Origin of the sequence: Actinocorallia herbida (assembly GCF_003751225.1) — a bacterium.
GTDB lineage: Bacteria > Actinomycetota > Actinomycetes > Streptosporangiales > Streptosporangiaceae > Actinocorallia > Actinocorallia herbida.
Genome location: NZ_RJKE01000001.1, coordinates 105,917 through 161,453, shown reverse-complemented (window position 1 = coordinate 161,453; position 55,537 = coordinate 105,917). Strand labels below are relative to the sequence as shown.

General features: G+C 70.8%; 55 protein-coding genes, 2 tRNA genes and 1 pseudogene (2 of these 58 cut by a window edge). 23 read left to right on the top strand and 35 right to left on the bottom strand.

Annotated elements, in window-relative coordinates; translation table 11 throughout:
* Positions 1 to 413: the end of a glucose-1-phosphate thymidylyltransferase gene (locus EDD29_RS01010; RefSeq protein ID WP_123661708.1), read on the top strand. Its footprint begins 652 nt before the window's first position; 413 of the gene's 1,065 nt are visible here — the last part of the coding sequence; its start codon lies off the left edge, out of view; it ends in the stop codon at positions 411 to 413.
* 43 nt (positions 414 to 456) lie between these two features.
* A complete protein-coding gene (gene rfbB / locus EDD29_RS01005; protein ID WP_123661707.1) occupies positions 457 to 1,401 on the top strand; it encodes a dTDP-glucose 4,6-dehydratase in 945 nt (314 codons plus the stop codon).
* Here the strand turns inward: rfbB and rfbC are convergent, their stop codons facing one another.
* From rfbC to EDD29_RS00940, 13 genes are all read right to left on the bottom strand, one after another.
* Positions 1,402 to 1,971 carry a dTDP-4-dehydrorhamnose 3,5-epimerase gene (gene rfbC / locus EDD29_RS01000; protein WP_342774475.1) on the bottom strand — a complete coding sequence of 190 codons (570 nt, stop codon included), beginning with the start codon at positions 1,969 to 1,971 and terminating at the stop codon, positions 1,402 to 1,404.
* Positions 1,972 to 2,112: 141 nt separating this feature from the next.
* Complete coding sequence (locus EDD29_RS00995; protein WP_123670193.1) at positions 2,113 to 3,369, bottom strand: sulfate adenylyltransferase subunit 1; 1,257 nt, start codon at positions 3,367 to 3,369, stop codon at positions 2,113 to 2,115.
* A gap of 26 nt (positions 3,370 to 3,395) precedes the next feature.
* The gene (gene cysD / locus EDD29_RS00990) at positions 3,396 to 4,301 is read right to left on the bottom strand and encodes a sulfate adenylyltransferase subunit CysD (protein ID WP_123661705.1); all 906 of its coding nucleotides are present in this window, start codon (positions 4,299 to 4,301) and stop codon (positions 3,396 to 3,398) included.
* A gap of 1 nt (position 4,302) precedes the next feature.
* Positions 4,303 to 5,097 (bottom strand): 3'(2'),5'-bisphosphate nucleotidase CysQ, encoded by a 795-nt coding sequence (locus tag EDD29_RS00985; RefSeq protein ID WP_123661704.1) that lies wholly within the window; start codon positions 5,095 to 5,097, stop codon positions 4,303 to 4,305.
* Between the two features lie 107 nt (positions 5,098 to 5,204).
* Complete coding sequence (gene pth / locus EDD29_RS00980; RefSeq protein WP_123670192.1) at positions 5,205 to 5,813, bottom strand: aminoacyl-tRNA hydrolase; 609 nt, start codon at positions 5,811 to 5,813, stop codon at positions 5,205 to 5,207.
* Between the two features lie 117 nt (positions 5,814 to 5,930).
* Positions 5,931 to 6,551, bottom strand: a complete 621-nt coding sequence (locus EDD29_RS00975) for a 50S ribosomal protein L25/general stress protein Ctc (protein ID WP_123661703.1) — start codon at positions 6,549 to 6,551, stop codon at positions 5,931 to 5,933.
* A 379-nt stretch (positions 6,552 to 6,930) separates the two neighbouring features.
* A complete protein-coding gene (locus tag EDD29_RS00970; RefSeq protein WP_123661702.1) occupies positions 6,931 to 7,908 on the bottom strand; it encodes a ribose-phosphate diphosphokinase in 978 nt (325 codons plus the stop codon).
* Entirely contained in the window at positions 7,905 to 9,389 is a 1,485-nt protein-coding gene (gene glmU, locus EDD29_RS00965) for a bifunctional UDP-N-acetylglucosamine diphosphorylase/glucosamine-1-phosphate N-acetyltransferase GlmU (RefSeq protein WP_123661701.1), read from the bottom strand. The genes EDD29_RS00970 and glmU overlap by 4 nt, the downstream gene beginning before the upstream one ends.
* Before the next feature lie 166 nt (positions 9,390 to 9,555).
* Positions 9,556 to 9,627: transfer RNA gene (locus EDD29_RS00960), tRNA-Gln, on the bottom strand.
* A 74-nt stretch (positions 9,628 to 9,701) separates the two neighbouring features.
* Positions 9,702 to 10,331, bottom strand: a complete 630-nt coding sequence (locus tag EDD29_RS00955) for a TetR/AcrR family transcriptional regulator (protein WP_246052441.1) — start codon at positions 10,329 to 10,331, stop codon at positions 9,702 to 9,704.
* A 24-nt stretch (positions 10,332 to 10,355) separates the two neighbouring features.
* Positions 10,356 to 11,099, bottom strand: coding sequence for a TetR/AcrR family transcriptional regulator (locus EDD29_RS00950; RefSeq protein WP_246052440.1), 744 nt, complete (start codon positions 11,097 to 11,099; stop codon positions 10,356 to 10,358).
* An 11-nt stretch (positions 11,100 to 11,110) separates the two neighbouring features.
* Positions 11,111 to 12,043, bottom strand: a complete 933-nt coding sequence (locus tag EDD29_RS00945; RefSeq protein ID WP_123661699.1) for an acyl-CoA desaturase — start codon at positions 12,041 to 12,043, stop codon at positions 11,111 to 11,113.
* 404 nt (positions 12,044 to 12,447) lie between these two features.
* On the bottom strand, positions 12,448 to 13,200 hold the full coding sequence (locus EDD29_RS00940; protein ID WP_123661698.1) for a methyltransferase domain-containing protein: 753 nt from the start codon (positions 13,198 to 13,200) through the stop codon (positions 12,448 to 12,450).
* A 173-nt stretch (positions 13,201 to 13,373) separates the two neighbouring features.
* On the opposite strand from EDD29_RS00940, the gene EDD29_RS00935 reads away from it, so the two are divergent.
* Positions 13,374 to 13,694 (top strand): DMT family transporter, encoded by a 321-nt coding sequence (locus tag EDD29_RS00935; protein WP_123661697.1) that lies wholly within the window; start codon positions 13,374 to 13,376, stop codon positions 13,692 to 13,694.
* Between the two features lie 31 nt (positions 13,695 to 13,725).
* On the opposite strand, the gene EDD29_RS00930 is transcribed toward EDD29_RS00935, so the two are convergent.
* A complete protein-coding gene (locus EDD29_RS00930; protein ID WP_148085832.1) occupies positions 13,726 to 14,721 on the bottom strand; it encodes a hypothetical protein in 996 nt (331 codons plus the stop codon).
* A gap of 471 nt (positions 14,722 to 15,192) precedes the next feature.
* Here EDD29_RS00930 and EDD29_RS00925 point away from each other — a divergent pair, with 471 nt between their 5' ends.
* The 3 genes from EDD29_RS00925 (at position 15,193) to EDD29_RS00920 (ending at position 17,048) form a co-directional block, all read left to right on the top strand.
* Entirely contained in the window at positions 15,193 to 15,714 is a 522-nt protein-coding gene (locus tag EDD29_RS00925; RefSeq protein WP_123661695.1) for a YbaK/EbsC family protein, read from the top strand.
* 625 nt (positions 15,715 to 16,339) lie between these two features.
* Positions 16,340 to 16,510, top strand: a complete 171-nt coding sequence (locus EDD29_RS45210; protein ID WP_170201240.1) for a hypothetical protein — start codon at positions 16,340 to 16,342, stop codon at positions 16,508 to 16,510.
* Positions 16,511 to 16,559: 49 nt separating this feature from the next.
* The gene (locus EDD29_RS00920) at positions 16,560 to 17,048 is read left to right on the top strand and encodes a MarR family winged helix-turn-helix transcriptional regulator (protein WP_123661694.1); all 489 of its coding nucleotides are present in this window, start codon (positions 16,560 to 16,562) and stop codon (positions 17,046 to 17,048) included.
* Between the two features lie 7 nt (positions 17,049 to 17,055).
* Here EDD29_RS00920 and EDD29_RS00915 read toward each other — a convergent pair whose 3' ends face one another.
* The 3 genes from EDD29_RS00915 to rsmA all read right to left on the bottom strand — a co-directional run bounded on the left by EDD29_RS00915 (position 17,056) and on the right by rsmA (position 20,742).
* Entirely contained in the window at positions 17,056 to 18,825 is a 1,770-nt protein-coding gene (locus EDD29_RS00915) for an ABC-F family ATP-binding cassette domain-containing protein (protein ID WP_123661693.1), read from the bottom strand.
* Positions 18,826 to 18,940: 115 nt separating this feature from the next.
* A complete protein-coding gene (locus tag EDD29_RS00910) occupies positions 18,941 to 19,837 on the bottom strand; it encodes a 4-(cytidine 5'-diphospho)-2-C-methyl-D-erythritol kinase (RefSeq protein ID WP_123661692.1) in 897 nt (298 codons plus the stop codon).
* 68 nt (positions 19,838 to 19,905) lie between these two features.
* Entirely contained in the window at positions 19,906 to 20,742 is an 837-nt protein-coding gene (gene rsmA, locus EDD29_RS00905; protein WP_246053344.1) for a 16S rRNA (adenine(1518)-N(6)/adenine(1519)-N(6))-dimethyltransferase RsmA, read from the bottom strand.
* A gap of 149 nt (positions 20,743 to 20,891) precedes the next feature.
* Here rsmA and EDD29_RS00900 point away from each other — a divergent pair, with 149 nt between their 5' ends.
* Together EDD29_RS00900 and EDD29_RS00895 are read left to right on the top strand one after the other, a co-directional pair.
* On the top strand, positions 20,892 to 21,425 hold the full coding sequence (locus EDD29_RS00900; protein ID WP_246052439.1) for a SigE family RNA polymerase sigma factor: 534 nt from the start codon (positions 20,892 to 20,894) through the stop codon (positions 21,423 to 21,425).
* A complete protein-coding gene (locus EDD29_RS00895; protein WP_123661690.1) occupies positions 21,422 to 22,729 on the top strand; it encodes a hypothetical protein in 1,308 nt (435 codons plus the stop codon). The genes EDD29_RS00900 and EDD29_RS00895 overlap by 4 nt, the downstream gene beginning before the upstream one ends.
* A gap of 44 nt (positions 22,730 to 22,773) precedes the next feature.
* On the opposite strand, the gene EDD29_RS00890 is transcribed toward EDD29_RS00895, so the two are convergent.
* The 6 genes from EDD29_RS00890 to EDD29_RS00865 form a co-directional block, all read right to left on the bottom strand.
* Positions 22,774 to 23,418 carry a transglycosylase family protein gene (locus tag EDD29_RS00890; protein ID WP_123661689.1) on the bottom strand — a complete coding sequence of 215 codons (645 nt, stop codon included), beginning with the start codon at positions 23,416 to 23,418 and terminating at the stop codon, positions 22,774 to 22,776.
* 211 nt (positions 23,419 to 23,629) lie between these two features.
* The gene (locus EDD29_RS00885) at positions 23,630 to 24,430 is read right to left on the bottom strand and encodes a TatD family hydrolase (RefSeq protein WP_123661688.1); all 801 of its coding nucleotides are present in this window, start codon (positions 24,428 to 24,430) and stop codon (positions 23,630 to 23,632) included.
* Positions 24,420 to 26,216, bottom strand: a complete 1,797-nt coding sequence (metG, locus tag EDD29_RS00880; RefSeq protein ID WP_123661687.1) for a methionine--tRNA ligase — start codon at positions 26,214 to 26,216, stop codon at positions 24,420 to 24,422. Before metG ends, EDD29_RS00885 begins: the two co-directional genes overlap by 11 nt.
* Before the next feature lie 71 nt (positions 26,217 to 26,287).
* On the bottom strand, positions 26,288 to 27,562 hold the full coding sequence (locus EDD29_RS00875; protein ID WP_123661686.1) for a glycosyltransferase 87 family protein: 1,275 nt from the start codon (positions 27,560 to 27,562) through the stop codon (positions 26,288 to 26,290).
* A 67-nt stretch (positions 27,563 to 27,629) separates the two neighbouring features.
* Positions 27,630 to 29,180, bottom strand: coding sequence for a hypothetical protein (locus EDD29_RS00870; RefSeq protein WP_148085831.1), 1,551 nt, complete (start codon positions 29,178 to 29,180; stop codon positions 27,630 to 27,632).
* A 71-nt stretch (positions 29,181 to 29,251) separates the two neighbouring features.
* Positions 29,252 to 30,493: a glycosyltransferase family 2 protein gene (locus tag EDD29_RS00865; protein ID WP_123661684.1), complete on the bottom strand. Its 1,242-nt coding sequence runs from the start codon at positions 30,491 to 30,493 to the stop codon at positions 29,252 to 29,254.
* 162 nt (positions 30,494 to 30,655) lie between these two features.
* On the opposite strand from EDD29_RS00865, the gene EDD29_RS00860 reads away from it, so the two are divergent.
* On the top strand, positions 30,656 to 32,104 hold the full coding sequence (locus tag EDD29_RS00860; RefSeq protein ID WP_170201239.1) for a phospholipid carrier-dependent glycosyltransferase: 1,449 nt from the start codon (positions 30,656 to 30,658) through the stop codon (positions 32,102 to 32,104).
* On the opposite strand, the gene rsmI is transcribed toward EDD29_RS00860, so the two are convergent.
* The gene (rsmI, locus tag EDD29_RS00855; RefSeq protein ID WP_246052438.1) at positions 32,077 to 32,910 is read right to left on the bottom strand and encodes a 16S rRNA (cytidine(1402)-2'-O)-methyltransferase; all 834 of its coding nucleotides are present in this window, start codon (positions 32,908 to 32,910) and stop codon (positions 32,077 to 32,079) included. The genes EDD29_RS00860 and rsmI overlap by 28 nt on opposite strands.
* A gap of 147 nt (positions 32,911 to 33,057) precedes the next feature.
* Here rsmI and EDD29_RS00850 point away from each other — a divergent pair, with 147 nt between their 5' ends.
* The 4 genes from EDD29_RS00850 (at position 33,058) to EDD29_RS00835 (ending at position 37,531) form a co-directional block, all read left to right on the top strand.
* Positions 33,058 to 34,647: a dolichyl-phosphate-mannose--protein mannosyltransferase gene (locus tag EDD29_RS00850; RefSeq protein ID WP_123661682.1), complete on the top strand. Its 1,590-nt coding sequence runs from the start codon at positions 33,058 to 33,060 to the stop codon at positions 34,645 to 34,647.
* A 74-nt stretch (positions 34,648 to 34,721) separates the two neighbouring features.
* Positions 34,722 to 35,795, top strand: coding sequence for an FUSC family protein (locus EDD29_RS00845; RefSeq protein WP_123661681.1), 1,074 nt, complete (start codon positions 34,722 to 34,724; stop codon positions 35,793 to 35,795).
* 96 nt (positions 35,796 to 35,891) lie between these two features.
* Positions 35,892 to 36,380 (top strand): DUF1059 domain-containing protein, encoded by a 489-nt coding sequence (locus tag EDD29_RS46640; protein WP_246052437.1) that lies wholly within the window; start codon positions 35,892 to 35,894, stop codon positions 36,378 to 36,380.
* Positions 36,381 to 36,511: 131 nt separating this feature from the next.
* On the top strand, positions 36,512 to 37,531 hold the full coding sequence (locus tag EDD29_RS00835; protein WP_123661680.1) for an alpha/beta hydrolase: 1,020 nt from the start codon (positions 36,512 to 36,514) through the stop codon (positions 37,529 to 37,531).
* A gap of 3 nt (positions 37,532 to 37,534) precedes the next feature.
* Here EDD29_RS00835 and EDD29_RS00830 read toward each other — a convergent pair whose 3' ends face one another.
* Positions 37,535 to 38,443, bottom strand: a complete 909-nt coding sequence (locus tag EDD29_RS00830) for a UbiA family prenyltransferase (protein ID WP_170201238.1) — start codon at positions 38,441 to 38,443, stop codon at positions 37,535 to 37,537.
* 162 nt (positions 38,444 to 38,605) lie between these two features.
* On the opposite strand from EDD29_RS00830, the gene EDD29_RS00825 reads away from it, so the two are divergent.
* Positions 38,606 to 39,562: an alpha/beta hydrolase gene (locus tag EDD29_RS00825; protein ID WP_123670187.1), complete on the top strand. Its 957-nt coding sequence runs from the start codon at positions 38,606 to 38,608 to the stop codon at positions 39,560 to 39,562.
* Positions 39,563 to 39,671: 109 nt separating this feature from the next.
* Here EDD29_RS00825 and EDD29_RS00820 read toward each other — a convergent pair whose 3' ends face one another.
* The gene (locus tag EDD29_RS00820; RefSeq protein WP_123661678.1) at positions 39,672 to 40,961 is read right to left on the bottom strand and encodes an AMP-binding protein; all 1,290 of its coding nucleotides are present in this window, start codon (positions 40,959 to 40,961) and stop codon (positions 39,672 to 39,674) included.
* Between the two features lie 239 nt (positions 40,962 to 41,200).
* Here EDD29_RS00820 and EDD29_RS00815 point away from each other — a divergent pair, with 239 nt between their 5' ends.
* From EDD29_RS00815 to EDD29_RS00805, 3 genes are all read left to right on the top strand, one after another.
* Positions 41,201 to 41,815 carry a hypothetical protein gene (locus EDD29_RS00815; RefSeq protein WP_123661677.1) on the top strand — a complete coding sequence of 205 codons (615 nt, stop codon included), beginning with the start codon at positions 41,201 to 41,203 and terminating at the stop codon, positions 41,813 to 41,815.
* A 195-nt stretch (positions 41,816 to 42,010) separates the two neighbouring features.
* The gene (locus EDD29_RS46150; protein ID WP_211359515.1) at positions 42,011 to 42,400 is read left to right on the top strand and encodes a hypothetical protein; all 390 of its coding nucleotides are present in this window, start codon (positions 42,011 to 42,013) and stop codon (positions 42,398 to 42,400) included.
* Positions 42,401 to 42,591: 191 nt separating this feature from the next.
* Positions 42,592 to 43,767 (top strand): MFS transporter, encoded by a 1,176-nt coding sequence (locus tag EDD29_RS00805; protein WP_123670186.1) that lies wholly within the window; start codon positions 42,592 to 42,594, stop codon positions 43,765 to 43,767.
* Between the two features lie 49 nt (positions 43,768 to 43,816).
* On the opposite strand, the gene EDD29_RS00800 is transcribed toward EDD29_RS00805, so the two are convergent.
* Positions 43,817 to 44,155 (bottom strand): DUF5955 family protein, encoded by a 339-nt coding sequence (locus EDD29_RS00800; RefSeq protein ID WP_123661676.1) that lies wholly within the window; start codon positions 44,153 to 44,155, stop codon positions 43,817 to 43,819.
* A gap of 11 nt (positions 44,156 to 44,166) precedes the next feature.
* The gene (locus tag EDD29_RS00795) at positions 44,167 to 45,915 is read right to left on the bottom strand and encodes a metal-dependent hydrolase (RefSeq protein ID WP_123661675.1); all 1,749 of its coding nucleotides are present in this window, start codon (positions 45,913 to 45,915) and stop codon (positions 44,167 to 44,169) included.
* A gap of 412 nt (positions 45,916 to 46,327) precedes the next feature.
* On the opposite strand from EDD29_RS00795, the gene EDD29_RS00790 reads away from it, so the two are divergent.
* Positions 46,328 to 47,092 carry a hypothetical protein gene (locus EDD29_RS00790; RefSeq protein ID WP_123661674.1) on the top strand — a complete coding sequence of 255 codons (765 nt, stop codon included), beginning with the start codon at positions 46,328 to 46,330 and terminating at the stop codon, positions 47,090 to 47,092.
* On the opposite strand, the gene EDD29_RS00785 is transcribed toward EDD29_RS00790, so the two are convergent.
* Positions 47,089 to 47,562 (bottom strand): DUF6292 family protein, encoded by a 474-nt coding sequence (locus EDD29_RS00785; RefSeq protein WP_123661673.1) that lies wholly within the window; start codon positions 47,560 to 47,562, stop codon positions 47,089 to 47,091. The two genes, EDD29_RS00790 and EDD29_RS00785, sit on opposite strands and share 4 nt — an antisense overlap.
* Positions 47,563 to 47,782: 220 nt before the next feature.
* Positions 47,783 to 47,992 (bottom strand): hypothetical protein, encoded by a 210-nt coding sequence (locus EDD29_RS00780; protein WP_123661672.1) that lies wholly within the window; start codon positions 47,990 to 47,992, stop codon positions 47,783 to 47,785.
* A 303-nt stretch (positions 47,993 to 48,295) separates the two neighbouring features.
* Here EDD29_RS00780 and EDD29_RS00775 point away from each other — a divergent pair, with 303 nt between their 5' ends.
* The 5 genes from EDD29_RS00775 (at position 48,296) to EDD29_RS00755 (ending at position 52,810) form a co-directional block, all read left to right on the top strand.
* A complete protein-coding gene (locus EDD29_RS00775; RefSeq protein ID WP_148085830.1) occupies positions 48,296 to 49,120 on the top strand; it encodes a GntR family transcriptional regulator in 825 nt (274 codons plus the stop codon).
* 116 nt (positions 49,121 to 49,236) lie between these two features.
* Positions 49,237 to 49,860 carry a GNAT family N-acetyltransferase gene (locus EDD29_RS00770; RefSeq protein WP_170201237.1) on the top strand — a complete coding sequence of 208 codons (624 nt, stop codon included), beginning with the start codon at positions 49,237 to 49,239 and terminating at the stop codon, positions 49,858 to 49,860.
* A gap of 242 nt (positions 49,861 to 50,102) precedes the next feature.
* Entirely contained in the window at positions 50,103 to 50,777 is a 675-nt protein-coding gene (locus EDD29_RS00765) for a hypothetical protein (RefSeq protein ID WP_123661669.1), read from the top strand.
* 28 nt (positions 50,778 to 50,805) lie between these two features.
* Positions 50,806 to 51,483, top strand: coding sequence for a 2OG-Fe(II) oxygenase (locus EDD29_RS00760; RefSeq protein WP_123661668.1), 678 nt, complete (start codon positions 50,806 to 50,808; stop codon positions 51,481 to 51,483).
* Positions 51,484 to 51,583: 100 nt separating this feature from the next.
* The gene (locus EDD29_RS00755) at positions 51,584 to 52,810 is read left to right on the top strand and encodes a cytochrome P450 (RefSeq protein ID WP_123661667.1); all 1,227 of its coding nucleotides are present in this window, start codon (positions 51,584 to 51,586) and stop codon (positions 52,808 to 52,810) included.
* Here the strand turns inward: EDD29_RS00755 and EDD29_RS46635 are convergent.
* The 5 genes and pseudogenes from EDD29_RS46635 to EDD29_RS00740 all read right to left on the bottom strand — a co-directional run.
* Positions 52,782 to 52,928: a hypothetical protein gene (locus EDD29_RS46635; RefSeq protein ID WP_246052436.1), complete on the bottom strand. Its 147-nt coding sequence runs from the start codon at positions 52,926 to 52,928 to the stop codon at positions 52,782 to 52,784. The two genes, EDD29_RS00755 and EDD29_RS46635, sit on opposite strands and share 29 nt — an antisense overlap.
* A 74-nt stretch (positions 52,929 to 53,002) precedes the next feature.
* Positions 53,003 to 53,287 (bottom strand): annotated as a pseudogene (locus EDD29_RS48045) (alpha/beta hydrolase); the annotation flags it as partial.
* Between the two features lie 265 nt (positions 53,288 to 53,552).
* Positions 53,553 to 53,628 (bottom strand) — tRNA-OTHER (locus tag EDD29_RS45205).
* A gap of 5 nt (positions 53,629 to 53,633) precedes the next feature.
* Positions 53,634 to 55,370, bottom strand: a complete 1,737-nt coding sequence (locus EDD29_RS00745; protein WP_123661547.1) for a tyrosine-type recombinase/integrase — start codon at positions 55,368 to 55,370, stop codon at positions 53,634 to 53,636.
* A gap of 14 nt (positions 55,371 to 55,384) precedes the next feature.
* On the bottom strand, positions 55,385 to 55,537 hold the 3' end of the coding sequence (locus EDD29_RS00740; protein ID WP_148085814.1) for a hypothetical protein. The gene runs 420 nt beyond the window's last position; 153 of the gene's 573 nt are visible here — the last part of the coding sequence; its start codon lies beyond the right edge, outside the window; its stop codon occupies positions 55,385 to 55,387.

The window sequence follows — 55,537 nt, the reverse complement described above, 5'->3', positions numbered from 1 at the left end:
GGAAGGACACCGGAAACGTCACCGATATGCTGGAGGTCAACCGGCTGGTGCTGGAGTCGCTGCGGCCCGCGGTCGAGGGCACCGTGCTGGACAGCGAGCTCATCGGCCGGGTCTCGATCGCCCCCGGCGCCCGGGTCACCGGCTCTCGGATCGTCGGTCCCGCCGTGATCGGCCCCGGCACCGTCGTCGAGAACTCCTACGTCGGCCCCTTCACCTCGATCGACCGCGACTGCACGCTGGCCGACTGCGAGATCGAGTACTCCATCGTCCTGCGCGGCGCCTCGCTCCGCGGCGTCCGGCGCGTCGAGGCCTCGCTCATCGGACGGCATGCCGAGGTGACGCCCGCGCCGCGCGTCCCCAGCGCGCACCGCCTCGTCCTGGGCGACCACAGCCGGGTCCAGATCAGCTCCTGACCCCCGCACGACACAGCGACCATGACTCCTCGGAGGGAGCCGGATGGCACGGGTACTCGTCACCGGAGGAGCCGGTTTCATCGGCTCGCACTACGTGCGCGCGCACGCCGCCGCGCACGAGATCACGGTGCTCGACCGGCTCACCTACGCGGGCAACCTCGCCAACCTCGCGGACGTGGCCGGGCGGATCACGTTCGTCAAGGGCGACATCTGCGACGCCGACCTTCTCGCCGGCCTCGTCCCCGGGCACGACGCGGTGCTCAACTTCGCCGCCGAGTCGCACGTGGACCGCTCGATCGCCGACGGCGCCGAGTTCGTCCGCACCAATGTGCTGGGCGTCCAGACGCTGATGCGGGCCTGCCTCGACGCGGGCGTGCCGCGCGTCGTGCAGGTGTCCACCGACGAGGTCTACGGCACGATCGCCGAGGGGTCCTGGGGCGAGGACGCGCCGCTCTCTCCCCGCTCGCCGTACTCGGCGGCCAAGGCGGGCGGCGACCTTCTGGCGCTGGCCTACCACCGCACCCACGGGCTGCCCGTCGTGGTGACGCGCTGCGGCAACAACTACGGCCCCTACCAGTACCCCGAGAAGGTCATCCCCCTCTTCATCACCAATCTGCTGGACGGCCTGAACGTGCCGCTGTACGGGGACGGCGGCAACGTCCGCGACTGGATCCATGTGGCCGACCACTGCCGGGGCATCGACGTGGCGCTCGCCGAGGGCACCCCGGGCGAGGTCTACCACATCGCGGGCAACGCCGAGCTGACCAACAAGGAGCTGACCTCGCGCCTGCTGGACGGGCTCGGCCTCGGCTGGGACCGCGTCACCCCCGTCGCCGACCGGCCCGGCCACGACCGCAGGTACTCGCTCTCCGACGCCCGCCTGCGCGCGCTCGGCTACGCCCCCGCCACCCCGTTCGCCGACGGCCTGGCCGCCACGATCGACTGGTACCGCGCGAACCGGGCCTGGTGGGCGCCCCTCAAGGCCTGATCAGCGCCCGTACCAGCGCACGCACTCCGCGTACTCCGGGAGCAGTCCCCGCTCGCGCGCCTCGGCCAGCGACGGCGCCGCCGCGTCCTTCGGCGAGAGCAGGGGTGCCTCGCCCGGCCACGCGATCCCCAGCTCGGGGTCCAGCGGATGGACGCCGTGCTCACGGCCCGGGTCGTAGGGCGTCGAGCACAGGTAGACGACCGTCGAGGCGTCGGCCAGGGAGAGGAAGGCGTGGCCGAGCCCTTCGGCGAGGAAGACCGCCTGGCGGCTCTCCGCGTCGAGCCTGACCGAGCGCCACTGCCCGAACGTGGGCGAGCCGAGCCGCAGGTCCACGGTGACGTCGAGGACGGCGCCGCTCACACACGTCACGTACTTGGCCTGGCCGGGCGGCACCGCGGCGAAGTGCAGGCCGCGCAGCACCCCCTTGGCCGACACCGAGCAGTTGCCCTGGGCCAGGGGAAGCCTGTGCCCCGTCGCTGCGAGCGCGTCCTCTTGGAACCATTCGAGGAAGACGCCGCGGTCGTCCCCGTGCACCTTCGGGGTGAACAGATAAGCCCCCGCCAGCCCCATGTCCTCCACCGCGCCAGCGTGGCATCCCGATCTTGCGGCCCGCAAACACGCGGCCACTTGCGGCCGGACGCGACGCGGGCCCCGGATCCCGTGGCGTGCACGGAATCCGGGGCCCGTCGGCGGTGCAGGGCGAATCTCGGGTCAGACGGTGATCATCCCGGCGGCGACGGTGCTGTTGGTCGCCTCGTCGATGAGGATGAACCCTCCGGTGAGGCGGTTGCGGCCGTAGTCGTCGACGAACAGCGGCTGGGTGACGCGGAGCGTGATCCGGCCGATCTCGTTGAGCTTGAGCTCGGTGGCGTCCTCATTGCGATGCAGGGTGTTGACGTCCAGCTGGTAGTGGAGGTCCTTCACCATGGCGCGCGCGGTGCGGGTGGTGTGCTTGAGCACCAGCTTGCTGCGCGGGGTCAGGGTGCGCGTGTCGTTCATCCAGCAGACCATCGCGTCGATGTCCTGGACGGCCTTCGGCTGGTTGTTCGGCCGGCAGATCATGTCGCCGCGCGAGATGTCGATCTCGTCGGCCAGCCGCAGCGTCACCGACATCGGCGCGTACGCCTCGCTGACCGCGCCGTTCGGGCCCTCGATCTGGGTGATCGTGGTGGTCAGGCCGGACGGCAGGTGCATGACCTCGTCGCCCGGCTTGAGCACGCCGCCCGCGACCTGGCCCGCGTAGCCGCGGTAGTCGTGCAGCGCGGGGTCGGTCGACTTGTACGGCCGGATGACGTACTGCACCGGGAAGCGCACGTCGACGAGGTTCCGGTCCGAGGCGATGTGCACGTGCTCCAGGTGGTGGAGCAGGCTCGAGCCGTCGTACCAGGGGGTGTTCACCGACCGCTCGACGACGTTGTCGCCGTTCAGCGCCGAGATCGGGATGAAGGTCAGGTCGCCGATCTGGAGCTTGGAGGCGAACTCGGTGAACTCGTCCTTGATCGCCTCGAAGACGTCCTTGGAGTAGTCCACGAGGTCCATCTTGTTCACCGCGACGACGAGGTGCGGCACCCGCAGCAGCGTCGTGAGGAACGCGTGGCGGCGGGACTGCTCGAGGATGCCCTTGCGCGCGTCCACCAGGATGATCGCGAGGTCCGCCGTCGAGGCGCCGGTGACCATGTTCCGGGTGTACTGGGTGTGCCCGGGGGTGTCGGCGATGATGAACTTGCGGCGCGGGGTCGCGAAGTAGCGGTACGCCACGTCGATCGTGATGCCCTGCTCGCGCTCGGCGCGCAGGCCGTCGGTGAGCAGCGCGAGGTTGGTGTACTCCTCGCCGCGGTCGGCGCTGGTCTTCTCCACGGCCTCCAGCTGGTCCTCGAAGATCGACTTCGAGTCGTACAGGAGACGGCCGATGAGGGTCGACTTGCCGTCGTCGACGGAGCCCGCGGTGGCGAAGCGGAGGATGTCCATCCGCGGCGATGTGGGAGCGGCGGACATTAGAAGTAGCCTTCCTTCTTGCGGTCTTCCATCGCGGCCTCGGACGCGCGGTCGTCGGCGCGGGTCTGGCCGCGCTCGGTGACCCGGGTGGCGGCGATCTCCTCGATGACCTCGTCGAGGCCGACGGCCGCGGACTTCACCGCGCCGGTGCAGGAGATGTCGCCGACCGTGCGGTAGCGCACCATCGCCTCGAACGCGGGCTCGTCCTCGCCGCGGTTGGCCGGCGGCAGGTCGGCCAGCAGCATGCCGTCGCGCTCGAACACCGTGCGGGTGTGCGCGAAGTAGATCGACGGGAGCTCGATCTCCTCGCGCCGGATGTAGTCCCAGATGTCCAGCTCGGTCCAGTTGGACAGCGGGAAGACCCGGACGTGCTCACCACGGTGGATCTTGGTGTTGTACAGGTTCCACAGCTCGGGCCGCTGGTTCTTCGGGTCCCACTGGCCGAACTCGTCACGGAACGAGACGACGCGCTCCTTGGCGCGGGCCTTCTCCTCGTCGCGGCGGGCGCCGCCGAACGCGGCGGTGAACTCGTGCTCCTCGATCGCGGCGAGCAGCGGCACGGTCTGGAGCTGGTTGCGGGACGCGCGGCGGCCCTTCTGCTCGACGAGCACGCCCTTGTCGATGGCGTCCTGGACGGAGGCGACGATCAGACGGAGCCCCAGCTCCTCGACCCGCTTGTCGCGGTAGGCGATGACCTCGTCGAAGTTGTGCCCGGTGTCCACGTGCATGACGGGGAACGGGATGGGGGCGGGCGCGAACGCCTTCTCGGCGAGCCGCAGCATCACGATGCTGTCCTTACCACCCGAGAACAGCAGCACAGGGCGCTCGAACTCCGCCGCCACCTCCCGGATGATGTGGATCGACTCGGCTTCGAGGACGTCCAGCTGGGACATCAGGTATTGCATGTCAGCGAACTCCAGCCAAGATCAAATCGGAGAGGGCGGGGTGGCACACAAGGATATCCGGCAAGTAGGGGTCCTCTGCGTTGTAGCGCAGCTCAGCCCCGTCGATCCGGCTCGCGTGCGCTCCCGCGGCGAGCGAGACGGCGGCGGGGGCCGCGTTGTCCCACTCGTACTGGCCGCCTGCGTGCACATAGACGTCGGCGTCGCCGAGGAGGACCGCGGCGATCTTCGCACCGGCCGAGCCCATGGGCACGAGCTCGGTGGTGTACCCCGCGGCGTGCAGGTGCTCGCGCAACTGCGCGACGACCTGCGGCGGCCGGGTCCGGCTCACCACGATGCGCACGGGGGCGCGCTTGTCCAGGATGTCCGCGGGCGGGGCGGCGAAGCGGGCCGTCAGATCGGCCAGGAGCGGCGAGCCGGGGCGGGTGCTCAGGGTGCGGCCCTGCGCGGGCAGCGCCACGGCGCCGGCGGCCAGGGCGCCCTTCTCGTAAAGGGCGACGTGGACGGCCCAGTCGTCGCGGCCTTCCTCGCTGTACTCGCGGGTGCCGTCGAGGGGGTCCACGATCCAGACGCGCTCGGCGCCCAGCCGGACGAGGTCGTCCTTGCCCTCTTCGCTCAGCACGGCGTCGGCGGGGCGGATCCCGGCGAGCTCGGCCATGAGGAACTCGTGCGAGCCGAGGTCGCCGGCCTTCTTCAGCGCCGGACCGTCGGCGAATCCGTGCTCGGCGCGCAGCGCGAGCAGCACTTCGCCGGCACGCGTCGCGAGATCTTCGGCAACGTCGTGGTCATCAACCGTCATCGGAACAGGGTATCCCGCCAAAGTTGATCTTGTTGCAAGGAATCGGGAACCCGGGCATGAGAATTAGATGGGTAACCGAACTTTGTCCGGATTGGTGGGTGTGCCCGTTACGGTGCGTGAAAAGTGTTCTGCGCCGCGGCGATGCCGGACGTGAGGACCGCCTCGGCCGCGTCCGCCGCCCGGTCCAGGAAGTAGGGGAGCTCGCGCCGCTCGGCAACGGCGAACTCCTTGAGGACGAACGCCGCGGCGTCCATCCGGCCGGGCGGGCGGCCCACCCCGAAGCGCAGCCGCAGGTAGTCCTTCGAGCCCAGCGAGCGGGTGATCGACCGGAGCCCGTTGTGGCCATTGTCACCCCCGCCCTGCTTGAGCCGCACCGCGCCGAAGTCGATGTCCAGCTCGTCGTGCACGACCAGCAGGCGCTCGTCGGGGATCTTGTAGAAGTCGCGCAGCGCCTTGACCGGGCCGCCCGACTCGTTCATGTACGAGCGCGGCTTGGCCAGCACCGCGCGGACCCCCGCGAGCCTGCCCTCCACCACGTCGCACCGCGACTTGTGCGTCTTGAACCTGCCGCCCGTCCGCCCGGCGAGCAGATCGAGCACCAGGAAGCCCGCGTTGTGCCGGGTGGCCTCGTACTTCGGCCCGGGATTCCCGAGGCCGACGACCAGCCAGGTCTCCTCGCCCACCGCGCTCACCCGGTCCTTCCCGCGAAACCACATCCCGCGCATCATCCGCTCATTGTCGCCGGTCGCCGCCGACCGACACCGCCGAAGGCCCCGGAACGCGCAGGGCGTTCCGGGGCCTTCGGGGAAAGCTCCTTCGAGGGGCTCGGCGCGTCACTCCGCGGCCGGAGCCTCCTCGGTGGTCTCTTCGCCGGCCTCGGCCTCGGCGGCCTCGCCCTCGCCCTCGACCTGGACCTCCTGGACGCCGGTGATCTGCAGGACCAGCGCGTCCTCGTCACCGGCGATGGTCACGCCGCGCGGCAGGGCGAGGTCCTTGACCAGGACCGTGGCGCCCTCGGCCAGCGTCGACAGGTCGACGGTGATCTCGGTGGGGATGTGGGTGGCCTCGGCCTCGAGGGAGACGACGGTGAGCTCCTGCGCGAGCTGGCCGCCGGAGACGAGGTCGCCGGTGGTGACGACGGGGATGTCCACGGTGACCTTCTCGCCGCGCTTGACCAGCAGCAGGTCGACGTGCTCGAGGAAGCCCTTCAGCGGGTCGCGCTGCACGTCCTTCGGCAGGGCGAGCTCGTCGCCGTCGGACAGGCCCGAAACGAGCAGGAGGACGTTCGGGGTCTTCAGGGCGAGCATGAGCTCGTGGCCCGGAAGCGTGATGTGCTGCGGGTCGGTGCCGTGCCCGTACAGAACGGCCGGCACCTTCCCGGCGCGACGGGTGCGCCGGGCGGCACCCTTACCGAACTCGGAGCGCGGCTCGGCGGCGATGCGTACCTCGGACACGGCGAAACTCCTTGAAGGAAACTCGTTAAGAACTGACGCTTGTAAGACCTCGGCCCTCCGTAGGGCGTCTCGGCGCATCTCCGGCACAGGCGACCCGGTCTATTCGGGCATGCCGCGCAGCAGGAGGCGCACACGGTCCATGAAGTCTAGCCGATCCGGGGACCATAGCGGACCCCGGGCCCCCGACTGCACGGGGCACGACCCCTCGGCGGAGTCGGCGGCCTGGCGAGCGGGCGCCCGGCGGCGCCGAGCCTCAGGGGCCTGACGGCCGGGGCGCCCCGGCGCCGCCCCGGAGGCCGTCAAGGCCGCAGGGGCGGCGCCGGGATCCAAGGCGCCCGGCCGTCAGGCCGAATCAGCACAGCCGTGAGGCCGGATCAACTCAGCCTTCGCCGTCGAAGAGGGAGGTGACCGAACCGTCGTGGAAGACCTCGTTGATGGCGCTGGCCAGCAGCGGGGCGATCGACAGGATGGTGAGCTTGTCGAACTGCTTCTCGGCCGGGATCGGCAGGGTGTTGGTGAGCACCACTTCGGAGATCCGGGAGTTCTTCAGGCGGTCCACCGCCGGGCCGGACAGCACGCCGTGGGTCGCGGTGACGACGACGCGGGCGGCGCCCTGCTCGAACAGCGCCTCGGCGGCCTTCACGATGGTGCCGCCGGTGTCGATCATGTCGTCGACGATGACGCAGGTGCGGCCCTCGACCTGGCCGACGACCTCGAAGACCTTGACCTCGTTGGCGACCAGCGGGTCACGGCGCTTGTGGATGATCGCCAGCGGGCAGCCGAGGCGGTCGGTCCAGCGCTCGGCGACGCGGACGCGGCCGGCGTCGGGCGCGACGACCGTCACCTGTGAGGTGTCGAGGGTCTTCGCGACGTGGTCGGCCAGCAGTTCAAGGGCGAACAGGTGGTCGACGGGGCCGTCGAAGAAGCCCTGGATCTGCGCGGTGTGCAGGTCGACGGTGATGAGCCGGTCGGCGCCCGCGGTCTTGAACAGGTCCGCCATGAGGCGCGCGGAGATCGGCTCGCGGCCGCGGTGCTTCTTGTCCTGCCGGGCGTAGCCGAAGAACGGCGCGACCACGGTGATGCGCCGGGCGCTGGCGCGCTTGAGCGCGTCCACCATGATCAGCTGTTCCATGATCCACTGGTTGATCGGAGCCGTGTGGCTCTGGATCACGAACGCGTCGCTGCCGCGGACCGACTCGAGGAACCGCACGAACGTCTCGCCGTTGGCGAAGTCGTAGGCGGCGGTCGGCACGAGCTCGCAGTCGAGGTTGACGGCGACCTCTTTGGCGAGCTCCGGATATGCGCGGCCCGAGAAGAGCATCAGCTTTCTCACGGACTGTGTTTTGATCCCGCTCACTTGTCCCCCTCCTGGGTGTTGTTCTCACGCGCCCGTTTTGCCGCTTCTGCGGCAGGAGTACCGGCGCGCCTGCGCTCGACCCAGCCCTCAACGTTGCGCTGCTGCCCGCGGGCCACGGCCATAGCCCCGGGCGGTACATCCTTGATGATCACTGATCCGGCCGCTGTGTAGCTCCCGTCGCCGATGGTGACGGGGGCCACGAGCATGTTGTCGCTGCCGACGCGGACGTGGTCGCCCACGACGGTGCGGTGCTTGGCGACGCCGTCGTAGTTCACGAAGACGCTGCCGGCCCCGATGTTCGAGCCGGTGCCGATGGTGGCGTCCCCGACATACGTCAGGTGCGGCACCTTCGACCCCTCGCCCACTTCGGAGTTCTTGATCTCCACGTAGGTCCCGGCCTTGGCCTTGCGGCCCAGCCTGGTGCCCGGACGGAGATAGGTGTACGGGCCCACCGAGGCCTCGGGGCCGATCTCGGCCCCCTCCGCCACGGTGCGGAACACCCGGGCGTCCTCGCCGACGACGGTGTCGGTCAGCGTGGTGTCCGGACCGACCTGCGCGCCCGCGCGGACCACCGTACCGCCGTGCAGCTGGACGTTCGGAAGGAGGGTGGCATCCGCCTCGACCTGCACCTGCACGTCCACCCAGGCGGTCTGCGGATCGACGACCGTCACGCCCTCGCGCATGAGGCGCTCGAGCACCCGGTCGTTGAGCTGCCTGCGCGCCGCGGCGAGCTGGACGCGGTCGTTGACGCCCTGTGTCTCGATCCAATCGGCGACCACGGAGGCGCCCACGCGGTGCCCGTCGCCGCGCAGGATCCCCAGGACGTCGGTGAGGTACTCCTCGCCGCCCGCGTTGTCGGTGGTGAGGCGCTTCAGGGCCCCGTCCAGCAGGGCGCCGTCGAACGCGTACATGCCGACGTTGATCTCGGCGATCGCACGCTGCCCCTCGGTGGCGTCCTTGTGCTCGACGATGCCGGTGACCGCGCCGTCCAGGCCGCGCAGGACGCGGCCGTATCCGGTGGGGTCGGGCACCTCGGTGGTCATGACGGTGACGGCGTTGCCGTCCCGTTCGTGCGCGGCGATGAGGCCCTGGAGGGTCTCGCCGGTGATCAGCGGGTGGTCGCCGTTGGTGACCACCACGGTGCCTTCCAGCGGCCCGGAGTCCGCCAGCGCGACGCGGACCGCGTGGCCCGTCCCGCCCTGCGTCTCCTGGACGACCGGGACGGCGTCCGGCGCGACCTCGGCCAGGTGGGCGATCACCTGGTCGCGGCGGTGCCCTACGACGACGACCAGGCGCTCGGGAAGCAGGGTCTGGGAGGCGGCGAGGACATGCCCGAGCATGCTCCTGCCACCGATCTCATGGAGGACCTTCGAGGTGCGGGACTTCATCCGGGTGCCCTCGCCCGCGGCGAGGACGATGACTGCGGCCGGGCTCACAGAGTGGCTCCTGGGCTTCGCGGACGGGACTGAGCGATGTCTCATGACGGACGACTGCGGCGCAGGTGGGACGACGCTTGGCGGGACCGCTCTCAGTGGACGAGCGGTAGAGAAGCTTCGCCAGGGCGTAACCCACCTGACATGAACAAAGAGTACCGCCCGGGCGGAGGACCGCCCGCACCGGCAGCCCCACGAACACACAGAAGAGCGGCTCCGGCGCCAGGACTCGAACCTGAACAGAGGGCACCAAAAACCCTAGTGCTGCCGATTACACCACGCCGGACCGCCGCGAACCCGCGGCTGAAGCCACGATACCGGTCCGAGCAAGGTCTTTTCGGCCCGGAGGGCGGCAAGGACTCAGGTGCGGCGTGACCTCGGTCGGAGGCGGGGGGTGGCCTCCAGGTCGGACAGGCCGTTCCAGGCGAGGTTCACCAGGTGGGCGGCGACCTCTTCGCGGCGGGGCCTGCGGACCTCCAGCCACCACTGGCCCGTCATGGCGACCATTCCCACGAGCATCTGGGCGTACATCGGGGCCAGGCGGCCGTCCCTGCCGTGCTTCTCGAACTCGTCGGCGAGAAGGTACTCCACGTGGGTGGCGATATCGCTGATCAGGCTGGCGAAGGTGCCCGTCCCGGAGGCGGCGTGGGAGTCCCGGACGAGGATGCGGAACCCGTCGGTGCTCTCCTCGATGTACTCCAGCAGGGCGAGGGCCGCGCCTTCGAGCTTGCCCCGGTAGTGGATCCCGTCGGACATGCCCTGGGTGACCATGCCGAGCAGACGGGTCATCTCCCGGTCGACGACGACGGCGTACAGCCCTTCCTTGCCGCCGAAATGCTCGTACACGACGGGCTTGGACACCCCCGCCTTGGCCGCGATCTCCTCGACCGCCGTGCCGTCGAAGCCGCGCTGGGCGAACAGGGCGCGACCGATCTCGATCAGCTGCTCCCGCCGCTCCTTGCCCGTCATCCGCTTGCGCCGCTCCGCCATCAGATCATCATCCCGTGCTCTCGATCAGGCTTCCGCGGGGGCTTCCCCCCGCGTGCCTGCCTTGCGACGCGCCTTCTCCAGTACCTTTTCGGCCCTCGCCCTGTCCTTCTCCTGGCGGCGTTCGGCCTTCTCGCGCTCCTTGGCCCTGCGGCGCGGATCCAGGGTCGGCCGTTCCTCCAGCTGGGACAGGCCGTTCCACGCGAGGTTCACCACATGCGCGGCGACGTCCTCACGGCGGGGACGTCTGCTGTCCAGCCACCACTGGCCGGTGAGCGCGATCATCCCGACGAGCATCTGGGCGTACATCGGCGCCGACTTCTCGTCCAGGCCGTGGTGATCGAACTCACGTCCGAGCAGGCCCTCGACCTCGCCCGCGATCTCCGACAGGAGGCTCGCGTAGCTGCCCGCCCCGGAGGCGGCGTGGGAGTCGCGGACGAGGATGCGGAACCCCGCGGTGCTCTCCTCGATGTACTCCAGCAGCGCCAGGGCGGCCAGCTCCAGCTTGCGCCGGTAGCCGGCCTCCGTGGCCAGCGCGGTGGTCACCAGGGACTGGAGGCGCTCCATCTCCCGGTCGACGACGACGGCGTACAGCCCTTCCTTGCCGCCGAAATGCTCGTACACGACGGGCTTGGACACCCCGGCCCTCGCCGCGATCTCCTCGACCGACGTCCCGTCGAAGCCGCGGACGGCGAACAGCTCCCGGCCTACGCCGAGGAGCTGCTCCCGTCGTTCGCTTCCGGACATCCGCCGTCTTCGGGAGTCGCTCATGGCCTAAGACCTTAGGCGCGCTTGGCGTCCAACCGCTCACGAGTCGGCCAACGCACATCCCAGGCGAGACCGAGCTTCTCGAAGATCCAGATGGTCCGGGCGCTGATGTCGAGCTGCCCCTTGCCGACGCCGTGGCGGGCGGCGGTGGGGTCGGCGTGGTGGAGGTTGTGCCAGGACTCGCCCAGCGACGGGATCGCCAGCCACCACACGTTGCGCGACTGGTCGCGGGAGGCGAACGGGGTGTCGCCGAAGGTGTGGCAGATCGAGTTGATCGACCAGGTGACGTGCTGGACCAGGCAGACCCGCACGAAACCCGCCCAGAACAGCGCGGTGAAGAACCCGGCCCACGACCAGGTGACCAGGCCGCCGATCGCGGCGGGCACCAGGAACGTTCCCGTGACGAGCAGGCCGAAGTTGTTGTGGAGCCACAGGAGGTCGCGGTCGGCCTTGAGGTCCTTGGCGTACTTGTCGACGTTGGTGGCCTTGGCCGCGTACAGCCAGCCGTAGTGCGACCAGACGAGGCCCTTGAAGAGGGCGGCGGCGCTGTCGCCGTACTTCCACGGCGAATGCGGGTCGCCCTCCTTGTCGGAGAACTTGTGGTGCCTGCGGTGGTCGGCGACCCAGTTCAGCACCGGGCCCTCGATCGCCAGCCCCCCGGCGATCGCGAGGGCGATGCGCATGGCGCGGCCGACCTTGAAGGAGCCGTGCGTGAAGTAGCGGTGGTAGCCGACGGTGATCCCGCCCGCGGAGAGGAAGTAGAACACCGCCGCGATGATGATGTCCGTCCAGCCGAGGAACCTGCCCCAGGCGACCGGCACGGCGGCCAGCAGGGCGAGGAACGGCACGCCGGTGAAGAGCGCGACGAGGATCTTGTGCTTGAGACCGTTGCGGCTGTCTGACAGGTCGTCCAGCGGTGCGGCGCCGGCGATGGGAGTAGCGGTCACGTGGTCGTCTCTCGTCCGGGGTGGGCGGGCGGTTTCTACGCCACCGTAACCTACGGTCTCGTAAGGCTGGAAGACTCCGGACAGCAAATTCGCCGGCACAAAGGGTGAACATGCATTCACCACAGGTTGTGAACACCCGTTAACCCCTGGGTCGAAAATGTCGTCGAATTCGCTCCGGCCGGGCGCCGCGCGCCCCGGGACCGCACAAAAAAGGACCGGCAGGCCGCGGGAGGTTGTCCGCGCGGCCGCCGGCCGGTTCCCGGCTCTTGGTACGGAGCCGGGGTGGGTGGCGGCGAGGTGAGCCGCCTCATCAGTAGGTGCCGCCCGCTATGGGAGTCGGCAGCACCGCAGGGGAACGTATAGCCGCTTTCCTCCCACTGCGGGCGGCACCTCGTCTTCTGTTGTCAGGGCCTGCGCGCCACCGCGAAGATCCGCCGGAACGGGAAGACCGTTCCGTGCTCCGTCGGCGGGTAGGCCTCCCGCAGCCTCGCCGCGTAGGCGGCGAGGAAGTCCTCAGGGTCGTCGAGGGCGGCGAGGACGGGCCGCAGCGCGGTGCCCTTCATCCACTCCACGACCGGGTCGGTGCCCTGGAGCACCTGAAGGTAGGTGGTCTCCCAGACGTCGGCCTCGCAGCCGAGCCCGGCCAGCGCCGCGAGGTACTCCTCGGGCTCCAGCACGGCGGGCCGCTCCTGCCGGACGCCGTACTCGGCGCTCAGCTCGCGCAGCAGCACGTGGCTGGGCGCACCGAAGTTGCCCGGCACCTGGAAGGCCAGGACGCCACCGGGCACGAGGTGCGCCGACAGGCGGCCGAGCAGTTCCACGTGCCCCGGCACCCACTGGAGGGCGGCGTTCGACACGATGACGTCCACCGGAAGATCGGGCGCCCAGTCCACCAGGTCGGCCCGCTCGAAAGCGAGCCCCGGCACCTGGCGGCGCCATGCCGCCTCGATCATCTCCGGCGAGGAGTCGATCCCCTCGACGCGGGCGGCGGGCCACCGGTCGGCGAGCGTCGCCGTCAGCACCCCGTCACCGCAGCCGAGATCCGCCACCCGGCGCGGGTCCTTCACCCGCACCCGCGCGGCCAGCTCGAAGAACGCCCTGCCCCGCTCCGCGGAGAACAGGCCGTACTGCGCCGGATCCCAGGCTTGTCTTGACATCGAGATACATAATGGCAACACATTTGTCTCGACGTCAAGACGCTCGCGCACCGAGTCGGACCATGTCCGATGTCGGCTATCGTCGGACACAGGTGGTCGAAACCCCGGCCGCCCGCCGACGAGGGTGTCCGTACCGGCTGAGCAAAGACGGCCTCATTTGGAGGTCGTTCGCCATGGCATGGATCCTGCTCGTCTTCGCCGGCGCCCTTGAGGTCGCCTGGGCCACCACCCTTCCCGCCACGCAGGGCCTCACCCGCCTGTGGCCCACCACCGCCTTCGTCGCCATGCTCGCGGCGAGCATGTACGCGCTGTCGCTCGCCACCCGCACCATCCCCCTCGGCACCGCCTACGCGGTCTGGGTCGGCATCGGCGCCCTCGGCACCGCCGTCGTCGGGATCGCCTGGCACGGCGACCCCGCGACCCTGCCCCGCCTCCTCTTCCTCGCCCTCCTCGTCGTCGCCGTCCTCGGCCTCAAGGCGACCTCAGGCCACTGAGCCGGAGCCGGCCGCTGGACCGCCGTCCGCCTCAGCCCTGTCCGCCGGACTTCGCGGCGGGCAGGGCCGACCAGCTGTAGCCGACCTTGAGCGGATCCATCATCAGGAAGAGGAGTTTCTCGGTGACCTTGGCCTTGCGCTTTCCGTTGTCCAGCCTGCGTCCCTTGCAGCTCTGGAACGTCGCGAACACCGTGCCGAGCCTCTTGCCCGCCTTGTCGCGGAAGATCAGGGCGAGGTCGGGCACCACCGGCCGGACTCCGTCGGCGCACTGTGATTTCGGCGCGTCCTTGTTCGGACCCGGCCGCGCCTTGCTGAGCGCCGTGGCGAGAGCGCGCGCCTTGGCGCCCTTGAGCCGGTGGGAGGCGGCGAGCTTCAGCCCGTGCTTCTTCAGGTCCGCGACGTACTCGGGGTCGGTGTACTCACCGCCCGCGAAGTAGCAGAGCGAGACGGACGCCGGAGCAGCCGGAACGAACTTCGCGCCTTTCACCCCGCCCGCCTTGGCCCGCTTGCTCTCCGTCGGGCAGCCCTTCGCGTCGGTCCGGGCCAGCCGGAAGCCGTCGAGGATCCGGCGCGTGCGCGTCTCGCTCAACGTGCGCACCACGAGCACCAGGTCGCGCGACGGGATGCGGACCCGCCCCGCGTACCTGCCATCGGGCAGCCGCTTCGCCAACCGCTCGGCGGCCACGCCCGACACCTTGGTGACGACGGGTTCCCCGGTGAGCTGCTCGACCTGGTCCGAGTACTCGACATCGGCGCGGTACCCGATCAGGGCCACCTCCTTGTCGGCGGGCTCCTCGGTGTAACAGAGGTTCCGCATGCCCTCCGCCCGCACGACGGTGGGCCGCCCGCTCATCCCGCACCCGTAGTCGTTCACCGACCACCCGCCCGGCACCGCGACCTCGGCCCCCGCGGTCCCCTCGAACCGCCACCCGGCCGGCTTCGCCCCCGCCGCCCCGCCCATCCCCACCAGCAGTGCCAGCGCCAGCCCCACCGCCCCCAGACCCCGCCCCACTCGCCGCGATCCCATCCGCCATCCCTTCACCGCCGCACACCCCACACCCCGGACCATAATCCCCACCCCCACCAAAAGAGACCCGTTCCCAACATCTCCCCACCCCCGACCACGGCACCAGGAGACCCCCTCCACCACCGCCCGCCACCCCAGCACCCCCGCGATCCCTCCACCACCGCCCGCCACCCCAGCACCCCAGCACCCCGGCACCCCGGCAATCCTGCGCCCACCGCCGTGTCGGCACCCCGCGCCACCCCAGTACCCCCGCGAACCCACGCGAGCCGCCGCGGCACCCCATTCGGTCCTGCGCCCGCCGCCGCCACGACCCGGCACCGTCGCAGGGGGCGGCTGCGTCATTTCAGGCTCGCGACCGACGCTGTTCAGGGGAGGCGTGCGGGCGGGCACAGCGGGTGCGGGAGGCGGCGTCGGGCGTACGCGGGATGAAGGGGAAGGCGGACAGTTCTCAGGAGCGGTTAAGGTGCGGGGGTGGGCGAGGTTCTGGAGTGGGTGGGGGCGCCTCAGGCGCTGGGGTTGCTGGCGGGGCCGGTGGCCCGGGTGATCGAGGGGGTACCGGGGGCCGAGGTCGCGGAGATCGATCCGGAGGTCTCCGACACCGCCGAGTTCTGTGCGCGGTACGGGGTGGCGCTGGAGGCCAGCGCGAACTGCGTGATCGTCGCGGCCAAGCGGGGCGGGCAGACCTCCTATGCGGCGTGCGTGGTGCTCGCCACGGCGCGCGCGGACGTCAACGGGGCGGTGCGCCGCCGACTGGGGGCGCGGAAGGTCTCCTTCGCGCCCATGGACGAGGCGACCGGGCTGACCGGCATGGAGTACGGCGGGATCACGCCGGTGGGGCTCCCCGGCGACTGGCCCGTGCTGGTCGACGAGGCGGTGGTCAGGGTGCCGCGCGCGGTCATCGGCAGCGGCCTGCGCCGCTCCAAGATCCTCCTTCCGGGCACCGCGTTCACCGCGCTGCCCAACGCCGAAATCCTCCCTCTGACCCTTTTGTAGCCTTCCCCACCCCATCGGCCGTCGCGCTCCCGCGACCGCCGCCCGCAGGCCCGCCCGGCAAAAGCCCCTTAGCCGCGCCGCCGCCCCGCCGACCATCGATCCGCCCATCACTCCACCCATCACTCCGCCCTCCGCGCACCCGCATCCGCCGTACCGCGATTTCCTGGAATTCACTTCACCGTCACCGTAAACCAGCAGCGCGAAAGGCGCCGGAGCCACCTGTGGATAACCTCGGAATCGACGGCGGGACAAGGGATGCGGTGCGAAATCGGCGGATGCGCGGCGGCATTCCCAATATTGGGAGTTGCAGGAACGACGCATAGGATATTTCCGAACGATCAGTGCGATACATGTCGTAACAGCCCGCACCGCGGCCGCCCCGGCAAGGTGCTACAGCCGCGCCGAACCTGAGATCCCGGGCCGATGAAGACCTTCAAAAAGGTCGAATCGGGAGGTAGAGGGATGGTGGCCGGATGCCGTCTTGACTTTTTTCCGACATGGCTGACAGACCGGGTTTCCTACCGGAAGGATGAACCCCGCGCTATCGGCGGAAAGGCGGGAGCAGATCCCCATGACGCGGACACAGACCTGCGATCCACGGTCGCACGGCGCCGAGGGAGGGGCGATGGACGGCGAGCGGATGATCCCTTTCGGACTGGCGGTCGGCCTGATGGAGGAGGCCATGCGGGAGGCGCTGACCGCGGCCGGCTACCTCAAGGGATCGGCCGATTCGGTCACCCGTGACGCCTCCGCGCGCCTGGAGCGCCTGATGGAAGATCTCGACGGCATGGAGTAACCCGGGACCGACCTGTGTCTTGACGTCGAGATACAGATAGGGTTCACCCATGGAGGACGAGGTCGACCGGCTGGTCTCCGCATGGCGGACGGAACGCCCCGAACTGGACGTCCAGCCATTGCACGTGCTGAGCCGTGTCTCGCGGCTCTCCCGGCACCTGGACCGTGCCCGCAGGGCCGTCTTCGCCGCCCACGAGATGGAGTCGTGGGAGTTCGACGTCCTGACGGCGCTGCGCCGGGCGGGCGCCCCCTACCAGCTCAACCCGGGCCAGCTCCTGCGCGCCACCCTCGTCACCTCGGGCACCATGACGAACCGGATCGACCGGCTCACCGCGGCGCGCCTGGTCGAGCGCCACCCCGACCCGGCCGACAAGCGCGGCGTCCAGGTCCGGCTCACCGACGTCGGCAGGGCCAGGGTCGACGCGGCCTTCTCCGACCTCATCGACCGGGAGCGCGAGCTGCTCGCGGCGCTCAGCGACACCGAGCAGAAGCAGCTCGCCGGCCTCCTGCGCACCCTCCTGGTCCCCTTCGACCTCTGACCGGGGACTAGCCTTCGGCCAGCTCCAGCCACGCCATCTCGACCTCGTCCTTCTCGGCGAGCACGGCCTTCAGCTTGGCGTCCAGGTCGAGCAGCCGCTCATGGTCGGTGGCCGCGTCGGCCATCTGGCCGTGCAGCTCCGCCTCTCGCTTGGTGAGCTTGTCCAGCTGACGCTCCAGGCGGTCGAGCTCCTTCTGCGTCTTCCAGTCCAGTTTCGACTGCTGCACCGGCTTGGCGGGAGCCGCCTGCACGGGGGCCGCGGAGGACCCGGGGGTCCGGACCGCTGAGACCGTCCCGGCCTCCACCCTGTCCAGGTACTCCTCCACGCCGCCGGTGAGCATCCGTACCGTGCCGTCGCCCAGCAGCGCGTACACGGTGTCGGTGACGCGCTCCAGGAAGTACCTGTCGTGGCTGACCACGACGAGGGTGCCGGGCCAGCCGTCGAGGATGTCCTCCACCTCGGTGAGCGTCTCGATGTCGAGGTCGTTGGTGGGCTCGTCGAGGAGCATCACGTTGGGCTCGGCCATGAGCAGCCGCAGGATCTGGAGCCTGCGCCGCTCGCCTCCGGACAGGTCGCCCACGGGCTTCCACTGGGCGTCGGTCTTGAAGCCGAGCCTTTCCAGGAGCTGGCCGGCCGTCCACTCGCGCTTGCCCACGGTGATCCTGCGGGCGACCTCCTCCACCGACTCGAGGACGCGCCGCTGGGGGTCGAGTTCGGCGAGCTCCTGAGACAGGTGCGCGAGGGCGACCGTCTTACCGCGCACGACCCTTCCGGAGTCCGGCCGGACGGTGCCCGCGAGCAGCCGGAGCATGCTCGTCTTGCCGCTGCCGTTCACCCCGACGAGGCCGATCCGGTCGCCGGGGCCGAGCCGCCAGGTGATCCGCTCGAAGACGGGGTTCCCGCCGAGCTCCAGGGACACGTCCTCGACGTCGTAGACGGTCTTGCCGAGCCGGGCGGTGGCGAACTTGGTCAGTTCGACCTTGTCGCGCAGCGGCGGCTCGTCGGCGATGAGCGCCTGGGCGGCGTCGACCCGGAACTTGGGCTTGGTGCTGCGGGCCTGCGGGCCGCGCCGCAGCCAGGCCAGCTCCTTGCGCATGAGGTTCTGCCGCTTGGCCTCGGTCGCGTCGGCGACCCGCGCGCGCTCGGCCTTGGCCAGGACGTACGCGGAGTACCCGCCTTCGTACCGCTCGACGCGGCCGTCCACGACCTCCCAGGTGCGGTCGGTGACCTCGTCGAGGAACCACCTGTCGTGGGTGACGACGGCCAGGGCCTCGCGCCGTCCCTTGAGGTGCCGGGCGAGCCAGGTGATCGCCTCGATGTCGAGGTGGTTGGTGGGCTCGTCCAGCATGATCACGTCGGATTCGGGGACGAGCAGCGCGGCGAGGGAGACCCGGCGCTTCTCGCCGCCGGACATGCCCGCGAGGGGCGCGTCGAGGTCGAGCCCGGTGAGCAGCCCGGACAGGATGTCGCGGATGTCGGCGCTGCCGGCCCATTCGTGCTCGGGCGTATCTCCCAGGACGACCGACCTGACCGTCGCGTCGGGCGCGAACTCGTCGCGCTGGACGAGCATGGCCAGGCGGAGCCCTCCGGTGTGGGTGACGCGCCCGGAGTCGGCCTCGGTGCGCCGCGCCATGATGTTCATGAGCGTGGACTTGCCGTAGCCGTTGCGGCCGACGATCCCGATCCGCCAGCCCGACTCGATGCCCAGTGACACCGCGTCCAGCAGGGGATTGGGCCCGTAGGCCTTGCTCACGTTCTCCAGATTGATCAGGTTCACTCAGACCGTCGTCCCTCGGCGCGCCGCGCGGGCGCGGCTCGTGCTCGTCTCCAGACCGCCCAGGTTAGGCGGATTTCCGCGTTATGCAGGCATCGGGCAGGTCGGGCCCGCCGTGTCACAGGACCGTCGCGCCGGGCACCGGCCCCGAGGCGGCCACCGCGGCCCGCGCGACCCCCGCGCCGCGCAGCGCCGCCGCGATGTCCGCGGCGTGCTCGGCGTCGCCGGCCAGGAACGCGCAGGTCGGCCCGGAGCCCGACACCAGGGCGCCGAGCGCGCCGAAGTCCCGGCCCGCCGCGATGGTCCGCTGGAGCGATGGCATGAGGCTCAGGGCGGCGGGCTGGAGGTCGTTGGTGAGGGCCGCGCCCAGCGCCTTGGCGTCGCCCTCGGCGAGCGCGGCGAGCAGCGCGGGCGACTCGTGCGGCCAGACCGCGTGCTCCTCGAAGGCCGCGCGCAGCCTGTCGCACTCGGCGTAGACGGCCGGGGTGGACAGGCCGCCTTCCGCGAGCGCGAAGATCCAGTGGTACTCCCCGGACGTCGGCAGCGGGGTGAGGACCTCGCCCCGTCCGACGCCCACGGCGGTGCCGCCGAGGAGCGCGAAAGGCACATCGCTCCCCAATTGCCCGCCCAGCTCCATCAGGGTCTTCAGGGGAAGGCCCGGGTTCCACAGCGCCGCGCAGCCCAGCAGGGCCGCCGCCGCGTCCGCGCTGCCGCCCGCCATGCCGCCCGCGACCGGGATCTCCTTGCGGATGTGGATCGACGCCGCGGCCTCGACGCCCAGGTGCCCGGCCAGCAGCACCGCCGCGCGGGCCGCGAGGTTCTCGGGGCCCGTCGGGACGCCCTCGATCGACGCGCCCTCGACGGTGACGGCGAGCGGCCCCTCGGTCACCGTGACCTCGTCGAAGAGCGACACGGCATGGAAGACGTTCACCAGGTCGTGGTAGCCGTCGTCCCGCAGCGGCCCGACGCCGAGCTGGAGGTTGACTTTCGCGGGGACCCGGACGGTGACGGACATGGCGGCCTCGGTTCAGACGGTGGAACGGGGACGGTCGATCGTGTGCGCGAAGCGTGGGGCCCGGTCGCTCACACCATCCGGTGCTCGGCGATCCGGGCGAAGGCCGTGATGTCCAGCATCTCGCCGCGCGCCGTCGGGTCGACGTCCGCGGCGCGCAGCGCGGCCTCGGCCATCGCGGGCGAGCCCGCCCAGGAGGCGAGCGCGGCGCGCAGGGTCTTGCGGCGCTGGGCGAAGGCCGCGTCGATCACCGCGAAGACCTGCTGACGGGTGGCGACGGTGGCCGGGGGCTCGCGGCGGGTGAAGGCGACGAGCGCGGAGTCGACGTTGGGCGCGGGCCAGAAGACGTGCCGGCCGACGGATCCGGCCCGCCTCGCCTCGGCGTACCAGGCCATCTTCACCGACGGCACCCCGTAGATCTTGCTGCCCGGCGCGGCGGCGAGCCGCTCGCCCACCTCGGCCTGGACCATGACGAGGCCCTTGCGCAGGGACGGGAGCAGCTCCAGCAGGTGCAGGACGACGGGCACGGCGACGTTGTAAGGCAGGTTCGCCACCAGCGCGGTGGGCGGCGGACCGGGGAGCTCGGCGATCCGCATCGCGTCGCCGTGGACGACCTCGAAGCGGTCGGCCAGCCCCGGCGCCTTGGCCTCGACGGTCTCCGGCAGCGCCTTCGCCAGCACGGGGTCGAGTTCGACGGCGATGACCCTGGCGACCTCGGGCAGCAGGGCCAGGGTGAGCGAACCGAGCCCGGGGCCGACCTCGATCACCACGTCCGACGGCCCGACCTCCGCCGCCCGGACGATCCGGCGTACCGTGCCGGGATCGATCACGAAGTTCTGGCCGAGCTGCTTGGTGGGCCGCACGTCCAAGGCCGCGGCGAGCTCACGGATGTCGGCCGCGCCCAGCAGGGCGGCGCCGCTCTCGGCCGTGCCGCCGTGCGCCGCGTCGTCCGGCGCCTTGTCCTCCGGTGCTGTGTCGTTCTCCCCCACATCACGATTCTCCCATGCAACAGTCCGGCCCCCGGTCGCGTCCGGGTCATGAGGAAAGGAGAAATGCCGTGGATCACCCCCCATCCGGCGGCGGGTCGCGGGATCCGGCCGCGCCGGGCGACCCCGTGGACTTCGCCCGCTGGGTGTCCTCCCGAGCCCCCGCCCTGCTCCGGTACGGCTATGTCCTCACGGGCAGCCCGCACGACGCCGCCGATCTCGTCCAGGAGGCGCTGGTCCGGCTCAGGACGTCCTGGGCCAGGGTCGTGCGCAAGGACGACCCCGAGGGCTACGTCCGCACGACCATGGCCCGCCTGCACGTCTCGGTGTGGCGGCGGACCCGCCGAGAGACGCTGACCGCGACCGTCCCGGACACCGCCCACCACGACCCGCAGCCGCCCGACGACGCCCTCTGGCAGGCCCTGACGGCCCTCCCGCGGCGCCAGCGGGCGGTGATCGCCCTCCGGTACTACGAGGCCCTCTCGGACGAGGAGATCGCCGCCCGGCTGGGCATCTCGCGCGGCACGGTCCGCAGCCAGGCGAGCCGGGCACTGGACAAACTCCGCGAAACTTACAATCCACGCCTGGAAGGGAGCCCCCGATGACCGACCCCTTGGAGCAGGCCCTCGCCAGGACCCTCACCGCGAAGGCCGACGACGCGCCCGCTCCCGTTTCCGGGCTCGCCGACCGCGCGACCCTGCGGGCCCGCAAGCGCCGCCGCGCCCGCTGGGGCACCGCCGCCGTCGTCGCCGCCCTGCTCGCCGGGGGCATCGGCTGGGGCGCCCTCAACCCGACCGACGTGAAGGAGGTCCACCCGATCGGCCACGGAGACGAGACCCTGGGCGGACCCGCCCCGGTCGAGCAGCTCTGGCCGGGGGCCGTGCACCGCGTCAAGGCCGTCCCGCCCGAAGACGTCGAGGGCGACTGGGCCGTCATCAGCGTCATCGACACGAACCGGCTGCTCATCTCCTGGCCGGGGCAGGGCACGCGGGTCCGGTACGCCGCCTACACGCCGGAGACCGGGCAGGTCGCCGAGATGCCCTCGCTCGACTGGGGACCCGGCAGACCCAACATCTCCCAGGGCTACGCGCTGTGGACCCGGAACACAGAGGAGGGATCCATGGAGGTGACCGCTTCCGTCCTCCCGGACGGCCCCGACGACACCACGGGCATCTCGGTCATCAGCGTGCGGAGTGACGTGAACCGCGGGGACCGGGTCGGCGTGGCCGACGGCCGTCTCTATTGGGAGACCTCCGAGGGCGTCTTCACCCGGCCGATCGCCACGCTGACGGGGACGCGGGGCGGCCCGCCCGAAGGCTCCCCGTCGTCCGAGCCGACGAGGGTCGCCGCCGAAGGGAACCGCATCGTCCAGTGGCCGTGGGTGTCTCGGCTGGACGGGAGCAGACGCGGCCCCATCTTCGGGACCATCCGCAACGTCGAGACGGGCGAGATCCGGAAGGCGGTGCTCCCCGCGCCGGAGTCGGGTCGCCCCTGGGTCTGCGGGGTCGTCTGGTGCCTGGCCGACGGCGAAGTGCGCAAGCGCGACGGTTCGATGAGCGCCCCGAACCCGGTCCACCTCGCACCGAGACCTCCCAAGGACGCCAAAGGCGCCTCCCCCGCCACCGCCGCGGCCACCGCGTCCCCCGACCCGACCGCACCGTCGAACTCACTCGGCGGCCCCACCTACAACCGCTACTCCCAGTTCGAGCCCGTGCTCGACCGGTTCCTCTTCCAGGGCGACGCCGACCCCCGGGTGCTCGTCAAAGACCTGGTGACGGGCCGGACGGGGCTCTTCTCGGTGACCGCCGAGGGCCTCGTCCATGGCAAAGAGAACGGCAGAGCCGACCGCTACGTCGTGCAGCCGACCGAGGACGGCTACCTGTTCCTCGACCTCGCCGCCATCGGCTGACGGGGCGGGCCGGGCCGCTCCGGGAGGTGGAGCGGCCCGGGGGGTCAGTTCTTGGCGTAGAGCATGTCGCCGCAGGTCGTGGTCCAGCCGTTCTGCTTCTCGAACAGCATCTGGGCGCGGAGCGTCTGCTCCTCGGCCGAGGCGTGCACGGGGAGTCCGGTGCCGCCGACGGACTCCCAGGCCTCGCGGGAGAACTGGTAGAGCCCGTACAGCTTGCTCGTGGTGATGAGCTCGGGGTCGTTGTTCGACTCGCACCGGGCGACCGCGCCCCAGTTGAGGTCGGTGACGGGGAGGTTCAGCAGGTTGAGCTGGGTGGCCTCCTTGGGCAGCAGCTTGGGGAGGTTCAGCAGGTTGAGCGGGCCTCCGCCGCCTCCGCCGGTGTCCTGTTTCTCCACCGCCTCCGGCCGGGGCGCCTCGGCGACGCGGGGGGCGGCGCCGGCCTCCTCGCCCGCGGCCTCTCCCGGGGGGAGGCTGCCGAGCGGTGGCAGCACGGGGGCGTCGAACCGGGGCGCGGTGGGGGCGCCGCCGCCGGTGCCCGACGGGGAGTCCGGGGAGCGCACGTCTTTCTGCGAGGGCAGCTTCACACGGTCCCCCACGAGGGCGATCGGCGCGGACTGGGGTTCCTCGGAAAAAAGGTTCCAGCCCCCGGCGGCGACGCCCACCAGGAGAACGGTGGCGATGAGTGGCATGACGAAGGACGGAGGTCTTCCGGCCGCATGCCGAGCACTACGGGTCACAAGACCCGGAGCCTACAAGGCCGAACACGTAGAGTCACACCACGACGACGCAACGTCCGGGTGTGTGGCGTGTCAACCGGTACGGGGGCGACTCGGGGGATGAACGCCCCCGCACCGGTGACTCGTTAGAGAAGACGTTCCCCGAGGGCCCGGGGTTTACTCCTCAGAAGCCGTACATTCGCGTTCCCGTGGCGGCGATGGCCGAGCACAGGACATCCACCGGCACATCCTTGACCGCCGCCATCAACGCGACGGTGTGCGGGATCAGGTGGGAGGCGTTCGACTTCCCCCGGTGCGGGACGGGCGTCATGAACGGCGCGTCGGTCTCGACCAGGATCAGTTCCAGCGGGGCGACGGCCAGCGCGTCACGCAGCGGCTGAGCGTTCTTGAACGTGACGTTCCCGGCGAAGCTCATGACATAGCCCTTGTCCGAGCAGACCCGGGCCATCTCGGCGTCACCGGAGAAACAGTGGAACACCACTTTGTCCGGTGCGCCCTCTTCATCCAGGATGCGCAGGACGTCCTGGTGGGCATCGCGATCATGGATCATGAGTGCTTTGCCGGAGTCCTTGGCGATCGCGATGTGCGCCCGGAACGAGCGCTGCTGCTCCTCGGGGGTCGCGTGGTCCCGGTAGTAGTCGAGGCCGGTCTCCCCCACCGCGACGACCTTCGGCTCACCCGCCAGTTCGGCGATGCGGGCCAGGACGTCGTCGGTGAGGCCCTTGGTGTCGTTGGGGTGGATCGCCACCCCCGCGTACACGTCGGCGTGCTCCGCGGCCGTCTTGGCGGCCCACTCCGAGGACGGCAGATCGCAGCCGATCGTCACGATCCGCCCCACCCCGACGGCCTGCGCGCGCTCGACGGCCTCGGCCACCGACATGTCGAGCATGTCCAGATGGCAGTGGTCGTCGAACACCGCGACGGGCAGCCGGGGCGTGGGCGGGACGGGCTTCTCACTCGCCAAGACGCGCCAGCTCCTCGGCCACCACGCTCTGGTCGAGCTTGGGGAACAGCGGGACGGGCCGCTGGAGCGGCGCGCCCGGCGTGATCGGCAGGTGCGCCCAGCGGGCCTGCGCGACGGAGTAGTCGCCGGTGATCACCGGATAGACGCGCGTGCCGCCCCCCGCGACCTCCTCGGAGACCTCGCGGACCTCCGGCATGCCCGACCACACGCCCTCGCCGCCCAGCATCTCGAAGACCTTCTGAGAGCTGTTCGGCAGGAACGGGGTGAGCAGGGTCTTGGCGTCGGCCACGATCTGGAGCGCGACGTACAGGATGGTGCCCTTGCGCGCCGGGTCGTCCTTGATCTTCCAGGGCTCCTGGTCGGCCAGGTACTTGTTGGCCTCACGGACCACGTCGAACGCCGCGGTGATGGCGTTCTTGAACCGGGAGCGGCTCAGCTCGGCGCCGACCTTGGCGAAGGCGTCCTTGGCGTGCTGGAGCACCGCCTCGTCGGCCTCGGTGAGGTCCTTGGGCGCGGGGATCTCGCCGAACTCCTTGGCGGCCATCGACACCGAGCGGTTCACCAGGTTGCCCCACTGGGCGACGAGCTCTCCGTTGTTGCGGTCGACGAACTGCTGCCAGGTGAAGTCGGTGTCCTGGGTCTCCGGACCGGCGACCGCGATGTAGTAGCGCAGGGCGTCGACGTCGTAGCGCTCCAGGAAGTCGCTCACGTAGATCACGACCTGGCGGGAGGAGGAGAACTTCTTGCCCTCCATCGTCAGGTACTCGCTGGAGACGACCTCCGAGGGCAGGTTCAGCTTGCCGAGCGAACCCGGCGTGCCGCCCTTGTCGCCCTCGCCGCTGTAGCCGAGCAGCATCGCGGGCCAGATCTCGGAGTGGAAGACGATGTTGTCCTTGCCCATGAAGTAGTACCCGAGGGCCTCGGGGTTCTGCCACCACTCACGCCAGCGCTCGGGCTCGCCCAGCCGCCTGGCCCACTCGACCGACGCGCTGAAGTAGCCGATGACCGCGTCGAACCACACGTACAGGCGCTTGGTGGGCTGGTCGCGCCAGCCGTCCAGCGGGATCGGCACGCCCCAGTCGAGGTCGCGGGAGATCGCGCGCGGCCGCATGTCGTCCAGCAGGTTGAGGGAGAAGCGCAGCACGTTCGGCCGCCACTCGCCCTCCTTGCCGCGCAGCCAGTTGCCGAGGACCTCGGTGAAGGCGGGGAGGTCGAGCATGAAGTGCTCGGTCTCCACGAACTCGGGGGTCTCGCCGTTGATCCGGCTGACGGGGTTGATCAGATCGATCGGGTCGAGCTGGTTGCCGCAGTTGTCGCACTGGTCGCCGCGGGCGCCGTCGTAGCCGCAGATCGGGCAGGTGCCCTCGATGTAGCGGTCGGGCAGGGTCCGGCCGGTCGACGGGGAGATCGCCCCCATGGTGGTCTCGGTGAAGATGTAGCCGTTGTCGTGCAGGCCCTTGAAGATCTCCTGGACGACCGCGTAGTGGTTCTCGGTGGAGGTGCGGGTGAACAGGTCATAGGCGATGCCGAGTCCGTGCAGGTCGCCGACGATGACCTTGTTGTACCGGTCGGCCAGCTCACGGGCGGTGACGCCCTCTTTGTCGGCCTGGACCTGGATCGGGGTCCCGTGCTCGTCAGTGCCGGACACCATGAGCACGTGGTTCCCGATCATCCGCTGGTAGCGGCTGAACATGTCGCACGGGAGCGCGAATCCGGAGACGTGCCCAATGTGGCGAGGCCCGTTGGCGTAGGGCCAAGCCGGTGCGGTGAGGATGTGACGGGACATGCCCCAAGCCTACGGTCCCCGGCCCCAGGCACCGAATCGGTTATCCACACTCGGTGACGCGGCCCTGCCCGTCACCGGTCGGCGGCCCCGCGCGCGCCCGCCGGAACCGGGTGCGCCTCGGGCACCGGCCCCTCGCCCTCCGCCTGACGGGCGCGGCGCCCCCACGGGAGCGTCCAGAGGACCACGAGGACGACCGGGACGCTCGCCACCGGGTACCAGGGCCCCCAGACCGCCCAGGTCTCCGGCGTCAGCGACGGCAGGACGAGGTACCCCACGGCCGTATAGAGGCCGGTGGCGGTGAAGAGCCAGGCGGCCCGGCGGGGCGGATCGGCGACGGCGAAGGGCGTCGGCCACAGCAGGTACTGGACCCCGTGGGAGGCGGTGACGGCCTGGAAGGCCGAGGAGACCGCCAGGGCGGTGTCGGTGGCCCTGGCCCGCCTCCACAGCCATAGGGCCGCCACGACGGCGGCCAGGGTCAGCAGGGTGCCGACCTTGCGGACCGCCAGGTAGAAGGGATCCTCCCAGGGCGTCGGTTCGGCGGGGCGGACCTCCAGGAGCACCGCGGGCCAGCCCCAGGTCCCGACGCTCGGGCTGTAGCCGAGCAGGGTCCGAGCGATGTGCGGGAACGCCGCGACGGGGGTTCCCGCGGTCAGCGGGAGGGTCAGGAGGAGGACGGCGGGAACCGCGGCAGCGGCCGCCGCCGCGCGGATCCTCTCCCGGGCGCCCGGCAGTCCGAGCAGGAGCGCGGGCAGGAACAGCGCCGGCCAGGACTTGACGGAGACGGCCAGCCCGAGCAGCGCCCCGGCCAGCCACGGGCGGCGCACCACGACGAAGGCCCCGACGGCGAACAGCAGGCAGAGCGGCTCCATCTGCCCGTGCACCGCGCTCACCATGATCGGCAGCGGCAGGCACCCGTACTGGAACCGCCGCAGCGCCGACGTCCCGGGCGACGCGAGCCGTCCGACGAGCAGCATGACGCCGAGGTCGAAGGCGATCGGGGCGATCCGGCCCACCACGAGCCAGGGGACGCCGAGGCTCTGCTCGACCCAGACCGCGGGCGCGAGCACGAACGCGTACAGCGGCGTGTAGTTCCAGCCCAGCGGCCGGGTGTGCAGGATCGGATCCCGGTGGGCGAGGATGTTCTCCCCGGCCCGGTGGAAGTCGTTGACCAGGTCGTAGGGCTCGACGTCCTGGACGAGCGCGAGCATCACCACCCGCAGCCCGAGCCCGACGGCGAGGGCCGTCCAGACCGGGGGCCGCCATCCGCGCCGGGCCGCCGCGAGGCAGAGCAGGGAACCGAGGGCCACGAGCGCGAGGCGCGCGGCGACGAGCCGGGGATCGGTCACGCGGAACCTTCAGGGGGGTTCGGGCGCGGCCGCGACCGGCGCGGCGCGCTGCGCGGTCAGGACTGGGCTAGGTCAGGCTCGCCTTCTCCGGTTCGCCGTCCTTCGGCATCCGGCTCTCCGAGGTGTCCGGGCCGTCCGGGGGCGCGGTGCCGCCGGCCTCCGGGGTCTTGGGAGGGTGGTCCGGACGGTGCCGGGAGCGGTACCAGGTGTGCAGCTCGCGCAGCGCCATCGCGGCGGCGACCGAGGCGAAGGGCACCGCGGGCAGAACGTAGCGGTAGTCGAACAGGACCGTCGCGGGCGGGATCACCAGCAGGGCCATCGCGAAGCCGAACGGCAGCAGGGCCGGGCCGCCGAACCGCCGCCAGCGCGCGGCGACGCCGCCGAGGGCCACGAGCAGGAGGACGCCGAGGACGGTGCCCGGCAGGTACACGCCCTTCTGGTAGGCCCGCATGAACCCCGCGAAGGGCTCCACCACCCGGGTGGCCTCGGCCTGTGCGTCGTACCTGGCCATCTGGGCGTCCCGTCCAGGCCAGTAGCCCTGCGACTCGGTCGGGAAGACGTAGTAGCCGTAGGTCTTCGGGTCCGGATAGACCGGGCGGTCCCATCGGAACGTGCGGCCGAAGTCCGTCAGCACGGTCTGGAGGTAGTCGCCCGGCTGGGCGAGGATCGCCTCCTTGGCGAAGGTGCGGGCCAGTTCGCTCTTGTAAGGGTCGAAGATGCCTCCGGGGTACCGGAAGATCTGGCTCTCCTCCCACACGTAGAAGTGCGAGGCCCTGCGCTGCTCGGGAGGCGTGCTGTCGCACAGCGGGTAGGCGTCCACCGGAAGGCGGTCGCCGAAGTTGTCGCAGTCGGCGAACGTCATGGTGCGGCTGTAGAGGAAGACCCCGTCCGTGCCGCTCAGGGCGAACTGGCCGTTGGCCGAGGCGTACCAGGTCATGTAGGCCGCGATCGGGACGATCGCGGTGACCGCCCCGGCGACCAGCGTCCGCCAGCCCACCCGGCGGATCGCCAGGAAGACCAGCACGATGATCAGCAGCGGCAACCCGATGGTGCGGGTGATCGCGGCCATGCTGAGCAGCAGGCAGGCCGCGGCCACCCGGCGCGCCGACGGGCGCGGCGTCCACAGGACGAGCGCGGCGGCGCCGCACACCAGCAGCAGGAAGTACGTGTCCGACAGCAGCAGGTGCTCGAGCTCGATCTGGTTGCCGTCGAAGAGCAGCGGCGCGACCGCGAGGGTCGCCGCCCACCCGGGCAGCGCCTTCCCGAAGCGGAAGAGGTGCGGACGGCGAAGCAGCCCGTACAGGATGACGGCCGAGGCGAGCCCCATGAGGTGCTGGACCGTGACCACCACCGCGAAGCTGTGCAGCGGGCGCAGCAGGAGCAGCAGGAACGGGTACCCGAAGGTGCGCACCACGTCGGGGCGCGGGTTCAGCGCGAGTTCGACGTACGGGTAGGAGTCGGGGAACCAGATGCCCCAGCGGAAACCCAGCACCGTGACCGCGCGGAGCAGCACGGCGACCGCCAGGGCGATGAGCAGGACCCGGTGCCGCGCCGCGAACGCGCGCAGCACGGGACGGGCGGGCAGCGGCAGCGCGGCCAGCGGCGAGCGCAAGGCCAAGGCGCCACCCCCTTCACTGTCCGTCGGTCCCGGCGTACGGCCGGGCCTCGATGTACGTTCCGTGCGTCGTGCTACCGCACCGACGCCGAAGATTCGGCGTCCAGGGTAGAGCCCCCGACGGTGTCGGCGAGGGTGAGTTGCTCGTGTGCGTGCGAAGCGGTGCCGGGGTGGCTGGAGCGGCGGATGCCGAGGATCGACAGGAACGCGGTGCCGAGGATGAGCTGGCAGCTCATCATCAGGGCCGTCGCCGACGGGACGACCATGCGCAGCGTCTCGCGCGCGTTCAGCTCGCCGAACTGGGCGCCGTGCCAGTGCACCACCGAGAAGCCGACGCCGACGAGACCGGCGATCGCCAGGAGTCCGCCGGACACCAGGCCCTTCTCGAAGCTCCACTTGTCCAGCAGCCAGGCCGCCCGCTTGTCGGGCCGCAGGAAGCCCTCCGTGACGCCGTACGCCTTCGTCAGCAGCGAGAAGACGACCGCCTGGAACCCGATGACGACCGCCGCCGACGCGCCGACGAGCGTGTCCACGTCGAACACGACCCCGCGGACGTCGATCGGGGTGATGGCCAGCGCGACGCCGCCGACGAGGCCGAGCGCCATGAGCACGACGCCGGGGATGAGGAACAGCCAGCGCGGGCTGTACAGCAGCAGGAAGCGCAGGTGCCGCCAGCCGTCGCGCCAGGTGTTGAGGTGCGGCGGCCGCGACCTGCCGTCCTTGGCGAGGGTGGTCGGCACCTCGGTGATCTTCGCGTCGCCGATCGTCATCTTGACGACCAGCTCCGAGGCGAACTCCATACCGGAGGACTGGAGGCCGAGCGCGAGCGCGGTGTCCCGGCGGAAGCCGCGCAGGCCGCAGTGGAAGTCGCCGATCCGTGAGCCGAAGAACAGCCGCCCGACGAACGACAGAACGGGGTTGCCGAGGTAGCGGTGCAGCGGAGGCATCGCGCCGGGGGCGATCCCGCCCTGGAACCTGTTGCCCATCACCAGGTCGGCGCCGTCGCGCAGCTCGGTGACGTACGGCATGAGGTCGGTGAAGTCGTAGGAGTCGTCCGCGTCGCCCATGATGACGTAGGTGCCCTTGGCCGCGCGGATGCCGCCCATCAGGGCGTTGCCGTAGCCCTTGAGCGCGACCGGCACGACCCGCGCCCCGGCCCCCTCGGCGAGCGCCTGCGATCCGTCGGTCGATCCGTTGTCGGCGACGATGACCTCGCCGTCGATCCCGTGCTCCTCGAGGAAGGCAACGGCCTTGCGGACACACGTCTCCACGGTCTCGGCCTCGTTGAGGCACGGCATGACCACGGACAACTCCATGTCGGCTCCTGATGTAGAAGGCGGCCAGGTCAGTTATGGTGCCGGTTGTCCGGTCCCGAAGCGGCGCACTTCACAGAACCGAAACTTCCGATTCCCACCGCGCCCCCGCGACCGAAGTAGCCAACAATACGGGTGTCGCAGCCCGCTGTCAGAGGGGTGCCGGTGACCGACGGGTCTGGCCTGGTCAGGAGGTGCGCGGTCCGTCACGGCTGGTTCGTCGCGGTACTCGCGCTCGGCGCGGCGGCCCGCGCTCTCGCCCAGGCGGGTTACCGGCCGGGGCTGTGGTTCAACGACTCCTTCGACTACGTGCAGATCGCGCTGGGCCCGTTCGCGCATCCGATCCGGCCCGCGGGCTACGGCGTGTTCCTGTGGCTGCTCCAGCCGCTCGGGAGCGTCGCCGCGGTGGTCGCCGCGCAGCATCTGCTCGGGCTCGCCTCGGGGGCGCTGGTGTACGCGCTGCTGCGGCGCCGCGGGCTGCCGGGGTGGGGCGCCGCGCTGGCGTCGGCGGCGGTGCTGCTCGACGGCGACCTCATCGAACTGGAGACGCTGATCCTGTCGGACACGCTCTTCCTGTTCCTGTTGCTCGCCGCGCTGACGCTGGTCCTGTGGCCCGGCACGTCGCGGCGCCGGCCCGTCCTCGCCGCGCTGGTGCTGGCGGCGGCGACGCTGACGCGGACGATCGGGCTGCCCGTCCTCGGGCTCGTCCTCGGCTGGCTCGCGTGGCGGTGGCTGCGCGACGGACTCGGCGGACCCGACGGGCGGGGCGCGCGCGTGCTCGCGGCGGCGGCCGTCGCGGGGCTGCTGCCGCTCGGCCTGTACGCGGGGTGGTTCCACGCCGAGAACGGCAGGTACGCCATCACCGCGACCGATGGGGTCTTCCTGTGGGGGCGCACCGCCGCGTTCGCGGAGTGCACCGGGATCTCGCCGGAACTGCGCTACCTGTGCCCGCAGGGCGAACCGGCCGACCGCAAGGCGTCCTCCTCGCAGGTCTGGGCGCCGGAGTCGCCGATCGGCTGGCGGTACGGCGAGGCGTTCGACCCCGAGGTCAACGCCGACGCCCAGCGCTTCGCCCTCCAGACGATCGCCGCGCAGCCGTGGGACTACCTGCGGACGGTCTCCTACGACCTGTTCGTCCGGAGCTTCTCCTGGCACCACGGGGACCATCCGACACCCGTCACCGCGCGCAAGTACGACTTCCCCGAGCGGGCCGACCCCCTGCCGGACTGGCCGGTGCTCGGCGGCGGGACGCCCGGGAGCGTCGTGGCCGCCTACGATCCCGGCGCGGCGCGCGCCACCGCGGTCGTCGAGCCGTGGGCGGGGTTCGCACGGGCTTACCAGGGCGTGATGAGCGTCCGGGGGCCGCTGCTCGCGGCGCTCGTCCTGCTGCCGCTGGCGGTCGCGGCCCGCCGAAGAAGGCCGCCGGGACCGGCGTGGGCCGTCGCGGCCCTGCTGCTCGCCTTCCCGCCGCTGACCGTCGACTTCGACCACCGCTATGTCGTCACCGCGACGCCGGTCGCCGCGCTCGCCGCCGGGTACGCGCTCGCCCGGAGGCGCCGGGAGCCGCCAGCCGAGGAGCCGCCGCGTCACTTGGCGGCGAGCACCGCGCTGTAGACGACCTTCTTGGGCACGCCGTTCTCTTGCGCGATCTCCCCGATCGCGTCCTTGCGCGACACGCCCGCGGCCTCCCTGGTGAAGACCGCCTCGGCGAGTTCAGCGGGGTCCGTGAGCACCGTGCGCGGAGGCGCGCCCCCGACGACGACCGTGATCTCGCCCTTGACTCCGTCGGCGGCCCACGCGGCGAGGTCGCCGAGCCCGCCCCTGCGGGTCTCCTCGTAGGTCTTGGTGAGCTCCCGGCAGACCGCGGCGCGGCGGTCGGCGCCGAAGGCTCCGGCGAGCGCTTCCAACGCGGCGGCGAGCCGGTGCGGGGCCTCGAAGAAGACCATCGTGCGCGGCTCGTCGGCCAGTTCGGCGAGGCGGGCGGCGCGCTCCCCGGTCTTGCGCGGGAGGAACCCCTCGAAGCAGAACCTGTCGGTGGGCAGCCCCGACAGGACGAGCGCGGTCGTCACCGCCGACGGACCGGGCAGCACGGTCACCGGGACGTCCGCCGCGACCGCCTCGACGACGAGGCGGTAGCCCGGGTCGGACACGCCGGGCATGCCCGCGTCGGTGACGACCAGGACGTCGGTTCCGTCGAGGAGGTCGGCGAGCAGTTCGGTGGCCCGCGACCTCTCGTTCTGGTCGTAGTAGGACACGATCCGGCCGGTGAGCGTCACCCCGAGGTCGCCGGCGAGCCTGCGGAGGCGGCGGGTGTCCTCGGCGGCGATGATCCGGGCCGTGCCGAGCGCCTCGCGGAACCGGGGCGAGGCGTCGTCGGCCCGCCCGATGGGCGCCGCGGCCAGAATGAGAGTGCCCGTCACGTGCCGTCCTCCGTGTCCCGCCGCAGGTCGGCGCCCCACGATCCGAAGACCCGATCCTAGTCGCCGGGCGCGGTGCCGCCTTCCCGCGCGGCGGCCCCTGGGGGGAACCGTTGGAACCCCGCGCGTGGTGAGCCCTACGATGCTGCAATGGCTGTCACCCAGATCCGACCGGTGGACAAGGGGCCGGCGCTGCGCGAAAGGCTGGCGCCCGGGGTACCCGGGAGCCGGGTCCTGGGGTGGCTGCTCCCCCTGGTGGTCACGGTCTTCGCCGGGTTCCTGCGGTTCAACCGGCTGGGCGTCCCCCACCAGATCGTGTTCGACGAGACGTACTACGCCAAGGACGCGTGGTCGCTGTGGCAGTTCGGCTACGAGCACTCGGTCGTCGGCAAACCCGAGGACCTCGCCGACAAGCTCTTCCTTGAGGGCAAGCCCGAGCAGATGATCACCGACGGCGGCTCGTTCATCGCGCATCCGCCGTTCGGCAAGTGGATGATCGGGGTCGGCGAGGCGATCTTCGGGGTCGATCCGTTCGGCTGGCGCTTCATGGCCGCCCTCATCGGCACCCTTTCGGTGCTCGTCCTGTGCCGGGTGGCCCGGCGGATGACCGGCAGCACCCTGCTGGGCTGCGCCGCCGGGTTCCTGCTGGCGCTCGACGGCCTCCACCTGGTGACGAGCCGGGCCGCGCTGCTCGACATCTTCCTCATGTTCTGGGTGCTCGCCGGGTTCGCCTGCCTGGTCGCCGACCGCGACCACGCGCGCCGCCGCCTCGCCGACCGGGTGGACCGCGACTACGACGCCGCCTTCTCCGCCGGGCCGTTCCTCTGGCACCCCTGGCGGTACGCGGCCGGGATCTGCTTCGGACTCGCCGCGGGCGTCAAGTGGTCGGCCGCGCCGTTCATCGCCGCGTTCATCCTGCTGGCGTTCATCTGGGACATGACCGCGCGCCGCGCGGCCCGGGTCAGGTCCCCCTACGCCGGCGCGGTGACGCGGGACGGCGTGGCGACGGTGCTCGGCCTCATGGTCCTGCCGGTGGTGACGTACTGCGCGACCTGGCTGGGGTGGCTGCTCACCAAGGGCGGCTGGGGCCGCGGCGAACCCGCCGCGAGCGTCTGGCTGCGGCCGTTCGAGGGGCTGCCCGACCTCGTCCGCTACCACCGGGAGATCCTGGACTTCCACAACGGGCTGTCGTCCAAGCACCCGTACCAGTCGTGGCCCTGGGACTGGCCGATCCTGCGCAAGCCCGTGGCCTTCTTCTACAGCGAGGCGTCCCCCGGCTGCGGGGCGGACAAGTGTTCGCGGGAGATCCTCGGCATCGGCACCCCGGCGATCTGGTGGATCGGCATCGCCGCGCTCGGCGTGATGATCGTGCTGTGGCTGACGCACCGGGACTGGCGGGCCGGAGCGATCCTCCTCGGGTACGCCGCGGGCTGGCTGTCGTGGTTCCCGTCGGCGTTCGGCCACCGGACGATGTTCCTGTTCTACGCGCTGCCCGGCCTGCCGTTCCTCATCCTGTCGATCGTGATGACGCTGGGACTGATCATCGGTCCGGCGGACGGGCCCCGGTCCCGGCGCGTCACCGGGTCGGTGATCACCGGCGCGTACCTGCTGCTGGTCCTGGCGAACTTCTGGTTCCTGTATCCGGTGCTGACCGCGCAGAACATCCCGTACGACTCCTGGCATCTGCGGATCTGGCTCGACAGCTGGGTCTTAGGGTCGGACGGGTTCGGCCCGACTTAACCGGCACATCCGCCTTTGCTGGAGTTTGCGGGCGGCGCACCCGGCGTTGACCCCGCGTCGCCTAAGAAAGAGGGGTGACGCTCGCAACGGCCTTCCGCCTGGTGGTCACCGCCATGGTGGCCTACCTGGTCGCCGACTTCCTGCGCACGGGACCGCCGCCGCTCCTCGCGCCGCTGACCGCGCTGCTCATCGTGCAGGTGACCCTGTACCAGACGCTGACCAGCTCGATCCAGCGGATCATCAGCGTCACCTGCGGGGTGCTCCTCGCCGTCTTCATCGCCCATACGCTCGGGTTCCACTGGTGGACGCTCGGCCTGGTGATCGGCCTCGCACTGCTCGTCGGCCGGCTGTTCAACCTCGGCGACCACATCCTCGAAGTGCCGATCAGCGCGATGCTCATCCTCCAGCTCGGCACCGAGACCGCGGCGCTCGGCCGGGTGGTGGAGACGCTGATCGGCGCGGGCGTCGGGCTCGTCAGCACGCTGGTGACCGCGCCCGTCAAGGTCAAACCGGCCGAGGACGCGCTGCGCGGCCTCGCCATGGACGTCGGCCGGTTCCTCGAGGATCTCGCCGACGACCTGCATCTGGAGCCCGACCACGCGCACACCACCCGCTGGCAGGGCCAGGCGGCCCGGCTGGCCGAGGAGGCCCGCACGGTCGCGGCGCGCCTGGGCGAGGCCGACGACAGCACCCGGCTGAACCCGCGCGCGTTCCGGATCGGCGGCCCGTCGGCCGCGCTGCGCACCGCGATGAGCACCCTGGAGGCCGCGTCGATCAGGACCCGGGGCCTCGCCCGCTGCATGGCCGACCGCACCTATCTCTACCTGCGCGACGGCGGCGGCCTGGGCGTCGACATGTGGGCCACCGACGTGCGCGAAGAACTGGGCCTCACCCTGCGGACCCTGTCCCGGGCCGTCCCTCTGTACGCGGCCGCCGCGACCGCCTCCACGCCCGAGTCGGGGCGCCGCCTCGGGCAGACCACGCACGACCTGCTGGTCGAGGCCCGCCAGCACCGCGAGCGGCTCGGCCGCCTGCTGCGCGACGATCCCGGGCACTGGCCGCTGCACGGCGAGCTGCTGGTCCACGTCGACCGGCTGCTGGACAGCCTCGCCCCCTCCGCACTGGGGTTCCGGCCCGTCCTGTACTGACCGTGGGGCGCCCCTCGACAGCACCGCAGATCGGGCTCCGGCCTGCGGTGAAACCCGGCGTAGGGTGGAAGGCGAGGACGTGAAGGGAGGCGAGTCATGTTCCTCCAGATGATCGAGATCGAGACGTCGAGGATGCCGGAGATCCAGTCCCTGACCGAGGAGTGGGTCGCCAAGACCGAGGGCAAGCGGACCGCGATCCGCACCACGACCGCCCGCGACGTGAGCCGGGCGGACCACTACTTCTTCCTCGTCGAGTTCCCCGACCAGATCGCCGCCAAGGACAACTCGGCACTGCCGGAGACCGACGAGTTCGCCAAGAAGGTCGAGCGGCTCGTGCGCGGCCCCGTGGTGTTCCGCGATCTAGAGGTGATGGGCGCCGAGGAGCACGCGCGGTCCGGCAGGACCATGGTCGACTGCCGGATGTGGCCGAGTGAGGCCGCCTGCACGCTCACGATCGGTGGCAAGCCGGACGAGGTGATGGAGGCCGCCGTCGAGCACGCGGTGAAGGTCCACGGCGAGACCGATGGTCCTGAACTGCGCGAAGGCATCAGGGAGGCGATGCGGGACGAGCCGTTCGGCCGCTGAGCCGACCGCTCGTCGGCCCGTCCGGTGACCGGTACCGGACGGGCCCATGTGCGTCCGGGTGCGCATGAGGCCGATGTCTCACTCAGTGAACTGTGTATCAAGAATGTTTCGCGCGTATAAGACTGCAAGGCATGAACAAGGCCCACCTCTCCCGTGCCGCCGCACCCGGCGCGGCGGTGCTCTGCGCCGTCCCGCTGCTGTGCCTCCCCGCCGCGGCGGCGCCCGTGGAGCCGTTCCGTGCGGGCTTCCGGCCCGCCGACAGCGGAGCGAAGATCATCAAGGAGACCCGGGTCGGTCGGCTCGGCCGCGACCTGACCGTCCGCACTCCGAACCTGGACGTCCCGGTGAAGGTCCGGGTGCTCCTGCCCAAGGGCTGGCGGAAGAACGCCGCGCGCACTTGGCCCGTCCTGTACGCCTACTCGGGCGGCAGCGACGACTACCGGTCCTGGACGAAGAACAGCCGCATCGAGCAGTGGGCGGCGAAGTACGACGCGATCGTGGTGATGCCCGAGGCGGCGAGCAGCAGCTACACGAACTGGTGGAACGGCGGAAAGCGCGGCAATCCTCGCTGGGAGACCTTCCACACCAAGGACGTCATTCAGCTCATCGAGCGCAATTACCGGGCGAACAAGCGCAGATCCGCGGTAGGGGTGTCGGCGGGCGGCATGGGCGCCATGAAGTACGCGGCGCGCAACCCCCGGATGTACAAGTTCGTCGCGGCGCTCAGCTCGCCGCTCTGGATGACCGGGCCCGGCATCCCCGCGTCGACCGCGCTCACCGCCATCACGCAGAGCCAGAGCGTCTGGGACATCTTCGGCGATCCCGTGATCGACCGCGCCAACTGGGAGCGGAACGACCCGTACGTCCTCGCGAAGGGGCTGCGCGGCACCAAGATCTACTTCTCGGCCGGCACCACGGGCAAGGCGGGCCCCGGCGACCCCGAGGTCAGCCCGCTGGACGTCGGGCTGAGCGGCGAGCAGATCGTCGGCGAGCTCAACCGGGCGTTCGACGAGCGGCTCGACAAGCTCGGCATCAAGCACACCGCCAACCTCTACGGCGACGGCCGGCACAACTGGCCCGCCTGGCGGCGGATCATGAAGGACCTGTGGCCGAAGCTGATGAAGTCGCTGAACGCCGAGAAGATCGGCTGACCGCTACCCCAGGACGCCCACGTACCCGAGCACGAAGACCGCGCAGGGGATGAGGAACAGCTTGCCGACGCGCAGCATCCCCTTGGCGATGTCCTTCGGCTCGCGAGCGTGGGCCAGGCCGTGGTGGTACATCCAGATGAAGAGCGGCGCGCACGGCGCCCAGAACCAGACCATCCACTGCGGGAAGACGTGGCCGATCGCGGCGAGCACGGTGGTGACGACCCAGAAACCGGTCCAGCACACGAAGCCGAGCAGATAGGTCCGGCGGGCGCCGATCTTGACGGCCATCGTGGTGTAGCCGCTGGCCCGGTCACTGTCGATGTCCGGGATCATCGTCGGCGTGTAGAGCGCGATCTCCACGAGCAGCACGACGCCCGCGACGACCCACGGGAAGCCCTCGAAGGACTTCACCGTGGCCCAGCCGCCCATGACGGTGAAGATGCCGAGCGGAATGCAGTTGGAGACCACGTCGAGGCCGGGACGGTTCTTCCACTTCAGCGGCGGCACGCTGTAGATCCAGCCGCACGCGAGGAACCCGAACGTGGCGAGCGCCATCTCCGGACGCACCGCGAAGGAGAGGGCGATGGCCAGGGCCGCCGCGGAGTACGCGGCGATCTTCGCGCCGCGCTCGGTGATCCGGCCCGCGGTGAGCGGAGTGTTCTTGCGCGGGTTGAGCAGGTCGCCGGGCAGGTCGTAGGCATCGTTGATGGCCAGTACGGCGAGCCAGACGAGCGGCCCCCACACGACGAGGCCGATGAGGCCGGTCGCGGGCCCGATCAGCTTCTCCCCCGCCAGCAGATAGCCCAGGTAGTAGGGAACGAGCGAGACGAGGAAGAGCCCAGGACGGGAGATCTCCCACAGGTCCAGGACGAGTTGCCGGGTACGGCCGAGCAACGGGCCTGCGGTGGTCACCAACGGTTACCTCGCGGAGTGCGGGAGTAATGGGGGGAATTGCTCCGATAGTGCTGGTCGAGACTACGGCAGGAGGCCCCTGCCGGGATTGTCGGAACCGAAGGAAAAAGCCCACTCGATTACGCACCGAGGTAAGTGTCCCGGCATGCGACCATGACCCCCATGACGAAGACACCGCCCCCCTTCGATCCGGAACTCAAGGCGGCGCTCGAAGCCCTCGCGTCCGTCGTCTCCCCCACGATCACCCCGGCCGACATTCCAGGCCTCCGCTCGGCGCGCACGATGACCCTGCCCGGGCTCGACCTCACGCTCGGCGGCGCGATGACCGTCGAGGAGATCACCGCGCCGGGCCCGCAGGGCGAGATCCCCCTGATCGTCGGCAGGCCCGCCGACGTGGAGGGGCCGCTGCCCGCGGTGTACTACATGCACGGCGGCGGCATGATCGCCGGAGACGCCCGCGGCGGCCTCCTCGACCCGCTGCGGTGGGGCCGCGAATTCGGCCTCGTCGTCATCTCGGTCGACTACCGGCTCGCGCCGGAGCACCCCCACCCCGTCCCGGTCGAGGACTGCTACGCGGGGCTGGCCTGGACCGTCGAGAACGCCGCGAAGCTGGGCGTCGACCCGGCGCGCGTCCTCGTCGCCGGAACCAGCGCGGGCGGCGGCCTCGCCGCGGCGGTCGCGCTGATGGCGCGCGACCGGGGCGGTCCCGCGCTCCTCGGGCAGCTCCTCATGTGCCCGATGCTGGACGACCGCAACTCGTCGGTGTCCGGCGCGCAGATGGACGGCATCGGCGTCTGGGACCGCACGTCCAACGCGACCGGCTGGTCCGCGCTGCTCGGCGACGCCACGGGCGGCCCCGACGTGTCCCCCTATGCCGCGCCCGCCCGCGCCACCGACCTGGCGAACCTGCCGCCCGCCTTCATCGACGTCGGCTCCGCCGAGACGTTCCGTGACGAGGACGTCGCCTACGCCGCGGCCATCTGGGCGGCCGGCGGCACCGCGGAACTCCATGTCTGGCCCGGCGGCTTCCACGGCTTCGACCTTCTCGCCCCCAAGGCCGCGCTCTCCCGTCAGGCCCGCGCGGCCCGCCTCGCCTGGCTCCACCGCCTTCTGGACTGACCCGCCACGCCGAGCGCCGCGGACCGGGGCGGGCACCACGCGAAAGAAATAGCGGGTGAGGACGTCCCTCCGTGTCGGACGTCCTCACCCGTGTTCGGGGGGTGCCGCGTCAGGCGGTGCGGCGGGCGGCCGCTGGAGCCCCGGCGGTGCGGCCCAGGTACTCAAGGGCGCCGCCCGGGAGGTAGCGGGCCAGGTCTCCGGTGCGGTGCCAGCGGGCGCCGTCGTGCGGGGGGAAGGCGGCGGCCGTGCGGGCGGCGTCGCCCGCGTAGCCCTCGGCGAGGCATGCGCCGCCGATCCACAGTTCCCCCGCGACGCCGTCGGGCACGTCCCGGCCCAGGGCGTCGACGACCCGGCAGGCGACCCCGCGCAGCGGCACCCCGTAGGGCACCGCGTCCGGGCGGCCCGGGTAGGCGCTGACCGTCGCGTACAGGGCGGTCTCGGTCGCGCCGCCGAGCCGCAGGAGGCGGCAGTGCGGAAGCCGGGCGGCGGCGGAGGCGAGCAGCCGGGGCGGGGCGCTCGCGCGGCCGAGCAGCGCGGTCCGCAGCAGGTGCAGTGGCCGGTCCTGGGCGAGCAGCCCTTCGAGCACCGAGGGCACGCCGTTCAGCACGGTCACCGACCAGCGCTCGGCGAGTTCGGCGTGGCGCGCCGCCGAGGCGGACTCTTCGGGCAGCACGACCGACCCGCCGACGGTCCAGGCCGCGAACATGTCGAAGACCGAGAGGTCGGACTCCAGCGGCGCGGCGCAGAACGTGACATCGGTGTCGTCCATCGCGCAGCGCTCGACCAGGGCGTCGATGGTGTGGGCGGCGGCGCGGTGGGCGACCTCGACGGCCTTGGGCGCGCCTCCCCGGCCCGCCGTGAACACCACGTAGGCGGCGCCCGCGGGCGGCACGGCTCCGGGGCGCAGCGGCGTGTCGCGCCCGGCGAGGACGGGCGAGCCCGGCCGGATGGCGAAGGCGGCGCCCAGTGCGGCGCGCTGCGCCCTGCGGCGCGGGCCCGGCGTATGCGCGCCGATCGGCACGTAGGCCGCGCCCAGGGCGAGCACCCCGAGGACGGCGACGGCCTGGTCGGGGCCCTTCGGGAGTTCCACCGACACCCGATCGCCGGGCCGCACGCCGCGTTCGGCGAGCGCGGCCGCGGTGCTCAGCGCGCGCACGGCGAGTTCACCGTAGGTCAGGACGCCGGAGTCGCCCCAGCGCACGGCCGCGGCGTAGGGCACGCGGCGGGCGCGGCGGAAGAAGACCTCGTGCAGGGTCCGTTCGGGGAACGGCGCGAGAGCGTTGAGCGCGCGACGCACCCGCAGTTCGGCGGCCGACGCCGCGCCGCCGTCGCACGCGGCGGGACGGGCGGCGCGCGGCGGACCGTCGAGCGTTTCGCGCAGCGGTGAGTCACTCAGCACACGGACCCCTTAATTAGGTAAGGCTAACCTAATCCAGCGAACGGGGCCCGGTCAACGGCCATCACGGCCCAGGGAACCCACTTTCTGTCGGTCTTAAACCGAAAGAATCTCTTGCCAACGCGGGCCTTATTCGATATAGGAGCGCAGCGTGTCACGCCCCTCCCCGGCTCCGACGGCTCCTTAGAGTGCAGGAAAAGCCACAAGATCATGATGCTTGTGGCCGGGGGGAGGAAGCAGATATGCAGCTGAGCCGATGGTGGCGCGGCCTGGGGGTGACCACCGGTGTGGTGGCCCTCGCGCTGACGGCCACGACGGGTGCGGTCCAGGCGGCCAAGGCCCCTGGTGATCTGGTCGGCATCTGCCACCGTAGCGATGATGCCGGTCAGCCCTACACCTTCGTCCGGGTCGCCAACGACTCCGTCGAGTACGCGAGCCACCTGCTCCACAGGCGGCAGCCACTGGACGGCGGGGAGCGCGACTACATCGAGGGACTGGAGACCAACCGCAGGATCCTGACCGCCGCCGACTGCCCCGGCGGCGACGCCGTGGACCTGAGCAGCCGGAACAACGTCCTCAACAACGACCGGGACGGAGACTGGGACCGGGACCGCGACTGGGATCGCGACCGGGACCGGGACCGCGACCACCACAAGCACTGGTGGAAGAAGTTCCCCGGCCTGCCCAGCCCGTGGGACAACGACGAGGACTACTACGTCCACTACCACGGCAAGAGCAAGAAGCCGTGCCGCAAGCACCACCGATACCACAGGTACCACTACAAGAACCACTACAAGAAGTACAAGAAGGCGAAGAAGCGGGTCCAGGTGCGCTTCTACGAGAAGGGCACCCTCTGATCCTCGACCGCGCCTGATCTTCAGGCGAAGCATCACCACCCGGGCCGGGTCCGTCCATGACGGGCCCGGCCCTTCGTTGTCCCCAAGATCAGTCAAATCCCCCTGATCGGGTTTTGGTCACCGATCGTGCAGGAATACCGACTTTGAGTGACGGGTCGCGTGATCCAAACACACGCGACAGAGGGGGAACGGAAGATGAACATCAACCGTATCGTGCAGGGTCTCGCGGTCACCGCGGGTGCCGGCGCCATCGGCCTGTCCACGCTGACGGGTGTCGCCTCGGCGGCGCCGGCGGCTCCGGTCAGCAGTGTCACCAGCGTGTCGGAGTCCGCGACCATCGCGACCGGCGACTACGGCTGGCGCCCGAAGCGCCACCACTGGCGGCACCACGGCCGGAACGGCTTCAAGCACTGCTGGGGTGAGTGGAAGCCGCGCCGCGACCACCACCGCTGGTGGAACGACGATGACGACGACCGCTGGGACCGTGACCGTGACCGGAACTGGGACCGGGACCGCTGGGACCGCGACCGGGACCGCCACCACCGCGGCTTCAAGTGGTTCTACACCTGCAAGTGGCGGCGCTAGTCGGAGCCGGTTACCCGGCTCCGGCCGGACCGACCCTGACTCGATGACGCCCACGGGCCCACGGCACAGCGCCGTGGGCCCGTGGTCGCTTTTCCCGGCACTTCGGCCTCCCGGCGAGCGGGTTCCCTTGCCTATCTCAGTATTCGAGATGTTTTGTCTTATTTTGTGAGACAAGCGCTATCGTGCAGGACATGCGAAACCCCCACAGGTGGGCCATGCTCAGCCTCGGCATGGCAGGCAACGGCGCGGCGTGCGTCTTCATCTACGGACTTCCCTTCCTCCTCCCCGCCTTCCAGAGCGAACGCGGACTCTCCCTGGCCCAGGCCGGCTTCCTCGTCGGCGCGCCGAGCCTCGGCATGCTGGGCACGCTCGTCCTGTGGGGCTGGATCACCGACCGCTTCGGCGAGCGCCTGGCGATGACCTCGGGCCTGGCCTTGACCGGCGCCCTGCTGCTGGGCGCGGCCTACGCCGAGAGCACGCTCCTGCTGGGCGCCTGCGCGGTGCTGGCGGGCGCCGCGGGCGCGTCGGTCAACGCCTCGAGCGGCAGGGTGGTGCTGGGCTGGTTCCCCAAGGAGCAGCGCGGCGTGGCGATGGGCCTGCGGCAGACCGCGCTGCCCCTCGGCGTCGCGTGCGCGGGGCTGCTGACGACGGTGTTCCCGACCGTCCGCGCGGCCCTGCTGGCCATGGCCGTGCTGTGCCTGGGCGTCGGCCTGCTGGTCGGCCTGCTCGTGGTGGACCCGCCGCGCCCCGAGGCCGCGGCCTCGGGCGTCCGGGCCGCCTCGCCCTACCGATCGCGGGCGCTGTGGCGGGTGCACGCGGCGAGCATGCTGCTGGTCGTGCCGCAGTTCGCCACCTCGGCGTTCGCGCTGGCCTACCTCATCGGCGAACACGACTGGGATCCCGCGGTCGCGGGCGCCCTGGTGTCCGGCGCGCAGATCCTCGGCGCGGTCGGGCGGCTGGCGTGCGGCCGCTGGTCGGACCTGGCCGGGAGCAGGCTGCGGCCCATGCGGCGGCTCGCGGTCGGCAACGCCGCGGTGATGCTGCTGCTGGCCGTGGGGATCGCCACCCCGATCGGCACACCGCTGATCATCGCGGCGACCGCGATCGCGATGAGCGGCAACGGACTCGCCTTCACCGCGGTGTCGGAGCTGGCCGGGCCGTCCTGGGCCGGGCGGGTGATGGGTGTGCAGAACACCGGCCAGAACCTCGTGGCGGCGCTGACGCCGGGCTTCGTCGGGGCGCTGATCACCTCGACGTCCTACGGCGTCGCCTACGCGGTCGCCGGGCTGTTCGCCCTGGCGGCCGCCTCGGCGACCCCCGCCGAGCCCGCCGCCGCGGCACCCGAGCCCGCGTCCGCGTCCGCCTGATCCGGCGGCCCGCGCCCGCGGTCGGCCGCGGGCGCGGGCTCGGCCGACGTCAGCCCAGGAGGTTCCGGACCGTCTCGACCGCCTCGAGCAGCGGCGTCACCACCGTCACCCGCTGGGTGAGGCGGGCCAGCGCCCCGTTGCGGCGCGGGAGGTCCGGATCGGCGGACTCGACCTCTTCGCGCAGGTCCCGCAGGTCCCGCCCGGCCCGCGCCGCCTCCGGCAGCTCGGCCGCGTGCCGCGCCAGCAGCTCCGCGACCCGGTCCAGCGCCGCCGCCAGCTCCGGCGCCGTGTCCTGCCCCGCCTGGTTCATGGTGACGTGGTCACCGGTGTTGATCTGTCCGCCCGACACCGTGCCGCCGGAGATGTGCACACTGCGGTCGTCGCGCATGGGCCGCCCTTTCAAGAGGTCGTCTGCCGGACCTGGGTCGCCCCGGCACCGGTGTTGATCTGGCTTCCGGTGATGGTGCTTCCCGTGATCGTGACGCTGCTGTTGGTGATCGCCGTCATCTGCTCGCGGTAGGCGGACACGTCGACCCCGCACTCGTCGGACAGATGGTCGAGGATCGCCTCGTTCACCCGCCGCTCGATCAGCCGGATGTACTTGTCGGTGTCGAGCAGCTGGACATAGGTGTCGTAGCCTGCGCTCGCCGCGAGCTCCCGCGGGCTGATCCGGAAGCCGTAGTCGTGCACGGTCAGCCGCTGCGGCTGGGCCGTTCCCGCCCGCAGCGCGGCGAAGCCCATGTGCGCGAGCGTGCGGACGATCCGCAGCGGAGCGAAGACCGCAGCCGAGGGGAACGCGTCCCAGCGGCGCCTGAGCGCCATCCAGACCAGGCTCTGCCCGGCGACGGACGGCAGCTCGTCCACGATCTTGAACTCCCGGCGGACCGGGGTGAGCGCCGTCGCGATGAACTGCGCGTAGAGCATCCTGCCCTCCACCGCGACGTGCAGGAAGGCGGTGGTCGCCACGTCCTGGTCCTCGGCCGGGGCCACGGCGGCGCCATCCTTCCCGGACACGAGCTGGCCCCGGGAGTCGACCGAGATCCGCTGGTAGCAGCGCAGCGCGCCCTGCGGATGGTGCAGGATCGCGTCGACCGCCTCGGCGGACGCGTGCGAATAGGGCGCGCCGCCGGAGTCGACGAGCGGGTGCCCCGACACCACCTGGCCGTTCAGACCGAGGGGCCTGGAGTACTGCGCGAGCCTGCCGTGCGCGACCACGTGCATCTGCGGGCGGTCCAGGCCGACGATGCTCTCGTGCTTCGGCAGCGACCCGGGATCGCCCGGGTCCGGCACCTTCATCTCGCTGATCCGCTGCCACACCCGGGCCTGGAGCCGCGCCGGATCCACCCGCGCCTCCCCGGCGCCGGTCGTCCGGTCGAGTTCGAGGACGATCGCCCACTGCTTGCGGATCCGCCCCGAGCCCAGGAACGGGTGCACGCTGTACACGCTCACGTTGCCGTGCTGCGCCGCGGCGAGCCGGTCGAGCAGCCGTGCGGTGTGCGGGCTCGGCGACGCCGGGGCCTCGACGTCGCTCAGAGGGTGCAGCGTCCGCTGCATCAGCCGGTAGACGAAGACGAGGTAACCGCATTCGATGGCGACGGCCACCACGAGGAACGCGGCGAAGAGGACGACCATCAGGTACAGGATGCTCGGGATGTCGGGCTCGGTCGCCGAGGGGTCCAGGTATGCCTGCGACAGCGCCATTTCCGCCTGCAGCGCCAAGAGCCCGCTCACCGTCGAGAACACCTGGAAGAGCGGGCCGACCATCGCGGTGAACCCCACGTACCGGGCCAGCCACCGCCGGTTCTTGGCCAGGAGCCATCGCCGTACCCGCAAGAGGACGGCCATCCACAGGAGGGTGCCCGCCGCCATCAGGGCCGCCCACCCGTTCAGCAGCAATCCCAGGACGAAGGCCACCACGAACACCACGTCCCGGTAGAGCACGAGGCGTCTCGCGTGCAGGCAGTGCTTGACGACCGCGGCCAGGTCGTAACCGCCGCCCGGCGCGACGGCCCGGTGCTCGTCCTCGACGTACTCGGCGATCACCCGGTTCCGGAAGTCCTCGTCGAGGTAGGCCGCGGCGCACAGGTACCGCGTCGTGTTGCGCATGTACGGTTCGCCCTGCGTGGGCGCTTCGTGCTCGAAGAACATCCACGTGTCCCGTCCGGTCCGCCTCCGGACCACCGAGAAACCGACGCTGGATTCGGAAACTTATCCCACTCAAGGGACTTCGTCTCGAGAATTACCGACATGACCTGACTTTTAGTGACCTGTCGTGTCCGGTACGTCCAGATAGGTCGGGGGCGTCCGCTCTCACCGTGGGTCCTTCGGCGAAGCCGGACGGGTCGACGACCGAAGGTGTCGGCGAGGGGATCGCACCGATTTGGCGGGCATAGGGGGCGAATCGGGACGCCGCTGCGTCCGATCCCCTGAGACGGCGTTCCGGTAGGCCGCCCCACGACATCGGACCCGGCCTCTGGACCGGCCGGCCGGTCGGTCGTGCCGTCCGGTCGGAGTCCGCCGAGGCCGGTCAGCCCTCCCGACCCGTGAGGCAGGTAGCCCATTGCCCAGGCCGTCCCAGATCAGCCGCCGCGGGCGGCTGCACCGCACGATGTTCGCCGTGGACGCGGTCTCCTTCAGCCGCCACCGCGACCCCGAGGTCCATCGCGAACTGCGGGACGCGATGTACTCGATCGTCCGGACCGCATGCGAAGAGACCGGCCTGCCTTGGCCGGAATGCCACGTCGAGGACCGGGGCGACGGGATCCTCGTCATCGCGCCCGAGGACACCGACGTCGAGGCCGTCATCGACGACCTGGCGGACGCGCTCCGCAGGATGCTCGGCGCCTACAACCATGTGCTGGCCGACCCGTTCCGGCTCAGGCTCCGCATGGCCGTCAGCGACGGATACGTCCACCTGGACGGCCACGGCGTGATCGGCGGGGCCGTCATCCACATGTTCCGGCTGCTGGACGCCCCGTCGTTCAAACGGGAGATCGGCGACCGCCCCGGCGACCTGTCACTGATCGTCGCCGCACATCTCTACGAGGACGTGGTGCAGTACGCCACCCGCCTGGACCCGGCCTCCTTCCGGCCGGTCACGGTCTCCCTGAAGGAGACCTTCTGCCACGCCTGGATCCGGCTGTCCGCACGATCGGCGAGCGCCGCACCCGACTTCGCGGAGCCGACGGCGGAGGACGCGGCCAAGGACCTCCTGCTCCTGCTCGGCAGGAGCATCGCGGAGGGCGCGCTCCGGAGGGACCCGGAGCCGGACGGCCTGCGATCGGCGTTGACCGCGGCCATCGATCAGCTGCTCAAGCTCGGCTAGGCGACCTGGGCAAGGCGGGAAGGGGGCGTCGCGGGCAGAGGGTGTGCGGGGACGGCGACCCAAGGCAGGGCCCGCAGGCGATCGTCGAAACCGTCCAGCAGGTCGGTGTGGGCGCGGTACCTGCGGTACGGCTCCGACACCCCGTTCTCCATCCGGTCCACCACGTCGCATGCCGGGGGCAGCAGCCCCCCGCCGAGGTGGACGGCGTTCTCGAGCCGGGTCCGCTCACCCTGGCGGCCGGACACGAACCTCCCGTGCCTGAGCCCGCTCTCCTCGTCCCAGACGAGGGCGGTGAGCTGCGACGTCGCCTTGTCGCGAAGCACGATCGTGTAGTCCCGCGGACCGCACGGGTCCATATGGGCCCGGACCACCACGTGGCCGCGGCGCTGCAATTCCAGGATCAGCAGTACGGCGTGGGGCGCGGGGAGGTTGACCCAGCGGTCCGGGTGTTCTACCAGAAGAGGGCGCACGGAATATCCCTTTCGACAGACTTCACGACAATTATTGCCATGAAAAAGGACTTCTGTACACCCCCGGCACTGGCGCTCATCAGCACCCCCGGAAGTTCACCCGGGGCTTTGCCGGGGCGACCCGCCAGAGCGCCGGGTGGCCATTGTTACAGAAAGTACTGACGGACCATTTCAGCCCGGGTGAGTTCGCCACCCGGCCCTCAGGAACGCCTCCCTGCACTCAGGCAGCACGCTCCCCCACTCGGACGGGCTCCGGGTCCGCGGACGAGGAGAAGTAGACGAGACCGGACTTCGGCCTCCCGGCGACGGCGCCGTGCGCGCGCCCCCTCCCACGGAAGGAGGTGTCCCAGAAGGCGCCCACCAAGCGGGCGAGGAAGAAGAGGAAGCCGATGAGACCGAGGAAGGCGACGAGATAGGTGGCGGTGAGCATCACCGCTCCTTTCGGGTTGACCAGGGGTTCTGTACTGCGACGCGGACTCGAACCGATCACTCAGCGCAGAGGTCATTCCCGTTGCCAGATCTCCGCACCCGACCATGATTCAAGTGGTACCTTGGGGCGTTCCGGTCCAGTCATCCAAGTGGTACCAACAACTAGATAACCCGGACCTCACCTCGCCAAACCGGAAAACGGAACAATTCCTTATGTGGCAGATGAGATCACCGGGTACATCCCGCTTGGCCGACCCTGTTGCTGGATACATACTTTTCAGAGGTAGAGGTAAGGAGGCCCCCCTTGGCCGTTCCGCGCTATCGGGAGATCGCGGAGAAGCTCGCGCAGCGCATCGCCGACGGCGAATTCTCCGAGGGCACCCAGCTCCCGACCGAGACGCAGCTGATGGACGAGTACGAGGGGGCTTCGCGCAACACCATCCGCGAGGCGATCAAGATCCTCGTCAGCCGGGGCCTCGTCGCGACGTCCCGGGGCCGCGGCACCTTCGTCCTCAAGGAAGTGGTGCCGCTCGCGATCACGATCGCCTCGGTCCACGTCGTCGAGGACTCCGCGAAGGGCGGCGGCGAGGGCCAACAGTACTCGTTCGAGGCGAACCTTCAGGACCGCAGGTCCTACCAGACGCCGCCGCGGGTCGAGATCGTGCGGGCCGACCCCAAGATCGCCAAGGCGCTCGACCTGCCGGTCGGCGGCCGCGTCGTCGTCCGCCACCAGGAGCGCCGCCTCGACGACTACCGGCCCTGGTCCCTCCAGACCTCCTTCTACCCGATGAGGTTCGCCGACGGCGCCGACCGGCTCCTCGACGCCGAGGACATCGAAGAGGGCGTCATCGCCTATCTGAACGAGACCCTCGGCGTCGTCCAGTCCTCCTACCGCGACCGCATCACGGCGAGGGTGCCGGACAACAACGAGATGAACTTCTTCAACCTGCGCGAGACGGGCAGCGTGGTGATCGTCCACGACAGGTTCGCCTACGACCAGGACAAAAAGCCGATCCGCGTGACGAACACCGTCTACCCCGCGGACCGCAACCAGCTGTTCCTCGACGTGGGAGACGTTCCGGGCCAACCCCAGGATCTCCTTCCGGAGGCCGACAAGGGCTCGTCCTGACCGGAAGAACCCCCCTTGTTCGCGGACCGAACCGCCCCCGCGAGGCGGTCCGTGGTCCAGTTCACCAGGCCGTGCGGAGCCACTCCCGCACGGCCTCAGGCATGTGCGACGGAGCCATGACCCACGACGCGTTGATCATCCGTTCTGCGACGGAGCAGGACATCCCGGCCATCATCGAGCTCATCGACCGCAGGGCGGCGTGGCTGCGCACGATGGGCACCGACCAGTGGGCGCGGCCCTGGCCGGATGAGGAGGGCCGGGCGCTCCGCATCCGCGAGGGCCTGAAGTGCGGGAAGACGTTCGTCGTCGCGGGGGACGACGGGGCGCTCGTGGCCACGGTCTCGATCACCCGGCGGCGCAACCCGAGCCTGTGGAAGGACGATCCCGCCGACGCGGTGTACCTGCACCGCCTCGTGGTCGACCGGACCGTCGCCGGACGGAAGCTCGGCGGCCACCTCATCCATTGGGCCGGCGCCGCCTACCTCGGCGCCCAGCGGATCCGGATCGACGTCTGGAGCGATAACCCTGGGCTGCACGCCTACTACCGGGACATCCACTTCGACTTCGTCGAAACCGACGCCTCCGGCGCGCCCGTCCCCGCGCTGGCCAAGGAGGAGTGGCCCTCCGGCGTCCTCCTGGAGAAGGTCGTGGAGCCCTACCTGACCACTTGGCCTGAGTCGGTGCACTTCACCCCGGTCGGCGACGACCTCCTGTCGGAGCTCGGCTGGCGGACGCGCTAGGGCGGCGGCCCCCGGGGCAGGTCCGCCCCGGGGGCGCACCCCCGGTAGTCGGATCCTCACAGTGATCTGTTCGTAGGTGCACGGGACTTTATCCGTTATAGGTATACGAGGTTTGGCAGGCTCTTAGCCAGGCAACAAGAACATTCAGATGTAGGTACAACTTGAATATCGCGAACGTTCGGGGTGATTGACCTTCTCCGGTGGGGGACCTTCCGGAGGGCGCAGTGAAGGGCCGATGCCGCATGAGCACCAACGGAATCCGGGGAGCCGCACCCGTCACGCCGCAGCCCCCTCTGGTCCCGGCGTCCGAGAGCGCGTTCCACCATCTGACGGCGCTCTCCTACACCTCCCCCGGTATCCGCGCCGGTGACGACATGACCACCCGCGGCGTCAGGTCCCGGCTCGGCGCCATCCTGGCCGGCGCGTTCGCCGACCGCGGGCTCCCCTTCGACCTCGGCAACCGTGCCTTCCTGCGCGACCGCGGCGACGTCCTGCTGCTCATGCTCCCGATGACGGTGCCCACGCATGTCGTGTACGACGTGTTCGCCACGGGGGTGCACGCGGGCGTCCGCACCTTCAACCGAAGGGGCGGCGCGAGCTTCGCGAGCGAGAACGCGACGCTCGAGGTGCGGGTCGCCCAGCACTTCGGCCGCGTCCACTTCGACGGGCTCGGCGTCTTCGGCCGAAGCCTCGACGTCCTGCGCACGCTGCTCGCCGCGTGCGCGCCGGGCGAGTACATGCACCTGCTGTCCGACCCGTACTACCGGGACCTGCGCAGCGCGACCCTCGTCGACCCTGACGACCATGAAGAGATCACCGCGATAGGCACCGACATGGCTCCGCACCGCGGATGGCTGCGCGTCCCCGACCCGCACCCCGCTGTCGGCGCTGGGCGGACCGCCCTGCACAGCGCCTGAACCCCCGTGCCCCTCCTGAGGAGGAATCATGCGCAAGGACACGTCTCCCGCACTCCCCCACTTCCGCTGGACCGGTCTCGACGTCGGCGGGCTCCTCCCCGACGGCTGGCGCGCGGAGGTGAGCGGCCTGGCCGCCCGGTCCTCGGACACCCGCCGCTACCCCGTCACGCCGTTCCTCACCCGGGAGAGCCCGTTCTTCGAGGGCGGCGTCCACCGCGGCCGGGTGCGCGCCGACGCCGTCGAGCGCGACCTTCCCTGGCTGGCCGAGTCGTACCGCGGGGTCTTCCGTGACTTCGCCGAGGAGGTCGCGGGCGAGCCCGTGCGGACTTCTCACGACCCCCGCTACAGCGTCGTGCTCAACATCCTGTCGGCGCCGGACATGCGCTTCGAGTGCCATGTCGACACCAACCCGCTGACCGGCCTGCTGTTCTGCACCGACAACCCGCAGGGCACCGGAGGCGAGCTCACCGTCGCGCACGACACCGCGGCGCGCGGCCCCGCCGAGATCGACCGGAACTGCGCGGTACTGCACCCGCGCGCAGGCCACCTCGTCTTCTTCGACGGCCGCCGCAACCCCCACTACGCCCGCGCCCTCACCGCCCCCGGGCTCCGCGTCACGGCCATCATGAACTACTACACCGCCTCGGTCCCGGAGGAGAGCACCCGCCCCCGCGGCCTCAACACCCACCTCTTCGGCCAGGAGTGACCGGCAGGGTCCGTGGAGGAGCAGCTCGACCGGATGCGGGCGGCACCGGCAGGCGTCCGAGTGCCTTGAACGGGTGATCGCTCCGTGCGAGGGTCGCGGCATGGACCTGACGGACCTCGACCTGTTCGCGGACGGCTTCCCCCACCCCCTCTTCGACGAGTTGCGCGGCGGCCCCGTCGTCTGGCACGAGCCCACAGAGCACACGCCCGGCGGGGAAGGGTTCTGGGTCGTCACCCGGTACGCCGACGTCCTGGCGGCCGCGAGCGATCCCGCGGTGTTCTCCTCCGCGGGCGGAGGCGGCCGCGCCGGGGGCGGCACCCTCATCGAGGACCTCCCGGCGGGCTTCGCGGCGGGCGTCCTGCTCAACATGATGGACGCGCCCAGGCACACCCGCTTCCGCCGCCTCCTCGCCCCCTGCCTTTCCCCGCGCGCCTTGCACGCCCTCCGGGACGATCTCCAAGCGCGCGCTGACGGGATCGTCAGGGCCGCCGTGGCCAAGGGCGAGTGCGACCTCCTCGTGGACGTCGCCGCCGAACTCCCCCTTCAGGCCGTCGCCCACCTTCTCGGTGTGCCCCAGGAGGACCGCCACCGCCTCCTCGCCTGGGCGAACACCACCCTCGACCACGCCGACCGCGACCTCGGCGAGTCCACCGAGCGCACCCGCGCCGCGGCCGCCGAGATGTCCGCCTACGGCACCGCGCTCCTCGCCCGCAAGCGCGCGGACCCGGGCGACGACCTGCTCTCCGTCGCCGTCCACGGCACCGTCGACGGCGGCCCCCTGACCGAACTGGAGCAGCAGATGCTGTTCCACCTCCTCATCGCGGCCGGCAGCGAGACCACCCGCAACACCTTCGCCCTCGGCGTCCAGGCCCTCATCGACCATCCGTCCGCCTGGCACGCCCTCAAGGCCGACCCTTCGCTACTGCCCTCCGCCATCGAGGAGATCCTCCGCTGGACCTCCACCACCCCCTACAACCGCCGTACCGTCACCCGCCCCACCACCCTCAACGGCGCGGCGCTCTCCCCCGGCGACAAGATCACCCTCTGGTGGGCCTCCGCCAACCGCGACCCTTCCGTCTTCCCCGCCCCCCACACCTTCGACATCACCCGCACCCCCAACCCCCACCTCGCCTTCGGCCGAGGCCCCCACTTCTGCCTGGGCGCCCCCCTGGCCCGCCTGGAGCTCCACGCCCTCCTCACCTCGTTCCTCACCCACATCACCGCCCTCACCCCCACCGCCCCACCCACCTTCACCCGCACCAACAAGCACACCGGCCTCCGCCACATGCCCGTCCTCCTCACCCCCACAGGACCCGGCCGAGCTTGAACTCGTCGTCCACGAGCAGGTGGCCGCGATCGTTCAGCGCCGCCTGCGCCTCGGGCCCGAACTTCTCCACTCCCCGGGGAAGCTCCGGCTCGACGAAGGTCCGGACGAGATCGAGCACCGGACTCCACAAGACCAAGCGCGAAAGCCGACCCTCCAGGTAAGGCGGCGAACGCGGCTGGAGACCGCGCCGAAGCTCGCAGCCACGAGAGACAACGGGCCTTCGAACTCCGTCCGCGCGACAGCGACCGCGGCCTGAAGGTCGAGCATCTCGCCCACAATGGTCATGCCTTCCTGGGCCCCACTGCTCTCGCCATGCCCCCGGTACGAGAACCTCAGCACCCCGAAACCCGCACCCGCCGACCTCTCGGCGAGCCGGACGAACATCCCGCCCTCGTCCCGGTCGACCGTGATCCCGTGAGCCAGGATGACGCCCCCACGTGGCTTCCCGTCCGGAGCGTTGATGGCCGCGTCGATCATGACCCCATCAACCGAGGCGAAATCTCAGCGGCCTCTTCCTCTTCCACGTCGGCCGAATGCAAGACAAGATCTCGCTCCTCTGAACCGCCGACCGCGCCGTAGTCCTCCAGGCCCGAGCACTTGAAGACTCGAGTGATCTTTGGGATCGATCTGTGCTGCCTGATGTCAGGCAATCTTGGCGACGCGGTGGGAACCGGAACGATCAAGGGCCTGATCGACTTCAGTCGATCAGGCCCTTGATCTGCGGCTTTGCCGCTTGTTCAGGTGGAGATGAGGGGATTCGAACCCCTGACCCCTTCGATGCGAACTTTGCGGGAGACCTCGATGCGTTCCGCTCCGCCGCAGGTCAGACCACACGAAGATGCCCCCGATCACGCCGTCCCCGCCGAACTGGGGACGGATTGGGGACGGACTCAACGATGGGCTCCGGGGTCGGAGCTTCCCGCAAGTCAGGCGTTCGAGCCGCGATCCTTTCCCGGATGGCCGCGTTGATGAGCCTCACCCGGGAGCCCGGCCGTCGCCCCGCGACCTCGTCCATCCGGATCCGCTCGTCGATCGCCTTCCACCACAGGCTCTCCAGGACCTCGCGGAGCTCGGCCCGCATCTCCTCGGTGATGTGGGTGTAGTGCTCCGACATGCCGCGCTTCTCATGACCGAGACGCTCCTTGATGAGGACGGGGTCGATACGGGCCGCGCGGAGCCAGGTCTGCTGAGAGTGCCGCAGCCCGTGCGGCGTCAACCCGACCTTGAGCGGCCGCCACGACACCGGCGCGTAGTACATGTCGAGGTCGACCGCCATGCGCCGCCGCGCCGAGTGCTGCGGGATCTTCCCGCCCGTCGCCGACCTGCAGCCCGCACCCGGCGCCGCTTCGCACGTCGGGCAGCCCACGCCGCTCACGTAGGGCGCGTCCCACCGCGGCCGGCCCCCGCCCCGCGGCGGCTCGTAGGAGGCCGAGGGGTCGTCGATGTCTGCGTACGGCCAGGCCGGGCGCAGCAGCAGGCCGCTGCGGGCATCCTCGAGGACCGGCATCTTCGGCCGGGGCTGGGCTCCGCCGATCTCCGGGGTCGCGCCATCGGCTGCTGGGTGCCAGACGCGTTCGCCGAAGTCGGAGCGGCTGGGGTGGGCGGCGTTGCGCGTCAGGAACAGGTAGTCGGTGGCACCGCACTTCCCTGAGCAGGTGCTGCAGACCTTGCCGCGTGTGCGGTCGGCCTGCTGCTCGGTGAGCGCGAGTAGGAACGGCGGGAGGTCGACGATGCGGGTGGAGTCGTCCTTCGGCGGGACGAGGTTGAACCCGTCGAGCTCTTGGAGCTGCTCCAGCAGCCGGTACCGGCTCTTACCCGGCTGAAGGTAGCTGCGGCGGGCGCCAATCGCCTCGCCCCACCGCATGCCCGTCCAGGCCGTCGAGATGAGCAGCCAGCACTCGTCGTCCCGGCCGGTCAGAATCCCGGCCCGCTCCGCGATGAGAAGCGCTTCGATCGGAGTCGCGAACTTCTCCTCCTGCAGCTCTGCGGAGACCACCGCCTGCTTCCGATCGCGCTTGCGGCCGCGGCCTTTCTGCCGGGCGGCGGCGTTCACGTCGATCCGCTCAGGAACCGCGTCGCCGAGGATGACCGACAGCAGGTTCCGTGCATCCTTCGCGGTGCGTTTGGCGTAGGTGCCCTTTCCTACCGCCTTCACGAGCTTAGGGATCGAGCGCTCCCATTCGTCGACCTCTTTGCGGTCGATGATGCTGTTCAGGGGGCGTTCCCCCCACCGCGGGAGGATGTGGTACTCGATCAGGTACCTGGTGTTGCGGTCGGTGGCGGGTTCGACATCGACACCCCGCCACCATTTGTCCGGCTCGAGCCATTCCCGGACGGTGATGTCGCCCTTCTTCGGGTCCCTCCAGCCGGGTCCAGCCCGTTTGATCTCCTCTTCTTTCAGGATGGCGGCGTTGAGCGCGTCCTGCTCCCGCGCGAACGGCTGGTCGAACTCATCCCGTGAGATGGTGCCTTTCTTCGGCTTCTTCGGGTCGTTCCACAGATGCTTGGGGAGTTCGTAGCGGCCGCGCCAGTACAGGCCGCGTTTCTCTGCGCTGGCCATTGCGCTCCTTTCGTTCAGCCGGTCTTGAGTGCGCGGTTGTGGCGCTCCCACATATCGCGCAGGCACAGAACGGCGAACTTGCGTGCGTCCGGCTCGATCTCGCAGTCGACGACGACGTGTGGGAGCGGGGCGATCAGGTGGGTGTAGGCCATCAGCGGCTGCGGCAA

Excerpts from the sequence above, each read along its gene's own strand:
- EDD29_RS00940 (WP_123661698.1), bottom strand. The coding sequence starts at position 13,200 with ATGTCAAGACAAGCCTGGGATCCGGCGCAGTACGGCCTGTTCTCCGCG.
- EDD29_RS00920 (WP_123661694.1), top strand. The coding sequence starts at position 16,560 with ATGGAGGACGAGGTCGACCGGCTGGTCTCCGCATGGCGGACGGAACGC.
- EDD29_RS00815 (WP_123661677.1), top strand. The coding sequence starts at position 41,201 with ATGCAGCTGAGCCGATGGTGGCGCGGCCTGGGGGTGACCACCGGTGTG.
- EDD29_RS00800 (WP_123661676.1), bottom strand. The coding sequence starts at position 44,155 with ATGCGCGACGACCGCAGTGTGCACATCTCCGGCGGCACGGTGTCGGGC.
- pth (WP_123670192.1), bottom strand. The coding sequence starts at position 5,813 with ATGTGGTTTCGCGGGAAGGACCGGGTGAGCGCGGTGGGCGAGGAGACC.
- EDD29_RS46640 (WP_246052437.1), top strand. The coding sequence starts at position 35,892 with ATGTTCCTCCAGATGATCGAGATCGAGACGTCGAGGATGCCGGAGATC.
- rfbC (WP_342774475.1), bottom strand. The coding sequence starts at position 1,971 with ATGGGGCTGGCGGGGGCTTATCTGTTCACCCCGAAGGTGCACGGGGAC.
- EDD29_RS00825 (WP_123670187.1), top strand. The coding sequence starts at position 38,606 with ATGACGAAGACACCGCCCCCCTTCGATCCGGAACTCAAGGCGGCGCTC.
- EDD29_RS00745 (WP_123661547.1), bottom strand. The coding sequence starts at position 55,370 with ATGGCCAGCGCAGAGAAACGCGGCCTGTACTGGCGCGGCCGCTACGAA.
- EDD29_RS00755 (WP_123661667.1), top strand. The coding sequence starts at position 51,584 with ATGGACCTGACGGACCTCGACCTGTTCGCGGACGGCTTCCCCCACCCC.
- EDD29_RS00805 (WP_123670186.1), top strand. The coding sequence starts at position 42,592 with ATGCGAAACCCCCACAGGTGGGCCATGCTCAGCCTCGGCATGGCAGGC.
- EDD29_RS00995 (WP_123670193.1), bottom strand. The coding sequence starts at position 3,369 with ATGGACATCCTCCGCTTCGCCACCGCGGGCTCCGTCGACGACGGCAAG.
- EDD29_RS00890 (WP_123661689.1), bottom strand. The coding sequence starts at position 23,418 with ATGCCACTCATCGCCACCGTTCTCCTGGTGGGCGTCGCCGCCGGGGGC.
- EDD29_RS00780 (WP_123661672.1), bottom strand. The coding sequence starts at position 47,992 with ATGCTCACCGCCACCTATCTCGTCGCCTTCCTCGGTCTCATCGGCTTC.
- EDD29_RS00850 (WP_123661682.1), top strand. The coding sequence starts at position 33,058 with ATGGCTGTCACCCAGATCCGACCGGTGGACAAGGGGCCGGCGCTGCGC.
- EDD29_RS00835 (WP_123661680.1), top strand. The coding sequence starts at position 36,512 with ATGAACAAGGCCCACCTCTCCCGTGCCGCCGCACCCGGCGCGGCGGTG.
- EDD29_RS00760 (WP_123661668.1), top strand. The coding sequence starts at position 50,806 with ATGCGCAAGGACACGTCTCCCGCACTCCCCCACTTCCGCTGGACCGGT.
- EDD29_RS00795 (WP_123661675.1), bottom strand. The coding sequence starts at position 45,915 with ATGTTCTTCGAGCACGAAGCGCCCACGCAGGGCGAACCGTACATGCGC.
- EDD29_RS00985 (WP_123661704.1), bottom strand. The coding sequence starts at position 5,097 with ATGACGGTTGATGACCACGACGTTGCCGAAGATCTCGCGACGCGTGCC.
- EDD29_RS00950 (WP_246052440.1), bottom strand. The coding sequence starts at position 11,099 with ATGAGCGACTCCCGAAGACGGCGGATGTCCGGAAGCGAACGACGGGAG.
- cysD (WP_123661705.1), bottom strand. The coding sequence starts at position 4,301 with ATGCAATACCTGATGTCCCAGCTGGACGTCCTCGAAGCCGAGTCGATC.
- EDD29_RS00865 (WP_123661684.1), bottom strand. The coding sequence starts at position 30,493 with ATGGAGTTGTCCGTGGTCATGCCGTGCCTCAACGAGGCCGAGACCGTG.
- rfbB (WP_123661707.1), top strand. The coding sequence starts at position 457 with ATGGCACGGGTACTCGTCACCGGAGGAGCCGGTTTCATCGGCTCGCAC.
- EDD29_RS00895 (WP_123661690.1), top strand. The coding sequence starts at position 21,422 with ATGACCGACCCCTTGGAGCAGGCCCTCGCCAGGACCCTCACCGCGAAG.
- metG (WP_123661687.1), bottom strand. The coding sequence starts at position 26,216 with ATGTCCCGTCACATCCTCACCGCACCGGCTTGGCCCTACGCCAACGGG.
- EDD29_RS46150 (WP_211359515.1), top strand. The coding sequence starts at position 42,011 with ATGAACATCAACCGTATCGTGCAGGGTCTCGCGGTCACCGCGGGTGCC.
- EDD29_RS00770 (WP_170201237.1), top strand. The coding sequence starts at position 49,237 with ATGACCCACGACGCGTTGATCATCCGTTCTGCGACGGAGCAGGACATC.
- EDD29_RS45210 (WP_170201240.1), top strand. The coding sequence starts at position 16,340 with ATGGACGGCGAGCGGATGATCCCTTTCGGACTGGCGGTCGGCCTGATG.
- EDD29_RS00930 (WP_148085832.1), bottom strand. The coding sequence starts at position 14,721 with ATGGGATCGCGGCGAGTGGGGCGGGGTCTGGGGGCGGTGGGGCTGGCG.
- EDD29_RS00935 (WP_123661697.1), top strand. The coding sequence starts at position 13,374 with ATGGCATGGATCCTGCTCGTCTTCGCCGGCGCCCTTGAGGTCGCCTGG.
- EDD29_RS00955 (WP_246052441.1), bottom strand. The coding sequence starts at position 10,331 with ATGGCGGAGCGGCGCAAGCGGATGACGGGCAAGGAGCGGCGGGAGCAG.
- glmU (WP_123661701.1), bottom strand. The coding sequence starts at position 9,389 with ATGAGACATCGCTCAGTCCCGTCCGCGAAGCCCAGGAGCCACTCTGTG.
- EDD29_RS00765 (WP_123661669.1), top strand. The coding sequence starts at position 50,103 with ATGAGCACCAACGGAATCCGGGGAGCCGCACCCGTCACGCCGCAGCCC.
- EDD29_RS00910 (WP_123661692.1), bottom strand. The coding sequence starts at position 19,837 with ATGTCCGTCACCGTCCGGGTCCCCGCGAAAGTCAACCTCCAGCTCGGC.